The sequence below is a fragment of the Microbacterium sp. SA156 genome (assembly GCF_049065455.1).
GTDB lineage: Bacteria > Actinomycetota > Actinomycetes > Actinomycetales > Microbacteriaceae > Microbacterium > Microbacterium barkeri.
The window spans coordinates 1-54761 of the sequence record NZ_JBAKGU010000009.1 but is presented as its reverse complement, the minus strand read 5'-3'; the positions used below and the strand labels follow the sequence as shown (position 1 = coordinate 54761).

58 protein-coding genes and 1 pseudogene (1 of these 59 running past the window's edge) are annotated in these 54761 nt (G+C 71.8%); 18 read left to right on the top strand and 41 right to left on the bottom strand.

Translation table 11 applies throughout. From position 1 onward, the window contains the following. The 5 genes from ACOWU6_RS10085 to ACOWU6_RS10065 all read right to left on the bottom strand — a co-directional run. Positions 1-242, bottom strand: the 5' end (the start) of a protein-coding gene (locus ACOWU6_RS10085) for a GNAT family N-acetyltransferase (protein WP_421075593.1). The gene continues 1060 nt to the left of window position 1, outside the view; the window shows 242 of its 1302 coding nt (coding positions 1-242); it begins with the start codon at positions 240-242; its stop codon lies off the left edge, out of view. A 351-nt stretch (positions 243-593) separates the two neighbouring features. Further along, on the bottom strand, positions 594-842 hold the full coding sequence (locus ACOWU6_RS10080) for a hypothetical protein (protein ID WP_271172298.1): 249 nt from the start codon (positions 840-842) through the stop codon (positions 594-596). Further along, a complete protein-coding gene (locus tag ACOWU6_RS10075; protein WP_421075592.1) occupies positions 842-2029 on the bottom strand; it encodes an inorganic phosphate transporter in 1188 nt (395 codons plus the stop codon). Before ACOWU6_RS10075 ends, ACOWU6_RS10080 begins: the two co-directional genes overlap by 1 nt. Positions 2030-2086: 57 nt before the next feature. Then, a complete protein-coding gene (locus tag ACOWU6_RS10070; RefSeq protein WP_271172300.1) occupies positions 2087-2347 on the bottom strand; it encodes an anti-sigma factor family protein in 261 nt (86 codons plus the stop codon). Then, the gene (locus ACOWU6_RS10065; protein WP_271172301.1) at positions 2344-2943 is read right to left on the bottom strand and encodes a sigma-70 family RNA polymerase sigma factor; all 600 of its coding nucleotides are present in this window, start codon (positions 2941-2943) and stop codon (positions 2344-2346) included. The genes ACOWU6_RS10070 and ACOWU6_RS10065 overlap by 4 nt, the downstream gene beginning before the upstream one ends. Before the next feature lie 123 nt (positions 2944-3066). On the opposite strand from ACOWU6_RS10065, the gene aroA reads away from it, so the two are divergent. Together aroA and rsgA are read left to right on the top strand one after the other, a co-directional pair. Continuing rightward, positions 3067-4425 carry a 3-phosphoshikimate 1-carboxyvinyltransferase gene (gene aroA, locus ACOWU6_RS10060; protein ID WP_271172302.1) on the top strand — a complete coding sequence of 453 codons (1359 nt, stop codon included), beginning with the start codon at positions 3067-3069 and terminating at the stop codon, positions 4423-4425. After that, positions 4422-5465 (top strand): ribosome small subunit-dependent GTPase A, encoded by a 1044-nt coding sequence (rsgA, locus tag ACOWU6_RS10055; protein WP_282978173.1) that lies wholly within the window; start codon positions 4422-4424, stop codon positions 5463-5465. The genes aroA and rsgA overlap by 4 nt, the downstream gene beginning before the upstream one ends. Positions 5466-5473: 8 nt before the next feature. Here the strand turns inward: rsgA and ACOWU6_RS10050 are convergent, their stop codons facing one another. Further along, positions 5474-6640 carry an SseB family protein gene (locus ACOWU6_RS10050; protein ID WP_421075591.1) on the bottom strand — a complete coding sequence of 389 codons (1167 nt, stop codon included), beginning with the start codon at positions 6638-6640 and terminating at the stop codon, positions 5474-5476. Between the two features lie 97 nt (positions 6641-6737). After that, the gene (locus ACOWU6_RS10045) at positions 6738-7928 is read right to left on the bottom strand and encodes an MFS transporter (protein ID WP_421075590.1); all 1191 of its coding nucleotides are present in this window, start codon (positions 7926-7928) and stop codon (positions 6738-6740) included. A 45-nt stretch (positions 7929-7973) separates the two neighbouring features. Between ACOWU6_RS10045 and ACOWU6_RS10040 the strand changes: the two genes are divergently transcribed. After that, positions 7974-8663 (top strand): GntR family transcriptional regulator, encoded by a 690-nt coding sequence (locus ACOWU6_RS10040; protein WP_421075589.1) that lies wholly within the window; start codon positions 7974-7976, stop codon positions 8661-8663. On the opposite strand, the gene ACOWU6_RS10035 is transcribed toward ACOWU6_RS10040, so the two are convergent. Then, complete coding sequence (locus ACOWU6_RS10035) at positions 8660-11038, bottom strand: ATP-dependent helicase (RefSeq protein ID WP_421075588.1); 2379 nt, start codon at positions 11036-11038, stop codon at positions 8660-8662. The two genes, ACOWU6_RS10040 and ACOWU6_RS10035, sit on opposite strands and share 4 nt — an antisense overlap. Positions 11039-11176: 138 nt before the next feature. Here ACOWU6_RS10035 and ACOWU6_RS10030 point away from each other — a divergent pair, with 138 nt between their 5' ends. Together ACOWU6_RS10030 and ACOWU6_RS10025 are read left to right on the top strand one after the other, a co-directional pair. After that, complete coding sequence (locus ACOWU6_RS10030) at positions 11177-11827, top strand: GntR family transcriptional regulator (RefSeq protein ID WP_271172308.1); 651 nt, start codon at positions 11177-11179, stop codon at positions 11825-11827. 62 nt (positions 11828-11889) lie between these two features. Next, complete coding sequence (locus ACOWU6_RS10025) at positions 11890-12555, top strand: GntR family transcriptional regulator (protein WP_271172309.1); 666 nt, start codon at positions 11890-11892, stop codon at positions 12553-12555. Here ACOWU6_RS10025 and ACOWU6_RS10020 read toward each other — a convergent pair. Next, on the bottom strand, positions 12548-13570 hold the full coding sequence (locus ACOWU6_RS10020) for a glycerophosphodiester phosphodiesterase family protein (protein ID WP_421075587.1): 1023 nt from the start codon (positions 13568-13570) through the stop codon (positions 12548-12550). The genes ACOWU6_RS10025 and ACOWU6_RS10020 overlap by 8 nt on opposite strands. A gap of 176 nt (positions 13571-13746) precedes the next feature. On the opposite strand from ACOWU6_RS10020, the gene ACOWU6_RS10015 reads away from it, so the two are divergent. From ACOWU6_RS10015 to ACOWU6_RS09990, 6 genes are all read left to right on the top strand, one after another. Continuing rightward, complete coding sequence (locus ACOWU6_RS10015) at positions 13747-14658, top strand: Bax inhibitor-1/YccA family protein (protein ID WP_271172311.1); 912 nt, start codon at positions 13747-13749, stop codon at positions 14656-14658. A gap of 137 nt (positions 14659-14795) precedes the next feature. Beyond that, on the top strand, positions 14796-15710 hold the full coding sequence (locus ACOWU6_RS10010) for a phosphodiester glycosidase family protein (protein ID WP_421075586.1): 915 nt from the start codon (positions 14796-14798) through the stop codon (positions 15708-15710). Beyond that, complete coding sequence (locus ACOWU6_RS10005; RefSeq protein WP_421075585.1) at positions 15707-16777, top strand: glycosyltransferase; 1071 nt, start codon at positions 15707-15709, stop codon at positions 16775-16777. The genes ACOWU6_RS10010 and ACOWU6_RS10005 overlap by 4 nt, the downstream gene beginning before the upstream one ends. Before the next feature lie 61 nt (positions 16778-16838). Beyond that, positions 16839-17429, top strand: a complete 591-nt coding sequence (locus ACOWU6_RS10000) for a DUF4956 domain-containing protein (RefSeq protein WP_271172314.1) — start codon at positions 16839-16841, stop codon at positions 17427-17429. After that, positions 17426-18193 carry a polyphosphate polymerase domain-containing protein gene (locus ACOWU6_RS09995; RefSeq protein ID WP_421075584.1) on the top strand — a complete coding sequence of 256 codons (768 nt, stop codon included), beginning with the start codon at positions 17426-17428 and terminating at the stop codon, positions 18191-18193. The genes ACOWU6_RS10000 and ACOWU6_RS09995 overlap by 4 nt, the downstream gene beginning before the upstream one ends. Before the next feature lie 16 nt (positions 18194-18209). Next, a complete protein-coding gene (locus ACOWU6_RS09990) occupies positions 18210-19784 on the top strand; it encodes a carbohydrate-binding domain-containing protein (RefSeq protein ID WP_421075583.1) in 1575 nt (524 codons plus the stop codon). Between the two features lie 321 nt (positions 19785-20105). On the opposite strand, the gene ACOWU6_RS09985 is transcribed toward ACOWU6_RS09990, so the two are convergent. Then, complete coding sequence (locus ACOWU6_RS09985; protein ID WP_282978187.1) at positions 20106-20987, bottom strand: formate/nitrite transporter family protein; 882 nt, start codon at positions 20985-20987, stop codon at positions 20106-20108. Between the two features lie 169 nt (positions 20988-21156). Here ACOWU6_RS09985 and ACOWU6_RS09980 point away from each other — a divergent pair, with 169 nt between their 5' ends. The 3 genes from ACOWU6_RS09980 (at position 21157) to ACOWU6_RS09970 (ending at position 22884) form a co-directional block, all read left to right on the top strand. Then, positions 21157-21537, top strand: a complete 381-nt coding sequence (locus ACOWU6_RS09980; RefSeq protein WP_421075582.1) for an MmcQ/YjbR family DNA-binding protein — start codon at positions 21157-21159, stop codon at positions 21535-21537. Positions 21538-21682: 145 nt separating this feature from the next. Continuing rightward, positions 21683-22300, top strand: a complete 618-nt coding sequence (locus tag ACOWU6_RS09975; protein ID WP_271172319.1) for a ClpP family protease — start codon at positions 21683-21685, stop codon at positions 22298-22300. After that, on the top strand, positions 22297-22884 hold the full coding sequence (locus ACOWU6_RS09970) for a ClpP family protease (protein ID WP_421075581.1): 588 nt from the start codon (positions 22297-22299) through the stop codon (positions 22882-22884). Before ACOWU6_RS09975 ends, ACOWU6_RS09970 begins: the two co-directional genes overlap by 4 nt. A gap of 50 nt (positions 22885-22934) precedes the next feature. Here ACOWU6_RS09970 and ACOWU6_RS09965 read toward each other — a convergent pair whose 3' ends face one another. From ACOWU6_RS09965 to ACOWU6_RS09955, 3 genes are all read right to left on the bottom strand, one after another. Further along, positions 22935-23264 carry a helix-turn-helix domain-containing protein gene (locus tag ACOWU6_RS09965; RefSeq protein WP_271172321.1) on the bottom strand — a complete coding sequence of 110 codons (330 nt, stop codon included), beginning with the start codon at positions 23262-23264 and terminating at the stop codon, positions 22935-22937. A 59-nt stretch (positions 23265-23323) separates the two neighbouring features. Further along, positions 23324-24514: an MFS transporter gene (locus tag ACOWU6_RS09960; protein WP_421075651.1), complete on the bottom strand. Its 1191-nt coding sequence runs from the start codon at positions 24512-24514 to the stop codon at positions 23324-23326. Between the two features lie 433 nt (positions 24515-24947). Further along, positions 24948-26228 (bottom strand): alpha/beta fold hydrolase, encoded by a 1281-nt coding sequence (locus ACOWU6_RS09955; RefSeq protein ID WP_421075580.1) that lies wholly within the window; start codon positions 26226-26228, stop codon positions 24948-24950. Between the two features lie 45 nt (positions 26229-26273). On the opposite strand from ACOWU6_RS09955, the gene ACOWU6_RS09950 reads away from it, so the two are divergent. Further along, positions 26274-26966, top strand: a complete 693-nt coding sequence (locus ACOWU6_RS09950) for a phosphotransferase family protein (RefSeq protein ID WP_421075579.1) — start codon at positions 26274-26276, stop codon at positions 26964-26966. Positions 26967-26979: 13 nt separating this feature from the next. On the opposite strand, the gene ACOWU6_RS09945 is transcribed toward ACOWU6_RS09950, so the two are convergent. Next, a complete protein-coding gene (locus ACOWU6_RS09945; protein WP_421075578.1) occupies positions 26980-27549 on the bottom strand; it encodes a TetR/AcrR family transcriptional regulator in 570 nt (189 codons plus the stop codon). 85 nt (positions 27550-27634) lie between these two features. Here ACOWU6_RS09945 and ACOWU6_RS09940 point away from each other — a divergent pair, with 85 nt between their 5' ends. Next, positions 27635-28207 (top strand): dihydrofolate reductase family protein, encoded by a 573-nt coding sequence (locus ACOWU6_RS09940; protein ID WP_421075577.1) that lies wholly within the window; start codon positions 27635-27637, stop codon positions 28205-28207. A gap of 52 nt (positions 28208-28259) precedes the next feature. Here ACOWU6_RS09940 and guaA read toward each other — a convergent pair whose 3' ends face one another. The 13 genes from guaA to groES all read right to left on the bottom strand — a co-directional run bounded on the left by guaA (position 28260) and on the right by groES (position 41327). Next, a complete protein-coding gene (gene guaA, locus ACOWU6_RS09935) occupies positions 28260-29837 on the bottom strand; it encodes a glutamine-hydrolyzing GMP synthase (RefSeq protein ID WP_271172326.1) in 1578 nt (525 codons plus the stop codon). Continuing rightward, positions 29834-30352: a DUF3817 domain-containing protein gene (locus ACOWU6_RS09930; protein ID WP_282978194.1), complete on the bottom strand. Its 519-nt coding sequence runs from the start codon at positions 30350-30352 to the stop codon at positions 29834-29836. The genes guaA and ACOWU6_RS09930 overlap by 4 nt, the downstream gene beginning before the upstream one ends. A 91-nt stretch (positions 30353-30443) precedes the next feature. Further along, positions 30444-31139 carry a nucleoside/nucleotide kinase family protein gene (locus ACOWU6_RS09925; RefSeq protein ID WP_421075576.1) on the bottom strand — a complete coding sequence of 232 codons (696 nt, stop codon included), beginning with the start codon at positions 31137-31139 and terminating at the stop codon, positions 30444-30446. Between the two features lie 2 nt (positions 31140-31141). Further along, positions 31142-31972, bottom strand: coding sequence for an SURF1 family cytochrome oxidase biogenesis protein (locus tag ACOWU6_RS09920; RefSeq protein WP_421075650.1), 831 nt, complete (start codon positions 31970-31972; stop codon positions 31142-31144). A gap of 65 nt (positions 31973-32037) precedes the next feature. Continuing rightward, on the bottom strand, positions 32038-33156 hold the full coding sequence (locus ACOWU6_RS09915; RefSeq protein WP_271172329.1) for a GuaB3 family IMP dehydrogenase-related protein: 1119 nt from the start codon (positions 33154-33156) through the stop codon (positions 32038-32040). 56 nt (positions 33157-33212) lie between these two features. After that, the gene (locus tag ACOWU6_RS09910; RefSeq protein WP_282978196.1) at positions 33213-33488 is read right to left on the bottom strand and encodes a DUF2277 domain-containing protein; all 276 of its coding nucleotides are present in this window, start codon (positions 33486-33488) and stop codon (positions 33213-33215) included. 88 nt (positions 33489-33576) lie between these two features. Continuing rightward, a complete protein-coding gene (guaB, locus tag ACOWU6_RS09905) occupies positions 33577-35079 on the bottom strand; it encodes an IMP dehydrogenase (RefSeq protein WP_271172331.1) in 1503 nt (500 codons plus the stop codon). Positions 35080-35204: 125 nt separating this feature from the next. Beyond that, the gene (locus ACOWU6_RS09900; protein WP_282978198.1) at positions 35205-36059 is read right to left on the bottom strand and encodes a metal ABC transporter permease; all 855 of its coding nucleotides are present in this window, start codon (positions 36057-36059) and stop codon (positions 35205-35207) included. Next, complete coding sequence (locus ACOWU6_RS09895; RefSeq protein ID WP_421075575.1) at positions 36056-36781, bottom strand: metal ABC transporter ATP-binding protein; 726 nt, start codon at positions 36779-36781, stop codon at positions 36056-36058. The genes ACOWU6_RS09900 and ACOWU6_RS09895 overlap by 4 nt, the downstream gene beginning before the upstream one ends. Next, complete coding sequence (locus ACOWU6_RS09890) at positions 36778-37683, bottom strand: metal ABC transporter substrate-binding protein (protein ID WP_421075574.1); 906 nt, start codon at positions 37681-37683, stop codon at positions 36778-36780. The genes ACOWU6_RS09895 and ACOWU6_RS09890 overlap by 4 nt, the downstream gene beginning before the upstream one ends. 445 nt (positions 37684-38128) lie before the next feature. Next, complete coding sequence (locus tag ACOWU6_RS09885) at positions 38129-39286, bottom strand: hypothetical protein (protein ID WP_421075573.1); 1158 nt, start codon at positions 39284-39286, stop codon at positions 38129-38131. 635 nt (positions 39287-39921) lie between these two features. Continuing rightward, positions 39922-40866, bottom strand: coding sequence for an EamA family transporter RarD (gene rarD / locus ACOWU6_RS09880; RefSeq protein ID WP_282978201.1), 945 nt, complete (start codon positions 40864-40866; stop codon positions 39922-39924). Positions 40867-41030: 164 nt separating this feature from the next. Further along, positions 41031-41327: a co-chaperone GroES gene (groES, locus tag ACOWU6_RS09875; protein WP_039394204.1), complete on the bottom strand. Its 297-nt coding sequence runs from the start codon at positions 41325-41327 to the stop codon at positions 41031-41033. Between the two features lie 147 nt (positions 41328-41474). Between groES and ACOWU6_RS09870 the strand changes: the two genes are divergently transcribed. After that, entirely contained in the window at positions 41475-42662 is a 1188-nt protein-coding gene (locus ACOWU6_RS09870; protein WP_421075572.1) for a THUMP-like domain-containing protein, read from the top strand. A 3-nt stretch (positions 42663-42665) separates the two neighbouring features. Here ACOWU6_RS09870 and ACOWU6_RS09865 read toward each other — a convergent pair whose 3' ends face one another. The 13 genes and pseudogenes from ACOWU6_RS09865 to ACOWU6_RS09805 form a co-directional block, all read right to left on the bottom strand. Next, positions 42666-43010: a hypothetical protein gene (locus tag ACOWU6_RS09865; protein ID WP_271172337.1), complete on the bottom strand. Its 345-nt coding sequence runs from the start codon at positions 43008-43010 to the stop codon at positions 42666-42668. Further along, positions 43007-44074, bottom strand: coding sequence for a tRNA (adenosine(37)-N6)-threonylcarbamoyltransferase complex transferase subunit TsaD (tsaD, locus tag ACOWU6_RS09860; RefSeq protein ID WP_421075571.1), 1068 nt, complete (start codon positions 44072-44074; stop codon positions 43007-43009). Before tsaD ends, ACOWU6_RS09865 begins: the two co-directional genes overlap by 4 nt. Beyond that, the gene (gene rimI / locus ACOWU6_RS09855; protein ID WP_421075570.1) at positions 44071-44568 is read right to left on the bottom strand and encodes a ribosomal protein S18-alanine N-acetyltransferase; all 498 of its coding nucleotides are present in this window, start codon (positions 44566-44568) and stop codon (positions 44071-44073) included. Before rimI ends, tsaD begins: the two co-directional genes overlap by 4 nt. After that, positions 44565-45302: a tRNA (adenosine(37)-N6)-threonylcarbamoyltransferase complex dimerization subunit type 1 TsaB gene (gene tsaB, locus ACOWU6_RS09850; RefSeq protein WP_421075569.1), complete on the bottom strand. Its 738-nt coding sequence runs from the start codon at positions 45300-45302 to the stop codon at positions 44565-44567. Before tsaB ends, rimI begins: the two co-directional genes overlap by 4 nt. A 51-nt stretch (positions 45303-45353) precedes the next feature. Further along, positions 45354-45821 carry a GNAT family N-acetyltransferase gene (locus ACOWU6_RS09845; protein ID WP_421075568.1) on the bottom strand — a complete coding sequence of 156 codons (468 nt, stop codon included), beginning with the start codon at positions 45819-45821 and terminating at the stop codon, positions 45354-45356. Further along, positions 45818-47314, bottom strand: a complete 1497-nt coding sequence (locus ACOWU6_RS09840) for an APC family permease (protein ID WP_271172342.1) — start codon at positions 47312-47314, stop codon at positions 45818-45820. The genes ACOWU6_RS09845 and ACOWU6_RS09840 overlap by 4 nt, the downstream gene beginning before the upstream one ends. Further along, the gene (gene tsaE, locus ACOWU6_RS09835) at positions 47311-47817 is read right to left on the bottom strand and encodes a tRNA (adenosine(37)-N6)-threonylcarbamoyltransferase complex ATPase subunit type 1 TsaE (RefSeq protein ID WP_324012178.1); all 507 of its coding nucleotides are present in this window, start codon (positions 47815-47817) and stop codon (positions 47311-47313) included. The genes ACOWU6_RS09840 and tsaE overlap by 4 nt, the downstream gene beginning before the upstream one ends. Further along, a complete protein-coding gene (gene alr / locus ACOWU6_RS09830; RefSeq protein WP_421075567.1) occupies positions 47814-48935 on the bottom strand; it encodes an alanine racemase in 1122 nt (373 codons plus the stop codon). Before alr ends, tsaE begins: the two co-directional genes overlap by 4 nt. Before the next feature lie 131 nt (positions 48936-49066). After that, positions 49067-49420 (bottom strand): annotated as a pseudogene (locus tag ACOWU6_RS09825) (holo-ACP synthase); the annotation flags it as partial. A 43-nt stretch (positions 49421-49463) separates the two neighbouring features. Continuing rightward, a complete protein-coding gene (gene glmS, locus ACOWU6_RS09820; protein WP_324012181.1) occupies positions 49464-51317 on the bottom strand; it encodes a glutamine--fructose-6-phosphate transaminase (isomerizing) in 1854 nt (617 codons plus the stop codon). A gap of 179 nt (positions 51318-51496) precedes the next feature. Continuing rightward, a complete protein-coding gene (gene coaA, locus ACOWU6_RS09815; RefSeq protein ID WP_282978214.1) occupies positions 51497-52441 on the bottom strand; it encodes a type I pantothenate kinase in 945 nt (314 codons plus the stop codon). 123 nt (positions 52442-52564) lie between these two features. Beyond that, positions 52565-53212 carry a CatB-related O-acetyltransferase gene (locus tag ACOWU6_RS09810; RefSeq protein ID WP_421075566.1) on the bottom strand — a complete coding sequence of 216 codons (648 nt, stop codon included), beginning with the start codon at positions 53210-53212 and terminating at the stop codon, positions 52565-52567. Further along, on the bottom strand, positions 53209-53661 hold the full coding sequence (locus ACOWU6_RS09805; RefSeq protein WP_282978217.1) for a VOC family protein: 453 nt from the start codon (positions 53659-53661) through the stop codon (positions 53209-53211). The genes ACOWU6_RS09810 and ACOWU6_RS09805 overlap by 4 nt, the downstream gene beginning before the upstream one ends. An 88-nt stretch (positions 53662-53749) precedes the next feature. On the opposite strand from ACOWU6_RS09805, the gene ACOWU6_RS09800 reads away from it, so the two are divergent. Further along, positions 53750-54514, top strand: a complete 765-nt coding sequence (locus ACOWU6_RS09800) for a TetR/AcrR family transcriptional regulator (RefSeq protein WP_421075565.1) — start codon at positions 53750-53752, stop codon at positions 54512-54514. A 93-nt stretch (positions 54515-54607) separates the two neighbouring features. Here ACOWU6_RS09800 and ACOWU6_RS09795 read toward each other — a convergent pair whose 3' ends face one another. Continuing rightward, positions 54608-54733, bottom strand: coding sequence for a carbohydrate binding domain-containing protein (locus ACOWU6_RS09795; protein ID WP_421075649.1), 126 nt, complete (start codon positions 54731-54733; stop codon positions 54608-54610). Between the last annotated feature and the right edge of the window lie 28 nt (positions 54734-54761).

Here is a 54761-nt window from a genome sequence, read left to right as displayed (position 1 = left end):
GGCTCGGCGATCGACGCGTCGAACACCGCCGTGTACCGGCGGTCGGCGAGCTGGGTGTGCTGCTCGGTGAGCGACTCGTCGTTCACCTCCGGGCCGAGGAATCCGCGCGACACAGCTTGGAGCGTGCGGCCCAGCGCGTCGCGGTCCGCCCCGTCGACGAGCCGGTAGTCGAGGCCGGCGGCGGCGAGGCGCGCGTGAGAGGTCGGGTCGGCGGGAACAGTGCGTGCGTCGATGGGGCTCACCGCACCAGCCTACGTGCGGGCGCGGACGCCGGTTCCGAGCCGCCGCCCGCGGCGGCAGGCGCGGAGCGGCGCAGGATGGCCCGGCGCGGTGCCCGAAGGGATCAGGCCCCGCGCGGGCGCACCTGCTCCCCCGGGCGTCTCCCGAATCGGACCGGTGGGGCGGATGTCGTCGTGTGCGCACGACACGCGCACACCAGTCCCGCGGCTCCGACAGGAGTGACGCCGGAGCCGTTCCGGGAATCGGACCGGCGGGACGGGTGTCGTCCTCTGAGCACGACACGCGCGCAGCAGCCCCGCGACTCCGACAGGCGTGACGCCGCGCGGGCCCAGCGGGATGGCTGCCGGAGGGCCTCAGGCCCCGAACATCTGCTTCCCGAAGACGATGACGACGATCCCGAACAGGGCGGCGGCGATGCAGAGCCCGAAGCACGCCCACGCGCCGACGCGGGCACCCGAGAAGCCGCCGACTCCGGGTTCGGGGGCCGTGGCGAGGAGGCGGACCCCGAGCGCGAACAGCGCGGGGAGGCCGGCGCCGAGCAGGAGCCCGGCGACGAGCACCTGGCCGACGGAGCCGAGGATCGCGGAGACGTCGATGGCCATCAGCGCACCACCTTCACGACGCTCGTCACGTTCGACGTGTCGAGCGTGACGCCGTCGTCCTTCCAGTCGTCGTTGACGTTGTGGTGCGACACCTCATTGTGCGTGGAGCGCCAGTACATGTAGCCGGACAGCCCGATGAGCAGGGCGAAGACGATGAGGACGCCGATGAGGCCGGGGAACGCGGAGCCGATCCACCAGCACACGCCGCCGACAGCGGCCGCGGCCGGCAGCGTGATGATCCACGCGATGCCCATCCGCCCCGCGAGCTTCCAGCGGACCTCGGCGCCCTTGCGCCCCAGCCCAGTGCCGAGGATGGATCCGGTCGCGACGTGCGTCGTCGACAGCGGGAGGCCGAGGTGGCTCGAGGTGAGGATGATCGCCGCGCTCGACGTCTCCGCGGCCATCCCCTGCGGCGCCGACAGCTCGACGAGGCCCTTTCCGAGCGTGCGGATGATGCGCCATCCGCCCAGGTAGGTTCCGAGCGCGATCGCGAGGGCGCACGTCAGCTTCACCCAGAACGGGACGTCGTCCTCGGGGTTCACCGCCCCGTATGCGATGAGCGCGAGGAAGATGACGCCCATCGTCTTCTGCGCGTCGTTGGTGCCGTGCGCGAGCGAGACGAGCGACGCCGAGCCGAGCTGGCCCCAGCGGAAGCCGCGCTCGGACTTCTCCGCCGGCACGCGGGCGGTGATGCGGTAGACGAGCACGGTGCCGACGCCCGCGATGAGGGCCGCGATGAGCGGCGACAGCACGGCGGGGATGAGCACCTTGCCGACGATGCCGGCCCACACGACGCCGTTCGCGCCGTTCACGATGCCCCAGACGAACGCCGAGCCGACGAGCCCGCCGAAGAGCGCGTGGCTCGACGACGACGGGAGGCCGAAGAGCCAGGTCACGAGATTCCAGATGATCGCGCCGACGAGGCCGCAGAAGACGATGAGCATCAGCTCCTCGCCCTGCGCCTGGTTCAGGTCGACGACGTCTCCGCCGACCGTCTTCGCGACCTCGATCGAGAGGAACGCGCCGACGAGGTTGAGCACGGCTGACAGGGCGACAGCCGCCTTCGGTCTCAGAGCCCCGGTCGCGATGGACGTGGCCATCGCGTTGCCCGTGTCGTGGAACCCGTTGGTGAAGTCGAATGCCAGGGCGGTGACGACCACCAGCAGGAGGACGAAGAGCTCTTCCACGACGTCTATTGTCCACCCCGAGACTGTGTGCTCGACGCCACGGTCTCAGGGGCGGTCTCAGACCGCTGTGTGGGCCGCCTGCGCCGCGCGCAGCTGGGCGAGGACGTGGTCGCGGAGCTCCTCGGGGGCGACCTCCTCGCGGCAGGAGCGCTGGATGGCCTCGGTGAGCGTGCGCTCGACGAGGACCTCGCCCTGGCAGCTCGGGCAGCTGTCGATGTGCTCCTTGATGTCGGAGTGCTCGGTCCGGCACAGCTCGATCGCGCCTCGGAGGTACGCCTCGAGGTCGCGCCGTGCTTTCTCGCAGCCGCAGTCGGTCATTTCTTCGCTCCTGTCTCGGCGGCCGAGATCCCGCGCTCGGCCGCATACTCGGTCAGCATCCCGCGCAGGAGCCGCCGGCCACGGTGCAGGCGGCTCATGACGGTGCCGATGGGGGTCTTCATGATGTCGGCGATCTCCTGGTAGGCGAAGCCCTCGACGTCGGCGAGGTACACCGCCATCCGGAAGTCGTCGGGGATGGACTGCAGAGCGTCCTTCACGACCGAGGCGGGCATGCGGTCGATCGCCTCGGCCTCGGCCGAGCGGCTGCTCATGGCGGTCGTCGACTCGGCGCCGCCGAGCTGCCAGTCCTCGAGGTCGTCGATCGTGCCCTGGTAGGGCTCGCGCTGCTTCTTTCGGTACGTGTTGATGTAGGTGTTCGTGAGGATGCGGTACAGCCACGCCTTGAGGTTGGTCCCCTGCGTGAACGACGACCACGACGCGAACGCCTTGACGAACGTCTCCTGGACGAGGTCCGCCGCATCCGGCGGGTTCCGGGTCATCCGCATCGCCGCGCCGTAGAGCTGGTCCATGAAGGGGAGCGCCTGCTCTTCGAACTGCGCGCGCGCGTCTGCCGGGGAGGGCTGTGCGTCGCTCATGATCGGCAAGTCTAGGCGCGCCGCGTCGGCGCCGCCGCAGGGCCCCGCGTCGACGTCCTCACGCGGATTCGCAAGGGTGGCGAACATCCGGCTCCTCTCGTGCATTCAGTAGGGTGGAACGCGATGACTGCCCGTGGGTATTCCCCCGACGGCCATGGCGCCGTGAACAGACCGCAGGGCGCGTACGAGGCGCCCGTCGCCGAGCGTGCGCTGGACGCGACCCTGGCCGTGCCCGGGTCGAAGTCGCTCACGAACCGCGAGCTCGTGCTCGCGGCCATCGCAGACGGGCCGAGCACCCTGCACCGGCCGCTGCACTCGGACGACTCCCGCCGGATGATCGAGGCGCTCACCCAGCTGGGTGTCGGGATCGAGGAGGTCGAGGGCGACAGCCCGTTCGGGCCCGACCTGCACGTGACCCCTGCCGCTCCCCTGCGCGGCGGCGGCACGGTCGACTCGGGCCAGGCCGGCACGGTGATGCGGTTCGTCGCCCCGCTCGCGGGCCTCGCCGACGGCGACGTGCTCGTGACCGCTCACGAGAGCGCGCTGCACCGGCCGATGGGCGAGATGATCAAGGCGCTGCGCGACCTCGGCGTCGACATCGACGACGAGGGGCGCTGGTCGCTCCCCTTCCGCGTGCACGGACACGGCCATCTGCGCGGCGGGGAGATCGACATCGATGCCTCGGCGTCGAGTCAGTTCGTCTCGGGCCTCCTGCTCGCCGCCCCGCGCTTCGACGTGGGGCTGCGGCTGCGCCACGTCGGCGCCCGCCTGCCCAGCGTCCCGCACATCGACATGACGATCGAGTCGCTCGCGCGGCGCGGCGTGCTCGTCGAGCGGTCGGGCCACGGCGAGTGGATCGTGCCGGCCGGCCCCGTGCGCGCCAAGGACATCGCGATCGAGCCCGATCTGTCGAACGCCGCGCCGTTCCTCGCGGCCGCCATGATCGCGGGCGGCCACGTGACGGTGACCGGATGGCCCGTGCACTCGACCCAGCCGGGAGCGCACCTCACGGAGATCCTCGCGCACATGGGCGCGCGCGTGACGCGGCGCTCGGGTGCGCTCACGGTCTCCGCGGGCAAGGGCCTGCACGGCGTCGACCTCGACCTCTCGGCGGTGAGCGAGCTCACGCCGACGCTCGTCGGGCTCGCAGCGTATGCGGACGGACCGTCCACCTTCCGCGGGATCGCGCACATCCGCGGGCACGAGACCGATCGCCTGGCCGCGCTCGCCCAGAACCTCCGCGCGGTCGGCGGCGAGGCCGAGGAGCTTCCGGACGGCATCCGCGTGTTCCCGCGGCCCCTCCGCGCGGGCACATGGCGCGCGTTCCACGACCACCGCATCGCGACCACCGGCGCGCTTATCGGGCTGCGCACCCCGGGTGTCGTCGTCGACGACATCGGCACGACGGCGAAGACGCTGCCGGAGTTCGCCCAGCTGTGGGAGGGCCTCGTCGGCACGAGGTCGAGGAGCACCTCGGCGTGAGCTGGCTCGGCGACTCCGACGACCTCGACGACGAGTTCGACGAGTCGGATGTCCGTGTGCGGCCGAACCCGAAGGCCAACCGGCCGCGCACGAAGCGGCGCCCCGCACACGAGGACGCCCGCATCGCGCGGGTGCTCGGCGTCGACCGCGGGCGCTACACCCTGCTCATCGACGAGGACGGCCCCGACGAGCACGAGGCGACGGCCGCCCGCGCGCGCGAGCTGCGCCGCACGCCGATCGTCACGGGCGACCGCGCGCGCGTCGTGGGCGACACGTCGGGCCGTGAGGGCACGCTGGGGCGCATCGTCGGCATCGAGGAGCGCACGTCGCTCCTGCGTCGCAGCGCGGACGACACCGACCAGGTCGAGCGGGTCGTCGTCGCGAACGCCGACCAGATGCTCGTCGTCGTCGCCGCGGCCGATCCCGAGCCGCGCCCGCGCCTCGTCGACCGCTACCTCGTGGCGGCCCTCGACGCCGGCATCCGGCCGCTCCTCGTCGTCACGAAGACCGACCTCGCCGACCCCGAGGGGTTCCTCGCGCACTTCGAGGGCCTTCCCGACCTGCGCGTCTTCCGCAGCGCGCGCGGCGAGACGCCGGTCGCCGAGATCGGAGCGGCGCTCGTGGGCCATTCGACGGTCTTCGTCGGGCACTCCGGCGTCGGCAAGTCGACGCTCGTGAACGCCCTCGTGCCCGGCGCCGGCCGCGCGACGGGGCATGTGAACGAGGTGACCGGCCGCGGCCGGCACACGTCGTCCTCCACGGTGTCGCTGCGATACGAGGGCCGACGGGGCAAGGGATGGGTGATCGACACCCCGGGCGTGCGCTCGTTCGGGCTCGGCCATGTCGACCCCGCGAACATCCTCCGGGCGTACCCCGATCTCGACGCCGTCGCCGAGGAGTGCCCGCGCGGCTGCACGCACCTGCCCGACGCGCCGGACTGCGCGCTCAATGAGGCGGTCGCGGAGCACCGGCTGCCCGCGCCGCGCCTGGACTCGCTGCAGCGCCTGCTCGAGACGTTCGCGGCGCGCGCGGAGTACTGAGCCCGCCCCTACTCCTCCTCGAGGGCGAGCACCGGGGCGAGCTCGTCGCGCGTGAGCGTGATGAGCGGCCCCGCCGGGTCGATGAGCACGCCGCCCAGCTCCTCGTGGTCGCGGAGCATCTTCGCGAGCTTGACGACCTTGATCGGGAGCGCCTTCTCGCCGCGGCCCTGCGCGACGACCTCGAGGGGGTGCGAGTGCAGCTGCACGAGGCGCGTGCCGTCGGCCAGGCGCGCCTCGGCGATCCCCATCTTCGTCTGGTCCTCCGCGAGCGAGCCGACCGCGACCCAGAGCGGCGGGGCCTCCGCGAGCAGCGCGGCGACCTTGTGCGGCGTGTCGGCCTCGCGCGGCGCCGTGAGCAGCGCCTTGAGGCGGAACTCCGGGTCGGCCTGGTTCATCGCCTGCTCGATGATGTCGCGCGGCAGCACCACGCGGTGCGGTGCGGAGTTGTTGTCGATGATGATGCCGCCGAAGTCGCCCTTGAGCAGCTGCGTGAGCAGCGCCGCGACGGGCTGCGCGACCGCCGACGTCTCCGTGTCGCCATCGCTCTGGACGGCATCGCGCAGGGCCTTGCCCGAGCTGAACGCGACCATGAAGTTCTGGTCGCCCACGCGCGCGATGCCGAAGGTGACGGGCTTCCCCTCCGCGATCTGCTGGCGCGCATCGCCCTTCACCCGCAGGAAGACGTGGCCCTGCAGCATCTGCCGCAGCACGCCCATGACCTGCGGGCCGGTCGGCTTCTCCGGGAGCGCCGCGAGCGCGTCGCGCAGCAGAGCGTTGTCGCGCAGACCCGGCACGGTCTCGAGCTGGGTGGGCGGAGCGGCGGGCGCCTTGGGCAGCTCGGGGCGCGCGGGCGGGGTCGGCTCGGGCGCCGGGCGGCGCACGACGGATGGCCCGGGCTGAGCGGGCTGAGCGGGCGCAGACGGCGCAGACGGGGCGGGCGCGGGATCGTCGGACGGCGGGGCGATCTCGGGCCCCGAGGGCGCTCCCACCCCGCGGAACGCGGAGAACGAGATGCCGACCTCGGGTGTCTGCTCGGCGAGAGCCTCCGGCTCGGCAGGAGCCTCCGGCTCGGCGGGAGCGTCGGCCGCCGCAGCGGCCCCCTCGCCTTCGACCGGGGTCGAAGCGGCCTCCTCCGTCGCGGGGTCGGTCTTCTTCTTCCTCGAGAACAGGCCCATGCGCCCAGCCTACGGGTCGCCGGCGGGCCCTCCGCCCGCTTCGCACGCCCTGCCCAGGTTGCGCGGCGCATCCGCCCTCACGGGGCCCGGTCGTCGCTCAGGCGGCGTGCTCGTCGTGCCGCGGGATGAGCGGATAGGCCGCGAGCGGCACGAGCGCCGTGAGCGCGAAGGCGAGCGGGAAGCCGACGGCCGTGATGAGCGCGCCCATCACGGGGCCGACGGCGGATGCCGCGACGAACTGCCCCGTGTTCTGGATGCCGAGCGCCTTGCCCGACCACGCCGATCCAGCCGCCTCCGCGACCGAGGTGAACGCGAGGCCGTTGTCGGCGACCGTGACGCTCGTGGCGATGACGAGGACGACCGCCGCGGCGGCGCCCGCCTCGAGCGCCGCCACGAGGGCGAGCGCGGCCATGACGACGACGCCGCTCACCGCGACCCAGCGCAGGACGCGCATGCGGCTGCCGACCCGATCGCTCAGCGCGCCGACCGCGATCCGCCCGAACGCGCCGACGAACTGCGACGCGGCGATGAGCGCGCCCGCCGCCGCGGCGTCCCACCCGAGTCCCGCGATCAACCACACCATCCCGAACGTCGACAGGAGGAACTGCGGGAAGACGAGAAGCAGCGACACCGCGTGCACGCGGGCCAGGAAGCCGCTGCGGCGATACGGGTTCGCGCCCGCGGGCGCTCCTGGCACGGCCGGGGTCCGGGGCGGGTTCTCGACGCCCGGGGCGCACAGCACGGCGAGGAGGCCGGTCGCGGTCGCCGACACGAGAAGCGGCGCCGCGATGCCGCCGACGTCGGCGAGCCCGGGCACGACGAGCGCGGCGACCGCGACGCCCAGGGGCTGCGACATCTGGCGGATGCCCATGGCGGTGCCCCGGCGGCGGCGCGGGAACCAGCCGACGACGATCCGTCCGCTCGCCGAGTTCACGCTCGCCGAGGTGGCCCCGCCGAGGAGGAGCAGGGCCCCGAAGCCGAGGACGTCGGAGACGGCCGACGCCGCGAGCGCGAAGGCCGCCGTCAGGGCGAGCCCGCCGGCGATGACCCACCGCTCGCCGTGGCGATCTGCGAGGTGCCCCCACAGCACGAGCGTCGTCACCATGCCGAGGGTGGGCGCGGCGGCGAGCGCGCCAGCCTCGGCCAGCGACATGCCGCGCTCGAGGTGCAGCAGCGGGATGAGGTACGCGGGCGTGCTGACGAGCATGGTCCCGGCCGCCTGCGCGAGCACGCCGAGCACGAGCATCCGCCAGGCCTTGACAGGTGCGCGGGTGATGATGTCGGTCATGGCTCCTCCTCGGTGTACCGTACTGGTATACCACTGGAGGATGCCATGCCGCACACCGACGACCGCGCCCCCTATGCGACCCTGCGCGCGGCCATCCTGTCGTTCGATCTGCTCCCCGGCGAGTCCCTCAGCGAGCGCGGGCTGGAGCCGCTGACCGGCGCATCGCGCACACCGATCCGCGCCGCCCTCCTCCGCCTCGAGGGCGAGGGGCTCACGCGGCGGGATGGCCGCGGCTGGCGGGTCGCGCCGATCGACCTCAGCGAGGTGCGCGCGGCCATGGAGTTCCGCGAGGCCGTGGAGACCGGGGCCGTCGCCCTCGTCGTCGACCGGGCGTCGGACGACGACCTCGCGGCGCTCCGCGCGCTCGCCGAGGAACCCGAGCGCGACGACGAGGAGGCAGGCGTCCGCGACGGCGGCGACTTCCACGTGGCCCTCGCGCGCCTGTCGGGCAACGCGTTCTTCGCCGACGCGCTGGCCGACGTGATGACGCGTCTGAGCCGCACGCGATGGCTCGAGGTGCGCACGCCGCAGGCGCGCGCTCACGCGCGCGACGAGCATGCGGCCATCCTCGATGCGATCCTCGCGCGCGAGGCCGAGACGGCGACGGCGCTCGTCGCAGCGCACGCACGCGGCACACGCGAGCGCCTCGTCGGCTTCCTCGAGGGCGAGCGGCGCCGCCTCCGGGGCCGCGGGATGGCGATCGTCGACGGCGGCGCGGAGCCGAGCGCGGGCTAGAGCTTGGCGATCGGCGCGACCTTGATGAGGAGCTTCTTGGCTCCGGCCTCGTCGAAGCGCACGTGCGCGATGCGCTTGGCGCCCTCCCCCGTGATCGCGTCGACGGTCCCTTCGCCGAAGTCGTCGTGGCGGATGCGGTCGCCCGCGGCGAGCTCGAGGTCTCCGTTGTCGCGCACCTTGTTCGTGACGAGCCCGGGGAAGCGGTCCATCGCGGTCGACTTCGGCTTGAGGCCCCCGCCGGCCGGCAGCGGCTTCACACCCCAGCGGTCGCTCGATCCGCCGGGTCGGCGCGCGTTGAGGGCGCGCGACTGGGTTCCGCCGCGGGAGTTCACGTCGCCGGGAGACTGCTTCCAGTCGATGAGGGCCGCCGGGATCTCCTGCAGGAACCGGCTCGGCATCGCGACCGTGACCTCACCGAACTGCGCGCGGGTCATCGCGAGCGACAGGTAGAGGCGCTTGCGGGCCCGCGTGATCCCGACGTAGAACAGGCGCCGCTCCTCCTGCGGGCCGCCCGGCTCGCCCGCCGAGATGCGGTGCGGGATGAGGTCCTCCTCGACGCCCGTGACGAACACGGCGTCGAATTCGAGCCCCTTCGCCGTGTGCAGCGTCATGAGCGAGACGGCACCCGACTCGTCGTCGAGGTCGTCGGTGTCGGCGACGAGCGCGACCTCGGTGAGGAAGTCGACGATCGTGCCCTCGGGGTTGTTCCGCGCGAACTCGCGCGTGACCGCGACGAGCTCGTCGAGGTTCTCGACGCGCGCCTCGTCCTGCGGATCGCGGCTCATGCGCAGCGCGTCGAGGTAGCCGCTCTTGTTGAGGAGCACCTGCAGGCCCTCCGTGACCGCGGATGGCGGCGCCTGCTCCCCCGAGGCGGGGAAGAGGATCCCGCTCGCCTCGCGGAGCACCTCGTCGAGCTGGGCGATCGCCTTCTGCAGCTTGGGGCCGAGCCCCATCTCCGCCGGGTGCGCGAGCGCGTCGCGGAACGACAGGCCGTTGTCGGCCGCGAATCGCGCGATCGTCGTCTCGGTGACGTCGCCGATGCCGCGCTTGGGCTTGTTCAGGATGCGCCGCACGGCCATCTCGTCGGCGGGGTTCGCCACGGCGACGAGGTAGGCCAGGGCGTCCTTGATCTCCGCGCGGTCGTAGAACTTCGTGCCGCCCATGATCTTGTAGGGCACCGCGGCGCGGATGAAGATCTCCTCGAGCGCACGGGACTGCGAGTTCGTGCGGTAGAACACGGCCATCTGCTGGTAGTCGATGCCCGAGCGCCGCAGCTTCTCGATCTCGTCGGCGACGAACTGCGCCTCGTCGTGCTGCGAGTAGCCCGTGAAGCCGACGATCTTCTCGCCCTCGCCCTGGTCGCTCCAGAGGCGCTTGTCCTTGCGGTCGAAGTTGTTGCGGATCACCGCGTTCGCCGCGTCGAGGATGTTCTGGCTCGACCGGTAGTTCTGCTCGAGGAGGACGACCTTCGCGCCGGGGAAGTCGCGCTCGAACTCGGTGATGTTGCGGATGTCCGCCCCGCGGAACGCGTAGATCGACTGGTCCGAGTCGCCGACGACCGTGAGGGAGGCCGCCGGCTCGTCCTCGAACACCATGCCGCCGGCCGCTTCCGCCTGCACGGGCCGCGTCAGCTCGCGGATGAGCTGGTACTGCGCGTGGTTCGTGTCCTGGTACTCGTCGACGAGGATGTGGCGGAACCGCTTGCGGTAGACGTCGGCGACGTGCGGGAACGCCCGGAAGAGGAAGACGGTCTGCGCGATGAGGTCGTCGAAGTCGAAGGCGTTCGCCTTCTGCAGCTCGCGCTGGTAGTCGCCGAAGATCTCGACGAACTTCCGCTCGGCGGGGTCGTTCATGTTGGCGTCGCGCGCGTACGACTCGGCGTCGGCGAGCTCGTTCTTGAGCTTGGAGATGCGCGACTGCACGCCGGCCGGGGTCAGCCCGAGCGCGTCGGCCTCGCGCTCGCGCACGAGGCGCTTGAGGAGCGCGCGCGAGTCGCCGGAGTCGTAGATCGTGAACGCCTTCGTGAAGCCGAACTGCTCGGCCTCGCGGCGCAGGATGCGCACGCACGCCGAGTGGAACGTCGAGATCCACATGCCGCGCGCGCTGTCGCCCACGATCTGCTCGACGCGCTCGCGCATCTCGCCCGCGGCCTTGTTCGTGAAGGTGATCGCGAGGATCTGGCTCGGCCATGCCTCCCTACTGCGCAGGAGCGAGGCGATGCGGTGCGTGAGGACCCGCGTCTTGCCCGACCCGGCACCCGCCACGATGAGCAGAGCGGGGCCGCGGTACTCGACGGCCTCGCGCTGCGGCGGATTGAGCCCCTTCAGCAGGTCGTCGTCGGCGGCGGCGGAGAGGGGGAAGAGCGCGTCTGTCATGTCCCTTCGAGTGTAGGGCGGGCCCCTGACAAGGGCAGATGTACCCGTATTCCGGAGGAACAACACAGCTGGTGAGAGCGACATATCGCAGGTGCGAGGAGTAGTGTTCATCCGTTCGCATCGACTGGGGAGGTTACGATGCCGAATTTCACTGGGAAACTCGACCTATCGCCGACACGACTGGGCGACGCCGTTTACGACAGGATCGCGGCGGCCATCGTCGACGGCTCCTTCGCGCCCGGAGAGCGCATCCGCGACCTCGACATCGCCGAGAGCCTGGGGGTCTCGCGCATGCCGGTCCGCGAGGCTCTGCAGCGCCTCGAGCGGGAAGGGCTCATCGAGATGTCGGCGAGCCGCTTCACGCGCGTGACCGAGATCACGCCCGAGATGGTGACCGCGAGCATCGAGTTCGCGCGCTACCAGACCGGCGTGGCCGCGCGGATGGCCGTGGAGCGGATGGACGACGCCGCGCGCAGGCGCAGCCTCGAGCTGCTCGAGGACCTGCGGACGGCACTCGCCGCCGGCGATCGCGACCGCGCGCGCGAGAGCTACTTCGCGTGCTTCCTGTTCCTCGTCGACCAGACGGAGAACCCGGTCTTCCGCTCCGTCACGATGGACGCGCGGTTCGCGCTCGAGCGCAACATCCGCAGCGGCAGCTTCGCGATCGCCGTGGACGACGCGGTGTCGGCGCTCTTCGACGAGCTGCGCGACGCGATCGAGAGCGCGGACGCGCTGCGGGCCGAGCAGAGCATCCTCGAGCTGTTCGACGCCACGACCTCGCGCGACTGACCCCACGACACCCTGTTGCACGAAGCGCCGGTGGCGCTACCGTGTGTCCAAGGGGGTCTGCCATGCAGCGATACAGGGGGCAGGTGCGTGTCGTCGAGCACGCCGGGGAGATGAAGCGCACGTCGGAGCACGTGCGCGAGGCGATCAGGACAGGAGCGCTGCCGCCGGGAGCGCGGATCCGCGACGCGGTGATCGCCGACGAGCTCGGGATCCCTCGCGCGATCGTGCGGGTCGCGCTGCGCGAGCTGGAGCGCGTGGGGCTCGTCCGCGAGACCCGCAGCCGCTTCTACCGCGTCGCCGAGCACGCCCCCGACCGCTTCCACATCGCGATGGAGTGCCTGGGGATCGAGGTCGGCATCGGCCTCCATCTCGCGCTCGCGCGCGTCGACAGCGCCGCGCGGGTGCGCCTGGCGCAGCTGTTCCGCGCGCTCGCCGCGCTGTGCGACGAGGGCCAGCACACGCCGGAGGTGCTCTACGGGGCCGCGCGGGTGGCCTTCGATGCGACCATCGAGGCCGCGGGCAACCCGTTCCTCCGCGTGTCCTTCGACCGCGCGTGGGGTGAGCTCATGCGCAGCACGCGGGGCGGCCATCCGCTGCTGAACCCTCCCGAGTTCATCGCGGCACGCGCGCGCGAGGTCGCCACGGCCATCCAGGCGTCCGACGCCCGCACCGCAGAGCGGTGCCTCGGTCGGATCTTCCGGGCCGACATGAGCTCCTCCGTCAGCTGACGAGGGGGACGCGGAACACGTCCGCACCCAGATCGGGATGGTCGACGAACACGCCGTCCACCCCGCTCGCGCGCACGAGCTCCCACTCGGCCGCGTAGTCGCCGAACGCCGCGCGCCCTCCCGCGCCGCGGAACTCGGGAACGAGGAAGGCGTTCTCGGGGCGGCAGGTCCAGGTGAACACCTGCAGCCCGCGGTCGTGCGCGTCGGCGACGAGCCCGCCGGGCCCGGTCGCGCGCCCCGCGCCGTCGGGGCGGAGGATCATGCGCTTGTCGACGCTGATGCCGTCGACCACGCCGACGAGCTCGTCGAGACCGGCCGGCGTCGCGGTCTGCGCGTAGCTGCGCGCCGCGGCGCCATCGCGCACGAGGAGGTCGAAGGCCGTCCCCCGGGCCTCGAGCAGGTGGATGTACGTCCCGGGCACGCCGCGCGCACGCAGCCGACGCAGCACCGTCTCCTCGAACGCCTCGACGATGAGAGGGAGCGACCCGTCCAGCCAGCCCGCGGTGGCGAGGTCGCGCTCGATGAGGGGCACGAGATCGAGGCCGAGCCGCTCGAAGTACGTCGCATGCTTGATCTCGAGCACGACGCCGATCTCGCGCCCGTGCTCGGCGGACGCCGCGCGGACGAGCTCGAGCAGCTCGTCCAGCCGCAGGATGGGCTCGGCCCCGTCGAACGTCGCGCTCGCGGGCCGCAGATCGGGGATCCGCTCGCGCGTGCGCAGGGTCGCGAGCTCGTCCCACGTGAAGTCCTCCGTGAACCAGCCGTCGAGCCGCTCGCCGTCGACGGTCTTCGCCGTCCGACGATCGGCGAACTCGGGATGGTCGGCGACATCGGTCGTGCCGGAGATCTCGTTCTCGTGCCGGACCACGAGCACGCCGTCGCGCGTGGCGACGACATCGGGCTCGACGGCGTCGACGCCCATCACGAAGGCGAGGGCGTAGGACGAGCGCGAGTGCTCGGGCCGATACCCCGGTGCTCCGCGGTGGCCGATGACGAGCGGATGGCGACGGGGCATACGAGAAGGCTAGCCAGCGCGCGGGAACCGGGATTTCGCCGCGCGTGAACGCTTTCCGAATCACAGCCCTCCCATAGCATCGCGTGACTACTCTGGAGGGACAGCATCATCGTGGGGCTTCCGCGAAGCTCGACGATGAGACCGCGCCGTCAGCAGACCATAGGAGTGACCGCATCATGGCCAGCCCCGGTTTCAACAATCCCGTCTTCTCCCCCGATCCGCGCGCGGTTCAGAGCTACCCCGGTGGCCCGCAGGCCGCGCAGTACGGAACGCCCACCACCCCGCCGCCTGCCGGCGTCCAGGCCGGGCAGTTCGCCCACATGGGCGTCGACGCCGCGGCGAACGCCCAGATGGAGGGCATGCTCGCCGCGCCGCCGGCCGGCGCGCGCGAGACCGGCCGCATGACGGTCGAGGACACGATCTGGAAGACCGTGGGCCTGTTCGCGGTCATGCTCGTGCTCGCGACGGTCGGCTACTTCTGGACCTTCGCGCCGGCGATCGCGACCAACAACCTCGCCAACGCGTCGATGATGCCGTGGATCATCGGCATGATCGGCGGCGGCATCCTCGGCCTCGTGAACGCGTTCAAGAAGACGCCGAGCGTTCCGCTGATCTTCGCCTACGCGGCGTTCGAGGGGCTCTTCGTCGGCGGCATCTCCGCCTACTTCGAGCTCATCTGGCCCGGCATCATCATGCAGGCCACGCTGGCGACCGTCTCGGTCATCGGCGTGACGCTCGCCCTCTTCGCCAGCGGCAAGATCCGCGCCTCGGCCCGTGCGACCAAGATCTTCATGATCGCGATGATCGGGTACCTCGTCTTCTCGCTCCTCAACCTCGTGCTCTCGTTCACGGGGATCGTGGACGGCTGGGGTCTCCGGTCGGGCTGGCTCGGTGTCGCGATCGGCGTGCTCGTCGTCATCATGGCGGCGTACTCGCTCGTGCTCGACTTCGACATGGTGCAGCAGGGCGTCCGCAACGGCGCCCCGCGCAAGTTCGGCTGGCAGGCCGCCTTCGGCATCATGGTCACGGTCGTCTGGCTGTACGTCGAGATCCTGCGCATCATCGCCATCCTCCGCGGCAGCGAGTAAGCAGCCGCAGACGATCGAAGGCCGTCCCGCTCCGCGGGGCGGCCTTCGTCGTCTCTCCCGGCGTCTCCAGAGGAAGCCGGAGCCCCGTCATCCCGGTGCCATAGCGACCGCATAGCCGCGCGCTCGAGCATCGGGCCATGAGCGAACGACGGATCCTCTCACGCAGAGCCTTTCTCATCGGCGGGGCGACGGCTGTCGCCGGCGCCGGCACGGCCGCCTGGTGGGCGGCCGACCGATTCCTCGTCCCGCATGTCGAGGTCGCGAGCGTCGCGGCGGCCGAGGAGGCGTCCGGCACCGCGGTCTCCGAGACGGCTTCGACCTCGAGTGCGAGCACCGTCTCGATCGAGACCGTCACGACGGGCACGGGCGCCGACACCCTCACCTTCTTCGTCGCGCACGTGACGCTGGGCGACCCGACCGACCTCCGCACGGCGTTCGCGCACGACCAGTTCGGCGAGAACGTGACGCAGCTCGTGTCGGAGATGGCCGAGGCGCACGGCGCCCGGTTCGCCGTCAACGGCGACTACTACGGCTTCCGCGACACGGGCATCCAGGTGCGCAACGGGGTCGCCTACCGCGATGCGGGGGCGCGCGAGGGCCTCGCCCTCTACGCCGACGGGCGCGCCGAGATCTACGACGAGACCGCGACCACGGCGCAGGCCCTCGTCGACGCAGGCGTCTGGACGACGCTCTCCTTCGGCCCGGCGCTCGTGCGCGACGGCGCCGTCGTCGAGGGCGTCGACGAGGTGGAGGTCGACACGAACTTCGGCAACCACTCGATCCAGGGCGAGCAGCCGCGCACCGCGATCGGCGTGATCGATGCGACGCACCTCGTCTTCGTCGTCGTCGACGGACGCGAGGAGGGGTACAGCCGCGGCGCGACCCTGCCCGAGCTCGCCGAGATCATGCAGGGCCTCGGTGTGCAGACCGCCTACAACCTCGATGGCGGCGGCTCGAGCGAGATGTGGTTCGATGGCGAGGTCGTCAACCGGCCCTCCAACGGCGGCGAGCGGGCGACGAGCGACATCCTCTACATCGGCGGCGCGGCGTGACCGTCGTCGCGATCCCCGCCTACGAGCCGGACCACCGGCTCGTCGACCTCGCCACGGCCCTGCATGAGCGCGATCCCTCGCTCGACATCGTCGTCGTGGACGACGGCAGCGGCGTGGCGTCGGCGCCCGTCTTCGCCTCGCTCGAGGCCGCAGGCATCGCGGTGCTGAGCCACGGCGCGAACCGCGGCAAGGGGGCCGCGCTGCGCACGCTCTTCCGGCACGCACGCACGGCGCACCCCGACGCTCCCGTCGTCACCGCGGACGCGGACGGGCAGCATGCCCCCGACGACATCGTGCGGGTCGCGCGTGAGGTGGAGGGGAGCCCTGACGCGATCGTGCTCGGCGTGCGCGACTTCCGGGGCGACGACGTGCCGCTGCGCAGCCGTTTCGGCAACGCGGTGTCTGCGCGGATGTTCGCGGTCGCCACGGGCGTCCGGGTCGTCGACACGCAGACGGGGCTGCGTGGGCTGCCTGCTGCCGCGCTCCCGTGGGCGTCGCGCCTGCCGGGCGACCGCTTCGAGTACGAGGCGATCATGCTCCTCCGCTCGGCGCGTGCCGGCTTCCGGATCCTGCAGACGCCCATCCGGACGGTCTACCTCGACGAGAACCGCAGCTCGCATTTCCGCCCGCTGCGCGACTCGCTGCGCGTCGTGGCTCCGCTGGCCGCGTTCCTCGCGTCCTCGGTGCTCGCGGCAGCGGTCGACGCGCTCCTGCTCTGGCTGCTCCTCCTCGCGAGCGGATGGCTGCAGGGATCGATCGCGGGCGCCCGCCTCGTGAGCGCGAGCCTGAACTTCGCCGTGAACCGCATCTGGGTCTTCGGACGCCGTCGACAGCGCGCGCCCCTGCGCGTCGAGATCGCGCGCTACGCCGCCCTCGCAGCGGTCGTGCTCGTCGCGAACGTGACCCTCATGACCATCCTCGACGCACTCGGCGTGGGCCTCGTCATCGCCAAGGTCGTCACCGAGGCCGCGCTCTGGCTGGCCGGGTTCCTGGTGCAGCGCGCGTGGGTGTTCGCGCACGCGCGCGCAGCCGACCGAGCGCCGGTGAAACCCCTGGTCCTCGCTTGATCGGGGCATAGGAGGCCCATAGACAGCGCCGCTTCACTGAAGTGAACGAAAGGTGAACGACATGCCCGATCTCACGATGCTCGCCGTCGACCTGGCCGCCATCACGCTGCTCACGGTCGCCGTCTACTTCCACCGCCACCGGCGGCGCGACCTCGTCGTCGCATTCTTCGGCGTCAACATCGGCGTCTTCGCGGTCTCGAATGTGCTCGCTTCGGCCGAGGTGGCCGTCGGCCTGGGGCTGGGTCTGTTCGGCGTCCTGTCGATCATCCGCCTCCGCTCGAGCGAGATCTCTCAGCGCGAGGTCGCCTACTACTTCGCGGCGCTCGCCATCGGGCTGCTGACGGGCCTCGCGCCGACGTTCGACGTGCTCCCGACCGTGCTCGTCGCGGTCGTCGTGCTCGCACTCGCCGTCGTCGACCATCCCGCTCTGTTCGCCTCCTACCGGCACCGCACGGTCGAGCTCGACGAGGCCATCGGCGACGACGACCAGCTGCGGTGCGCCCTCGAGGAGCGGCTCGGGGGCGAGGTGCGGGCGTTCTCCGTCCAGCACATCGACTTCGTCAACGACACCACGCTCGTGGACGTGCGCTATCGCGTGCGCCCGGCCGCGGCCATCCGCATCTCCGCCGTCCGCGAGGAGGTGGCCGCGTGAGCCTCTCGGAGCGGTTCGCGGGCCGCTTCACCCCGCTGTCCCTCGACGAGCTCGTCGAGGAGGCCGAGCTGCTCACCCGCGTCGACCGCAAGTACCTCATGACGGCCGACGACGCCGTCCGGATCCTCGATCAGGTCGATCGACGCACCCGGGTCCTGGAGATCGACGGCGACCGCGCGTCGCAGTACGGCACGATGTACTTCGACACCCCCGATCTCCTGAGCTACCGCCTCGCGGCGCTCGGCCGGCGGCGCCGCTTCAAGCTGCGCGCGCGGCACTACGTCGACACCGACGCGGCCTTCCTCGAGATGAAGACGCGTGGCAGCCGCGGCACGACCGTGAAGGAGCGGATCGCGCACCCCGCCGACGCGGTCGACCGCCTCACCGAGGAGGGCCGCGGCTACGCCGCCGAGGCCGTCGCGTCGCTCGGTCTCGACGCCGGCATCGCCGACGCGCTCACGCCGACGCTGCACACGGCCTATCGGCGCACGACGCTGCTCCTGCCCGAGGGAGCCCGCGCGACGGTCGACACCGAGCTCGCGTGGGCCGATGCCTGGGGCGGACGGATGCACCGCCCCGACCTCGTGATCGTCGAGACGAAGTCCGCCGCTCGCGCGTCGTCACTCGACCGGCTGCTCTGGCGCGGAGGTGTCCGCCCGGTCGGCATCAGCAAGTTCGCCACGGGCCTTGCCGCCCTGCACCCCGATCTGCCCTCCAACAAGTGGAGCCGCGTGCTCCGCACCCACTTCGCACCCGCCGCCTGACCCGACAGGAGCCCTCATGAACACCGAACCCCGCCGCTCCGCCCGCACCGCGCGTGTGGGCCTCGGCCTCGCCTTCGCCCTCGCCGTCGCGGCCGTCACCGGCTGCTCCGCCATCGCGAGCGCGGCGACCGACACCGCAGCCGGCTCCACGTCGGACTCCTCGTCCGCTTCGTCGTCCACGGCGAGCTCGGCCTCAACCGCCGAGGTCGCGAGCGTCACCGCGGTGAGCGACGCCAACGCCGACCAGACCGTCGTGAACGACGACGAGTGGTCGGCCGACGACGCCGTCGACATCGCCCTGTCGGGAACCGAAGCCACGACGGATGCCCCGGGCGTGACGGTCGCGGACGGCACGGTGACCATCTCGGAGGCCGGCGTGTACCGCCTGTCGGGCGACTACACGGGATCGATCGTCGTGGCCGCGCCCGACGACGCGCAGGTCGTGCTCATCCTCGACGGCGCGACGATCGCGGCAGCCGACGCCCCGGCCATCCAGGTGACGACTGCCGACGACGTCGCGCTCTTCCTCGCCGAGGGCTCGACCAACGCCGTCGCGTCGACGGGCGCGTATTCCGCCGATGCCGACGCGAACGCCGCGATCTGGGCCGACACGGATCTGACGATCTCCGGCGCAGGAGCGCTCACCGTCGAGGGGGAAGCCGAGGACGGCGTCGCGAGCAAGGACGACCTCGTCATCCTCTCCGGTGAGATCACCGTGACCGCCGCCGACGACGGGCTGAAGGGCAACGACTCGCTGACGGTCCGCGACGGCACGATCACCGTGGACGCCGGCGGCGACGGACTCGCCTCCGATCAGGATGCGGACGAGACCCAGGGCTACGTCGAGATCGAGGGCGGCACGCTCGACATCATCGCAGGCAGCGACGGGATCGACGGCTACACCGACATCGTCATCACGGGCGGAGACATCGCGATCTCGGCGGAGGAGGGCATCGAGGCCGGCACGATCGCGATCGGCGGCGGCGTCATCGACATCACGGCGACCGACGACGGCATCAACGGATCGGCGGGCTCGAGCTCCGACACGGCGTCGGGTGAGGAGATGCAGGGCGGCATGGGAGGAGGCGGCATGCAGGACTCCGGCGAGCTCGTGCTCATCGCGGGCGGCGAGGTCACGATCGACTCCGACGGCGACGGGCTCGACTCGAACGGCTCGATGGAGATCACGGGCGGCGCGACGGTCGTCTACGGCCCGACGAGCTCGGGCAACGGCGCGCTCGACACGAACGGGTCGCTCACGATCTCGGGAGGCACGGTGCTCGCGCTCGACTCGGGCGGCATGAGCGGCTCCCCCGCGACGGAATCGGCTCAGGCCTGGGTCGCGGCTTCCGCGTCGGGCGCTGCAGGGTCGACCATCGAGATCGTCGCGGAGGACGGCACGGTGCTGTTCTCGACGACCGCCGAGAAGGACTTCGGGGCCGTCGTCTTCTCGAGCGCCGACGTCGTATCGGGTGCGTCGTATGACATCTCGGTCGACGGCGCCTCCGTCGCGACCGCGACGACCGGCCAGGCCCTCGCCGGCGGGATGGGCGGCGGAGGGATGGGCGGCCCGGGCGGCGGGCGCGGTTGAGCCGCCTCCCCGCACCAGGCCGTGCCCGCCGTCCCCGGAATCGGACCCGTGGGGCGCACGTCGCCCACTGAGGCCGACACGCGCACACCAGCCCCAGCCATCCGAATCCGGACACCGGAACGACGCGACGCTCCCCCGCCCACCGTCCCCGGAATCGGACCCCTGGGGCGCACGTCGCCCACCGAGGCCGACACGCGCACACCAGCCCCAGCCATCCGAATCCCGGTACGCCAGAAGGAGCGAGCCCGAACGGCACACCCGAACAGGATGCCCGGACATGCGGGAGCCGGGACGCGCGAGGCGTCCCGGCTCCCGTCGGTCTCAGAGCTGGTCGGCGAGCTCGGCCGGCACCCGGGTCGGGGCGGCCGCGAAGCGCTTGCCGTTCGGCTTCACGAGCGCGACGCGCTTCGGGGCCGTCCGGCCGTGCGTGGCGTAGATCGTGAGACCCACGAACGAGAGGCCGCCCACGAGGTTGCCGACGACGGTGGGGATCTCGTTCCACACGAGGTAGTCCACGAGCGTGAAGTCGGCGCCGAGGAGCAGACCCGACGGGAACAGGAACATGTTCACGATCGAGTGCTCGAAGCCCATGTAGAAGAAGAGCATGATGGGCAGCCACATCGCGATGACCTTGCTCGCGACGCTGTCCGACATCATCGCCGCGACGACGCCGGTCGACACCATCCAGTTGCAGAGGACGCCGCGCACGAAGAGCGTCAGCATGCCCGAGGCGCCGTACTCCGCGTAGCCGACCGTGCGGCCGTGGCCGATCTCGCCGATGGCCTGGCCGATCGCGTTCGGCTCGGCGGCGAAGCCGTAGGTGAACACGATCGCCATGAGCACCGCGACCGTGAACGCGCCGAGGAAGTTGCCGAGGAACACGAGCCCCCAGTTGCGCAGCACGCCGCCGCCCGAGACGCCAGGGCGCTTGTCGAGCCAGGCCAGGGGGGCGAGCGTGAAGACGCCGGTGAGGAGGTCGAACCCGAGCAGGTACAGCAGCACGAATCCCGCCGGGAAGAGCAGAGCGCCCAGAAGCGGCTGACCCGTGTTCGTCGACACGGTCACGGCGAACGCGGCGCCCAGGGCGAGGATGGCCCCGCCCATGAACGCGCGGATGATCGTGTCACGGGTGGACATGAGGATCTTCGACTCGCCGGCATCGATCATGCGCGTGACGAGGTCGGCGGGCTTCACGTAGGACATGGCGACTCCGTGGATCTCGAGGGGTGCCTCCAGGATGGCGGCACGACGTTTCGCGGGACGCGTCGCGGTGTTACGGGCGATGTCCGTTCCGGTCACGACCGACGACACCGGTCTGTGACTCCGCGCGGATGCGTACGCTGGCGGAGGACCGACGACGAGGAGAGTGCGGATGGACGGCGACGACCTGCAGCGCCACGCGGCCGAGCGCGCGGAGGAGCTTCCGGGCATGACGCTCGAGTACCCCTTCGGACCCGAGTGGGAGGTCTTCAAGGTGCGCGGCAAGGTCTTCATGCTGCAGACCGTGCGCGGCGGAGAGGCGATGGTCAACCTCAAGGCGCGCCCCGAGGACGGGGAGGCGCTGCGCGCGACGTTCGCCGAGATCGCCCCCGGCTATCACATGAACAAGCGGCACTGGATCACCCTCACGCCCGGCCCGGGGCTCACGCCGGAGCTCGTCGACGAGCTCGTGACCGAGTCGTACCTCCTTGTCGTGCAGGGGCTCCCGCGGCGCACTCGGCCCGTCGACCCGGAGACGTTCGGGCGCGCCTGAGCGCCAGGCACGTCCTCGCGGCAGGGCCATCCGCTCCCCGCTGGCGCGACCATCCGCTCTCGATCGGCGCGGCCATCCGCTCGGGGCAGATCCGCCCTGAGCCGATTCCCGCCCGGCGAGCGGATGGCGCGCGCACGCTGGGTGCATGGCAGACGAACCGAAGATCCCGCAGTTCACGGCGGAGGCCCGCCGTGAGCTCTACCACCGCCGCGTGCTCGTGCTCGACGGCGTGCTCGACGACGACAACGGCATGCTCCTCACGACGCAGATGCTCGCGCTCGCCGCCGAGGATCCGCAGGGCGAGATCGCGCTGTGGATCCACTCCCCCGGCGGCTCCGTGCCGTCGATGCTCGCGATCCGCGACGTGATGCGGCTCGTCCCGTGCGACGTCTCGACGCTCGCGATCGGCCTGGCCTGCAGCGCGGGGCAGTTCCTGCTCTCGGCGGGGACACCCGGCAAGCGCCGCGCCCTCCCCCACGCCCGGATCCTGCTGCATCAGGGCTCCTCGGGCATCGGAGGCACGGCCGTCGACGTCGAGCTGCAGGCCGACGACCTCCGTCGGCTGCGCGACACGGTGCTCGGCCTCATCAGCGAGGACACAGGGCAGCCGCTCGCGCGCGTCTTCGAGGACTCGCTGCACGACAACTGGTTCACGGCAGAGGAGGCCAGGGAGTACGGGTTCATCGACGCGATCGTGAGCGGATTCCACGAGGTCATGCCCGAGCGGCGCGCCCGCATCGGGCTCGGAGCGGAGGCGGCATGAGCACCTACACGATCCCCAACGTCATCACCCGCGACGGCCGCGGCGAGCGCATCATGGACGTGTACTCGCACCTCCTCGCCGAGCGGGTCGTGTACCTCGGCACGCCCATCGACGCGGGCGTCGCGAACGCGCTCATCGCGCAGCTCCTGCATCTCGAGTCGTTCGCGCCCGACCGCGACGTGCAGCTCTACATCAACTGCGAGGGCGGCGACCCGGCGGCCATGCTCGGCGTCTACGACACGCTGCAGTACATCCGACCCGACGTCGCGACGACGTGCGTCGGCCAGGCCATCGGCGTCGGCGCCGTGCTGCTCGCGGCAGGGGCGCCCGGAAAGCGAGCCGTGCTCCCGCACGCGCGCGTCGTGCTCAACCAGCCGGCGGCGCAGGGGCGCGGGGCCATCCCCGACCTCATCCTGCACGCCGACGAGCTCGTGCGCGTGCGCGGCGACATGGAGGGCATCCTGTCGCGCCACACCGGGCACGACGTCGAGACCCTGCGCCGCGACACGGACCGCGACCGCGTCTTCACCGCGCGCGCCGCCGTCGAGTACGGCCTCGCCGACGTCGTCCTGGAACGGCACTGAGGGCGGACGGCAGGATGGCCGGGGCGCGGCGATCGCGCCCCGGTCGGCCGTCAGGCGGCGAGGGCGAGCACCGCGCCCGGCGCCTGCAGCGTCGCGGGGGCCAGCGCCGTCGCGCGCAGGTCGTCCGCCACGCCGGCGGTCAGGTCGAGGAGCGTGCCGCCGAGAGCGCCGAGGATGGCCGCGACGATCTCGCTCGAGGGCTCCTTGCGCCCGCGCTCGACCTCGGAGAGGTACTGCACCGACACACCGGCGCGCCGCGCGACCTCGGCGAGCGTCTCCCCGCGCTCGTGGCGCATGCGCCGCAGCCGGTCGCCGACGAGATGTCGCCAGAGCGGATCCGGCTCGACGGGGCGCGACGGGAGCGGAAGCAGTTCGGCCATGCCCTCACGGTAGGCATCGCGGCTCGCGCGCGCACCCCTTTCCGCCCAGAGCAGAACGGCTACGCGCGCCGACGCTCGAGGAAGCCCGAGAGCGCGATCACGAGAAGACCCGCCACCGGCACGATGACGAGGCTCACCCTCAGCTCGGTCGCATCGGAGATCGTGCCGATGACGAGCGGTGAGATGAGGAACCCGAGGCGCATGAGCCACGTCACGACGGTGAGCCCGGTGCCGGGGCGCAGGCCCGGCAGCTCGTCGGCCGCATGCATGGCGGCCGGCACGAGCGTCGCGACGCCGAATCCCGCCGCGGCGAAGCCGACGAGGGTGAGCGGGACCGAGGGCCATGCGAGAGCCGACCCCATGCCGACCGCGACGAGCGCGCCGCCCGCGACCGCGACCATCCGCTGCCCGAACCGGTCGACGAGGCGGTCGCCGACGAGGCGGCCGATGAACTGGAACCCGATGAGCGCGATGAAGCCCATCGCCGCGAGCGCCGCGGGCGCGCCGAGCGATTCGCGCATGTAGAGGGTCGCCCAGGAGCTGCCGACCTCCTCGACGATCGTCCCGGCGATCGCGATGACCGCCAGCCCGGCCATGACGAGCGCGATGCGCGGCGTCCGGCGCGCGGTCGGTGCCGCTGCGGCGGTGGTCGGCGTCTCGGCGTCGCCCGACTCCTCCTCGGGACCGGGCAGGCAGAAGCGCAGCGCGACGATCGCCGTCGCGGCGAAGAGCGCCCCGGTGATCGCCAGGTGCACGCCGAGCGGGAGGCCGATCGCGATCGCTCCGGCCGACATGAAGCCGCCGACGACCGCGCCGAGCGACCAGATGGCGTGGAAGCCGTTGATGATCGAGCGCCCGTACCGCTTCTGCACGCGCAGGCCATGGGCGTTCTGCCCCACGTCGGTCACCGAATCGAGGACGCCCGCGAGGAAGAGGCCGAGGGCGAAGAGGATCGGCACCGGCGCGAGGCCGACCCCGAGCATGGTGGCGGCGAGGAGCACGGAGCCGATGACCGCGACGCGGCCGGATCCGAGACGGCGGATGATCGCGGCAGCGGCGAGCCCCGACAGGAGCGCGCCGACCGGCATCGCCGCGATGGAGGCGCCGTAGAGCGTATCGCTGAGGCCCAGCGCGTCCTTGATCTCGGGGAAGCGCGGGATGACGTTGGCGTAGATCGCGCCGTTCGTGAAGAAGAGCGCGGACACCGCGCCGCGGGCCCTGCGCGCCTCGCGCGAGGGCGGGGAGGACATGCTCACCGGGTCTCCTGATCCAGCCGCGATCTGCGGATGTGTGTACAAGCGTACACGGGGGTGGGGTTGGGGCGGGGGCGGGGTTGGGGGCTGGGTTGGGGGCCGGGGGATCGCCCAGGTCGCAGTTCGCGTCCCCAACAGCCCGAATACGGACGGCAACCGCGACCCGAACATCGGCGGGACCGTCCAGGTCGCACTTCGCGTCCCCAACAGCCCCAATACGGACGGCAACCGCGACCCGAACACCGGCGGCCGCCGCCCAGGTCGCACTTCGCGTCCCCAACAGCCCCAATACGGACGGCAACCGCGACCCGAACACCGGCGGCGCCACCCAGGTCGCACTTCGCGTCCCCAACGGCCCCAATACAGACGGAAACCGCGACCCGGACATCGACGGCGCCACCCCACGACCCGGACAGGCGCCACAGCCGGTTCAGGCGAGCGGTCCGCCCTCGGCGACGACGCGGTCGATGAGGGCGCGCACGATGCGCGGCTCCTGACGGAGCCCGTCGTGCTCGTACTCGTTCGTCACCCAGAGGTGCGTGTGCGGCACGAAGCGCGCGGTCTCCTCGGCCTGCGGGAAGTCGACGTACATGTCGTCGTAGTACATCGCGGCGGCGACCGGCACCTCGTTGCGCGCGAGCCGCGTCCGGTCGTACAGGCGCGGATGGTCGACGCGATCCGCGAGCGCATGCGCGGCATCGCGGAAGGGCCGCAGCGACGCGATCTCGTCGAACATCCACGGGAAGAACATCTCCCCTGTGAACGGCATCGGCCCGTCGGTCGCGGGCAGTCCGCCCCGCTCGTCGCGCACCCGCTGGGCGGCCCACGCGGTCGCGCCGTCGCCATCCGCGTAGATCTCCTCCTGCAGGAGCGCGTACAGCGGTCCGCGCCAGTACTGCGTGGCGGCGTCGACTTCGGCGAGGAAGTGATCGCTCAGCACGCCCGGGCGCGAGAAGGCCTCGTCGAGGAGCCAGTGCAGCCGCTCGAAGCCCGGCTTCATACCGAACTCGATGCCGAGCGTCTGCAGCCGGCGCGCGGAGAGCCGGTCGCCGCTGGGCAGGCGCACGTCGGAGCCCTCGACGATGTCGACGATGCGCGCGAGCGTGTCGGCGTCCTGCGGATAGCGACGGTAGAACTCGGCGGTCTTCGCCTCGACGCGCGGGATCGTGCGGCGGTAGACCTCGACGGGATCGGGATCGACCGAGGTGAGCCCGCCCGTGACGTACGACGCGGCGAGGGCTTCGGGATGGAAGGACAGATACGTGAGCGTGAGGAAGCCTCCGTAGCTCTGCCCGAGCGTCTGCCAGCGCACGCCGCCGAACACCGTGCGGCGGAGGTGCTCGAGGTCGGCGACGATCTGCTCAGCACGGAAGAGGCGGATGTAGGCGGCCGCGTCGTCCGCGCTCATGCCGGCGATCGAGGCGCGCTCGACACGCGTGGAGCGCCCCGTGCCGCGCTGGTCGAGGAGCAGCAGCCGGTGCGTCTTCAGCACCTCGTCGATCCAGTCTCCGCCGCCGGGCATCGGGCGCGGCCCCGTGCCGCCCGGCCCGCCCTGGAGGAAGACGAGCAGCGGTGCGTCGACGCGGTCGACGTGGGCGACCTCGCGGGCGAACACATCGATGGTGCGGCCGTCGTCGGGGGCGGTCCAGTCGAGGGGCACGGTGACGGTGTGGTCGCGGATGAGCCGGTCGCGCATGCGGTAGGACGTCATCGTCCCATTCTCGCGGGCGGGAGCCGCAGGCGGCAGGATGGCGGGATGCGACAGGGAGCGGTCGGTCATGTGCGCGTCGTCATGCGAGGCGGACGCGCACTCGTCGAGAAGCGGATGGCGGATCCGGCCCGCCACGACACCGAGCTGCTCGCCCTGCGCGCGCTCGCGCAGACATCGATCCCCGCACCGGCGGTGGTCGACGCCTCCCCCGGTCGGATTCTCATGACGCTCATGCCGGGAGAGAGACTCGACGAGGCCGATGCGGACACGCGCCGCGAGGGAATGCGCGCGTCGGCAGTGCTGCTCCGCCGTCTCCACGAGACACCGGTGCCGCAGGGCCTGCCGGCGGCTCCGGACGATGCGCGCATCATCCGGAGCTACCGCGACGTGGGCGGGCCGCCGCTTCCGCACTCCATCCCGGAAGCATCGGGTCCTGCCGCCTTCTGCCACGGGGACTGGACCGACGGCAACCTGCTCGTCGTCGACGGGCGCGTCTCCGCTGTGGTCGACTGGGAGGCCGCTCACGTCGGCGATCCGGTGCGTGAGCTGGCGCGCGCGGCGTGGGCAGCGAGCCGCAAGGACGCGCGATGTCTCGACGACATGACCGCCGCATACGGCGCGGATCGGGACCTGGTGCGCGCCCGGGCGGCCGTCCACGCGGCGGAGCTGTGGCTCTGGTTCGCCGAGGCGGGGCCGCCCGAGCACCTCGCCCGGCTGACCGCTGAACTGCGGTCGTGACCACTGTGAGCGCTCAGCGCGGCAGGAGCCGATCGACGAGCTCGTCGATGACGTCGTCGATCGAGATGGCGGGGTCGATGCTCACCGTGAGGCGGTCGAGGATGAGCCCGTCGACCGCGTAGTGGAAGAGGGCGATCTCGGTGCGGCCTCCCGGAAGACCCGCCCCCTCGTTGAAGGCGACGTCGCCCGCGAACCCGGCCCGCATCCATCCACCCAGCGACTCCGCGACGGATGGCCGACGCGCGGCCTCGAGTCGGAGCTCGAGGAGCGCGAGAGTGACATCGCGGTCAGCGAGAAGGCGCTGCACGATGTCGCGAAGGTAGTCGGCGAACAGCTCCCGCGACGGCGCGCGGGAGGCGAGCCTCGCGTGCACGGCGGGATCCGGCGTCAGCCGCTCGCCGATGCGCGCGACGAGCCCGTCGACGAGCGCCTCGCGCGACGCGAAGTAGTTCGACGCCGTGCCCCGCGGGGCGCCGGCTTCCGCGTCGACAGCGCGGTGGGTCAGGCCCCGCGCACCCTCCCGCGCGAGCACGCGCAGTCCAGCGTCGGCGAGCGCAGCCCGCCGCTCCTCGTTCCTCGCCATGCTCCCACCCTAGCGAAACCACGACATCCGTTGTACATTGGCCCCGCACCCACGACATCCGTCGTGGATAACGGAGGGAGATCCCATGCGCGAACTCGTCTACTACGTTGCCGTCACGCTCGACGGCTACATCGCAGCGCCAGACGGGGGCTTCGACGCATTCCTCGTCGAGGGCGACCATGCGCCCGTGCTCCAGCGCGAGTTCGGGGACGCGCTTCCGAGTCACGGCCTGACCGCCCTCGGGATCTCGGCCCCGCGGACCCGGTTCGACACCGTCGTCATGGGGTGGAACACCTACACGCCGGCGCTCGACATCGGGATCACGAGTCCGTACGCCCACCTCCGTCAGATCGTCGCGAGCCGTCGGGATCGCCGCGTTCCCGACGAGATCGAGATCACGGCAGATCCTCTCGAGCGCGTGCGAGAGCTCAAGCAGGAGGACGGGCTGGACATCTACCTCTGCGGCGGCGGAGATCTCGCAGGCCAGCTCATCGACGAGATCGACCGCCTCGTCCTCAAGCGGAACCCGTTCGCCTTCGGCAGCGGAGTCCCCCTGTTCGGATCGGCCCCGTACGAAGCCCGGCACTTCGCGCACGAGCGGACCCGTGCGTTCGACTCGGGCGTCGTCGTCCAGGAATACGTGCGCGACAGCCTCTGAACGGCGAAGGCCGCCGCTGCGGGTGCAGCGGCGGCCTTCAGCGGGGGCGGGATCACTCCCACTCGATCGTCCCCGGGGGCTTCGAGGTGACGTCGAGCACGACGCGGTTCACCTCGCGCACCTCGTTCGTGATGCGGTTGGAGATCTTCGACAGCACGTCGTACGGCAGACGCGTCCAGTCGGCGGTCATCGCGTCCTCGCTCGAGACCGGACGCAGCACGATCGGATGGCCGTACGTGCGGCCGTCGCCCTGCACACCCACCGAGCGGACGTCGGCGAGCAGCACGACGGGGCACTGCCAGATCTCGCTGTCGAGGCCCGCCGCGCTCAGCTCCTCGCGCGCGATGGCGTCGGCGTCGCGCAGGATCTCGAGACGGTCAGCGGTGACCTCGCCCACGATGCGGATGCCAAGGCCGGGCCCCGGAAAGGGCTGGCGGCCGACGATCGCCTCGGGGAGGCCGAGCTCGCGGCCGATCGCACGCACCTCGTCCTTGAACAGGGTGCGCAGTGGCTCGATGAGCTCGAAGTCGAGGTCGTCGGGCAGGCCGCCGACGTTGTGGTGGCTCTTGATGTTCGCCGTGCCGGCGCCGCCGCCCGACTCCACCACGTCGGGGTAGAGGGTGCCCTGGACGAGGAAGCGGATGGGCTCGCCCTCGGCCTTGGCCTCCTCGACGAGCTCGCGCTGCACCTTCTCGAAGGCGCGGATGAACTCGCGGCCGATGATCTTGCGCTTCTCCTCGGGGTCGGTGACGCCCGCGAGGTGGCCGAGGAAGGTGTCGGCCGCGTCGACCGTGATGAGGCGGACGCCCGTCGAGGCGACGTAGTCCTTCTCGACCTGCTCACGCTCTCCCTTGCGGAGAAGCCCGTGGTCGACGAAGACGGCGGTCAGCTGGTCGCCGATCGCGCGGTGCACGAGGGCCGTCGAGACCGCCGAGTCCACGCCGCCGGAGAGGGCCGAGATGACGCGCGCCGAGCCGACCTGCTCCCGGATGCGCTGCACCTGCTCCTCGATGACGTTGCCGCTGTTCCAGTCTGCGGGGAGGCCCGCGGCCTTGTGCAGGAAGTTCTCCAGCACGTTCTGGCCGAAGTCGGAGTGCTTCACCTCGGGGTGCCACTGCACGCCGTAGAGGCAGCGCTCGTCGTTCCCGAAGGCGGCGACCGGCGTGACGGCCGTGGAGGCCAGCACCTGGAAGCCCTCGGGCGCCTGGGCGACCTGGTCGCCGTGGCTCATCCACACGTTCTGCTCGCTGGGCTGGCCGCCCAGCAGGACGCCGCCATCGCCGACGACGGCCGCATCGGTCGCGCCGTACTCGCGCAGACCGGTGTGAGCGACCTCGCCGCCGAGCGCCTGGGCCATGACCTGGAAGCCGTAGCAGATGCCGAGCGTGGGGATCCCGAGCTCGAAGACGCCGGGATCGAGGGAGGGTGCGCCGGGCTCGTACACCGACGACGGCCCACCCGAGAGGATGATCGCGACGGGGTTCTTCTCGGCGACCTCTGCGGCCGTGATCGTGTGCGGCACCAGCTCGCTGTAGACGCCCGCCTCGCGCACGCGACGTGCGATGAGCTGGGCGTACTGCGCGCCGAAGTCGACGACGAGGACGGGGCGCGCAGCGGTGTCTGCGCTCATCGGGGGACCTCCTGGGTCGGTGCGGACGGAGTCGAGGGGCCGGAGGCGGCCTTGGCGGCCCGCTTCTCGGCGGCGGTCTCCTCGCGCTGGGCGAGGTAGCGCTTGACGTCGCGGGCGACGAAGTACTCCATGAAGAAGGAGAGGAACGGCACGACGCCGCCGCCGGCGAGCAGCAGGAAGCGCCAGAACGGCCAGCGCATGAGGCTCCACACGCGGAAGCACGCGAAGAGGTACACGACGTAGAACCAGCCGTGGACGATGAGGATGCCGAGCGACAGGTTGATGCCGTCACCGGTCGAGATGAGCTCCCCCGTCGGGCTCGGGACGACCTCGCGGAACGCGAAGAGGCCGTGGGAGTCGAGGAAGAACAGCTCGACGGCCAGCTGCGGCGTGTACTTCAGCACCATCTCGGCGCACAGGAGAAGCAGTCCGACGCCCGTGATGACCGAGCAGACCTGGTAGAAGCGGAGCGCCCGGCGGATCTGGGGGAAGGATGAGACCCGCGGCTGTGGCATACCTCGATTCTAGTGGGGGCGCACCTGGCGGTTCGCCCATGGGCGGATGGCCGCGGCCGCTGCGCGGGCGGGGCACCGTCCGCCGTCGACGTCAGCCCGTCGGCGGCCCCAGCGACTCGCCGGTGATCCCCGAGACGACGAGGTCGGCGCGGACGCGCGATCCCTCGATCAGCACGGCGTTCGCGCCGTCGACGTCGCGTGCCCACGCTGCGGCCGCCTCAGGCGTCCGCCCGTGCCGTGTGTGCCGCTCGACAAGCCGTGACTCGCGCTCGGCAGGGGGCGTCGCGCAGAACCAGACCTCATCCATCCGCTCCCGGACGCCGAGCCACGGCTCCCGGTCGATGAGCAGGTAGTTGCCCTCGACGATGACGACCCGAGCCGTCGGCTCGATCGCGATCGCCCCGGACACGCCCTCGTCGACGTCGCGCTCGAACGCGGGCGCGTAGACCGTGTGATCCGTCTCGCGGCGGACCCTGTCGAGGAGCGCGACGAATCCCCAGCCGTCGAACGTGTCGATCGCTCCCTTGCGGTCGCGCAGGCCCAGGCGCTCGAGCGTCGCGTTCGCGAGATGGAACCCGTCCATCGGCAGCGCGACCGCGATGCCCTCGTGGCGCGCGTTGAGCGCCGCCACCAGGGCCGCCGCGAGGGTGGTCTTCCCTCCCCCGGGGCTGCCCGCGATCCCGAGCAGGAACCGCCGCCGGGTGCGCGCGGCGAGCTCGATCCGCCGGGCGAGCTCCTCGACGCGCTCAGCGGGCGGGCCCGTGCGTCGATCAGCTTCGGAGGCCACGGCTACTCGTCGTCGGGATCGCCGCCCGCGAGCTCCTCGAGCTCGCGCTCCCACGCGTCCTTCGCGAGGCGATACCAGAGGTAGAACGAGAAGGCCGCGAACACCGCCCACTCGACCGCGTAGAAGAGATTCAGCCAGTTGACCGGCCCCGCCACCTCGGGAGCCGGCGACGAGATCGCCGTCAGCTCCGTCTCGACGAGGCCCGCGATCGGGTCATCCGAGGTGAGGTACGGGCGGTAGACGTCGATCCGCTCGCCGTCGATCTCGGTGTCGTGCCACCGGCTGAGCAGCGCGGCAGGCGACATCCGCGTCATCTCGTCCACGTCGTCACTCGGCGGCAGCTGCGGCCCCTCGTCGGAGATGACCCGCCCCGTGAGCGGCGTCGGCTGCCAGTCGACGACGTGCCGCAGCTCGGGGGCGACGTACTTCTCCTCCGCGCGCTCCTCGAGTGCGGCCACGGCGGCGTCGGCGTCCTCGCGGGAGGCGGTCCAGCCGAGCGCGACCGCGATCGACCGGCTCTCGGGGTAGACCGCGAGGGCGAACTGCCCCGTGACCCAGTAGCCCTCGACACCGTCGTCGAAGCGCGACGAGACGACGATGAAGTCGCCGGGCACCCACTGGCCTTCGAGGGAGACCTTCTGGCCGACGAGCGCGTCGTCGAGGTACTGCCCCGGCCGCACGACCTCGTCGATCGGGCGGATGATCTCGGTCGCGCCGTCCTCGGGGGGATCGGTGTCGATCGCGCGCGCGAGCTGCCACTGCAGGAGCCACGAGAACACGCCGGCCACGACGAGGCACAGCAGCAGCATCGCGATCCAGCGCGGCCGCAGCATGACCTCGCGCAGCGTCGGCGGGAAGACCTGCGTCTCGCTCGCAGCGGGTGGCGCGGGATCGGCCATCAGTGCACGGGGTTCACGACGACGTCGACGCGCTGGAACTCCTTCAGGTCGGAGTATCCCGTCGTCGCCATCGACTTGCGCAGCGCCCCGATGAGGTTCGCCGTGCCATCCGCCACGAGGGCGGGCCCGTAGAGGACCTCCTCGAGCGTGCCGACCTGGTCGACCTTCACGCGGTGGCCGCGCGGGAGCTTCGGATGGTGCGCCTCGGGGCCCCAGTGGTAGCCGTTGCCGGGCGCATCGGTCGCGCGGGCGAGCGCGACGCCGAGCATCACCGCGTCCGCGCCCATGGCGAGCGCCTTCACGATGTCGCCCGAGGTTCCGACGCCTCCGTCGGCGATCACGTGCACGTAGCGGCCGCCCGACTCGTCGAGGTAGTCGCGGCGCGCACCGGCCACGTCGGCGACCGCGGTCGCCATGGGCGTCGTGACGCCCAGGGTCGCGCGGGTCGTCGACGCGGCTCCCCCGCCGAAGCCGACGAGCACGCCGGCCGCGCCCGTGCGCATGAGGTGGAGGGCGGCCGTGTACGTGCCGACGCCGCCGACGATGACCGGCACGTCGAGCTCGTAGATGAACTCCTTGAGGTTCAGCGGCTCGGCCGCGCTCGAGACGTGCTCGGCGGACACCGTGGTGCCCCGGATCACGAACAGGTCGACGCCCGCGGCGACGACCGTCTCGTAGAGCTCCTTCGTGCGCTGCGGCGACAGCGCGCCGGCCACCGTGACGCCGGCGTCGCGGATCTCGGCGAGACGCGCCGTGATGAGCTCGGGCTTGATCGGCTCGGAGTAGAGCGCCTGCATGCGCGCGGTCGCGGAGCGCTCGGGCAGCGACGCGATCTCCGCGAGCAGCGGCTCCGGGTCCTCATAGCGCGTCCACAGACCCTCGAGGTCGAGGACGCCGAGGCCGCCGAGCTTGCCCAGCATGATCGCGGTCTGCGGGCTCACGACCGAGTCCATCGGCGCGCCGACGACGGGCACGTCGAACGTGTACGCGTCGATCGCCCACGTCGTGGAGACGTCCTCGGGGTTGCGCGTGCGCCGCGAGGGCACGACCGCGATGTCGTCGAACGTGTACGCGGGTCGACCCCGCTTGCCGCGGCCCAGCTCGATGTCACTGCTCACCCGCCCAGCCTACCTGGCCGGGTGACGGCCATCCGGATCCGCGCCGCGTCGCGCGATCAGGCCGCGTAGCGGCCGGAGGCGATGGCCTTCGCGCGCTTCTTCTCGGCCTCCTCCTCGCGGTTCTTGGGAGGTGTCGTCGCGACGAGGTCGGCGAGCAGGTGCTGGGTGGCGTGGGCGATCTCCGCGACCGCGCGGTCGAACGCCTCACGGTTCGCCTTCGACGGCTTCGTCGTGCCGGCGATCTTGCGGACGTACTGCAGCGCCGCCGCGTGCACCTCCTCGGAGGTCGCGGCGGGCTCGAAGTTGTGGAGGGTGTGGATGCTTCGGCACATACCCGCACGGTACGCCCGGGGCTCGGAGGGGTCCAGGGGTGCCGACGACGAAGGCCCCCGCCGGAGCAGGGGCCTTCTGTCGAGCGTCTCAGCGCTTGTAGTTCGGCGCCTCGACGACGATCTGCACGTCGTGCGGGTGCGACTCCTTGAGACCCGCCGAGGTGATGCGGACGAACTTGCCGCGGGTCTTGAGCTCGTCGATCGTGCGCGCGCCGACGTAGAACATCGACTGGCGCAGCCCGCCGACGAGCTGGTACACGACGGCCGAGAGGGGCCCGCGGTAGGGCACCTGGCCCTCGATGCCCTCGGGGATGAGCTTGTCGTCGCTGGGGACGTCGGCCTGGAAGTAGCGGTCCTTCGAGTACGAGGTCTGCTTGCCGCGCGTCTGCATGGCGCCCAGCGAGCCCATGCCGCGGTACTGCTTGAACTGCTTGCCGGCCTGGAACACGATCTCGCCCGGCGACTCCTCCGTGCCCGCGAGCAGCGACCCGAGCATGACCGTGTCGGCGCCGGCGACGAGCGCCTTCGCGATGTCGCCCGAGTACTGGAGGCCGCCATCCGCGATCACGGGCACGTCGGCGGCGCGCGCCGCGAGCGACGCCTCGTAGATCGCGGTCACCTGCGGCACGCCGACACCGGCGACGACACGCGTCGTGCAGATCGAGCCGGGGCCGACGCCGACCTTGACCGCGTCGACGCCCGCCTCGATGAGCGCCTGGGCGCCCTCGCGCGTGGCGATGTTGCCGCCGATCACGTCGATGTGCGCGAACGACTCGTCCGACTTGAGACGGCGGACGATGTCGATGACGCCCTGCGACTGCCCGTTGGCCGTGTCGACGACGATGACGTCGACACCCGCGTCGCGCAGCGCCTCGGCGCGCTCCCACGCGTCGCCGAAGAAGCCGATCGCGGCACCCACGCGGAGGCGCCCCTGGTCGTCCTTCGTGGCGAGGGGGTACTTCTCGCTCTTGTCGAAGTCCTTGATGGTGATGAGGCCGGCGAGCCTGCCCTCGTCGTCGATGAGCGGCAGCTTCTCGACGCGGTGCTCGGCGAACAGGGCGATGACCTGCTCGGCGGCGATGCCGACGGGGCCGGTGATGAGGCCCTCGCTCGTCATGACGTCCTTCACGCGCGTCACGGGGCGCTGGATGTCGGAGACGAACCGCATGTCGCGGTTCGTGATGATGCCGATGAGGCGGTTGTCCTCGTCGACGACGGGCAGACCCGAGATGCGGTACTTCGCGCACATCGCGTCGACCTCGGCGATCGTCGCGTCCGGCGAGGTCGTGATCGGGTCGGTGATCATGCCCGACTCGCTGCGCTTGACGCGGTCGACGGCCGCGGCCTGGTCGGCGATCGAGAGGTTGCGGTGGAGGATGCCGATGCCGCCCTGGCGGGCGAGCGCGATCGCCATCCGCGCTTCGGTGACGGTGTCCATCGCGCTCGAGAGGAGCGGGATGGCGACCCGGATGCGGCGGGTGAGCCGCGACGACGTGTCCGCTTCGCTGGGGATGACGTCGGTGTGCCCCGGGAGGAGCAGCACGTCGTCGTAGGTGAGGCCGACGAAGCCGAACGGGTCGTGTTCTGTCATTGGGGGTGTCTCCTGCCGACGCGGTGTGGGCTGCTCCGGTACGGGATCGCCGTCCCGTGCGCCGATTCTATCGGCGCGCCCGGAGAGCGGCGCCGTCTCGCTCACACCCCGCGCACAGGAAAGCCTCAGGCGGCGCGCGCCCGCGCCATCCGCCGTCCGACCACTCCGTGACGTGGGCTGAAGAGGTAGACGAGAGTGAAGACGACGCCCTGGACGAGGATGACGAGCGCCCCCGACGCGGCATCCAGCCAGTAGCTGAGGTAGATGCCGATCACCGAGCAGGCGGCCGACAGGATCGGCGCGATGACGAGCATCCGCCCGAATCGGTCGGTGAGGAGGTGCGCGGTCGCGCCCGGGATGATGAGCATCGCGACGACGAGGATGACGCCGACCACCTGGAGCGCGACCACCGCGGTCAGCGCGAGGACGCCGAGCAGGATGGCGCCCAGCAGACGGGGCGAGAGCCCGATCGCGAACGCATGGGTCGGGTCGAACGCGTAGAGCGTGAGATCGCGTCGCTTCACGAGCAGCACGACGAGGGCGACCGCGGCGAGCACGCCGATCTGGATGAGGTCGCCGTCGGAGACGCCGAGGATGTTCCCGAAGATGATGTGGTTGAGATCGGTCTGACTCGGCGTCACGGAGATGAGGGCGAGCCCGAGCGCGAAGAGGGTCGTGAAGACGATGCCGATCGCGGCGTCCTCCTTCACGCGGCTCGTGTCGCGGAGCACGCCGATGAGCGCGACCGCGAGCAGCCCGAAGGCGAGCGCGCCGAGCGCGAACGGCGCGCCGAGGATGTACGCGATGACGACGCCTGGCAGCACCGCGTGCGAGACGGCGTCGCCCATGAGCGACCATCCGACGAGCACGAGCCAGCACGACAGCAGGGCGCAGACGACCGCGGCGACGACGGTCGCGGCGAGCGCGCGCACCATGAAGTCGTACTGCAGCGGCTCGAGGAGGAGGTCGAGGAGGTTCATGCGGCCTCCCCGAGCCCGAAGGCGCGTGCGAGGTTCTCCGGCCGCAGCGCCTCGCCGACCGGGCCGTGGAAGAGGGGCCTGCGCAGGAGGAGGATGGCCTCGTCGGCCAGCTCGGGAAGCGCGTGCAGGTCATGGGTCGAGACGAGCACCGCACAGCCGTCGGCCGCGAGCTCGCGAAGGAGTCGCACGATCGTCGCCTCGGAGCGCTTGTCGACCCCGGCGAAGGGCTCATCGAGCAGGAGGATCCGCGCCTCCTGCGCGATGCCGCGCGCGACGAACGCGCGCTTGCGCTGACCTCCCGACAGCTGGCCGATCTGGCGGTCTGCGAGATCGACGAGGTCGACCCGCTCGAGGGCTTCCTCGACGGCCGCGCGATCATCGGGGCGGGCGCGCCGCGTCAGGCCCTGGCGCCCGTAGCGCCCCATCATGACGACGTCGCGCACGGAGACCGGGAACGCCCAGTCGACGTCCTCGCTCTGCGGCACGTAGCCGACGATGCCGCGCCGACGGGCGACAGCGGGCGACCCGCCCTCGATGCGGACGCTGCCGGCGTCGGGGCGGATGAGCCCGAGCGCGGTCTTGAAGAGCGTGGACTTGCCCGACCCGTTCATCCCGATGAGGGCCGTCACCTTCCCGGCCTTGACGGTCGCGGACGCGGCGTCGAGAGCGAGGATGTCGCGGTAGCGGACTGTGATGTCGGCGAGCTCGATCGCGGGACTCATCCGGTCAGCCCCTCGACGATGAGCGACGCGTCATGCCGGATGAGGTGGAGGTAGGTGGGAACGGGCCCCTCCGGCTCGGAGAGGGAGTCGACGTAGAGCGTGCCGCCGAACGCCGCGCCCGTCGCCTCGACGACCTGCTGCATCGGCTTGTCCGACACCGTCGACTCGCAGAACACGGCCCGGACGCCGTTCTCCTCGACGAACTCGATGGCGGCGGCGATCTGCTGAGGCGTGGCCTGCTGCTCGGCGTTGACGGGCCAGATGTACGCCTCGGTGAGCCCCGCGTCACGCGCGAGGTATGAGAACGCCCCCTCGCATGTGACGAGCGCCCGCTCGTTCTCCGGCAGCGGCGCGAGCGCGTCGACGAGCTCGTCCTGCACGGCCTGCAGCTGCTGCGCGTAGGCCTCCCCGTTCGCCGCGAAGTCGTCGGCGTGCTCGGGGTCGAGCTCGCTGAACGCCTCGACCATGTTGTCGACGTACACCTGCACGTTGACGGGGCTCATCCAGGCGTGCGGGTTGGGCTTGCCGGCGTACGCATCGCCGGCGATGTCGATGGGTTCGACGCCCTCCGACACGACGACGTGCGGCACGTCGACGGAGTCCACGAACTGCGCGAACCACGCCTCGAGGTTGAGCCCGTTGTCGAGGATGAGGTCGGCGTCGGCGGCGCGCCGGATGTCTCCCGGCGTCGGCTCGTAGCCGTGGATCTCGGCCCCGACCTTCGTGATCGACTCGACCGAAAGGTGATCGCCCGCGACATTGCGGGCGATGTCGGCGAGCACGGTGAAGGTGGTGAGGACGACCGGGCGGTCGTCATCCTGGGGCGCGGCGCCCCCGGCGCACCCCGAGAGCAGGGCGACCGCCGCGAGGACGGCGCCTCCCCGGACGAGATTTTTCGGCATACCGAAAAAGTAGCTTTTCGGTGAACCGAAAACAAGCGCTTGCGGATGGGCGCCGAGGCGCGGTACGCGGATGGCCGACAGGGCCTGCGCGGAGTCGCGGCTGGCGGCGCCGGGCCCGGCCGTGAGCGCCGTCACGCCGTCCGCCGCACACCGTCCGCCGCACGCCGTCACCGGAATCGGACCCGTGGGGCACGAGTCGCCTCCTGCGCACGACACGCGCACACCAGCCCCAGCCATCCGAATCCGTGACGTGCCGCAGGCGACGACCGCAGCCAGAGCCGTCACCGGAATCGGACCCCTGGTGCTGGAGTCGCCTCCTGCGCACGACACGCGCACACCATCCCCAGCCATCCGAATCCGTGACGTGCCGCACCTCGCTACCGCCGGGGGCCGTGGAGAGGGCTCGCGCTGAGCTCCTTCCGGAGCCCCGCGCGAGCCCCTCCTGTCAGGAGCAGCGCACGATCGGCCCGGTCACGTTCGAGATGACAAGGTTGTCCGCACACGGGTTCTCGACGATGCGCGCGCCGTTGATGAGCGTGAGGTTGCGCAGCGTGATGTCGCGGTTGCCGGGGAACTCCGTCCGCTCGGCGAGGCGCACGGCGCCGCGCGAGATCGTGCCGCCGGTCGTGGCGAGGCTCACATTCGCGCAGTTTTCGATGAGCACGGGGTTGTTGCCGGTATCCGTGAGCTCGACGCGGTCGATGATGAGTCCGCCGCTCTCCGACACGCAGAAGACGCCCCGGCCGCCCCCGGTCGCCTTGACGGTGCCGACGCGGATGTTCGTCGGATGCGCGTCGCCGATGCGACCGGCCCTGTTGGCGATGCGGAACGCGGCATAGCCCGTCCCCGTGCCCGCGCCGACGGCGTCGACCGTGCCGACCGTCGCGTTCACCGTGTTGTTGAGGAGGAGGCCGGAGTGCGCCACGTCGCGAGCGGTCACGGTGCCGACCGTGAGGCCGTCGACGCCGTATGTCTCGACGGCGTGCGAACCCGCGCCCGAGACGTAGACGCTGTCGATGACGATGTTCTTCGCGTAGACGCTCGTGTCGCCGAGGTTGTCGATGCGCACGCCGAGGCCGCCGCTCAGTCGCATGTCGATGTCGCGCAGGCGGAGGTTGTCGACGTTCCGCGCGAAGATCCCGTACACCGGGGTTCCCGTCAGGTGCAGCCGCGCGATCTCGATGTCGTGCGCGCCGCGCATGTAGACGCCCGCGACATTCCCGGATCCGGTGCCGGTGACGTTGATCGTGCCGCAGGACTCGAGCGTGGTGTAGCTCGGCATCGTGATCCGGGCGTTCGCGCTCATCGTCCCCGATCCGTTGACGACCACGCGCTGCTTGCTCGTCCTCCCCGCGTCGAGGCCGGAGATGGCCGTGTTGATGGCCGTGAGCATGTCAGCGCCCTCCCACAGGAGGGTCGAGCCGCGATACGCGCGCCAGGTGCTGCCGTCTTGCACGGCTGCCCCGTGCACGGTCGAGCCGGTGCAGCTCGTGCCGGCGGCATGGGCCGGCGCGGCGAGAGCCAGTCCCGCGATGCAGAGGATGGTCGTCGCGAGCGCGGACAGGATGGCGCGGCTGCGCCGCCGCGCGTGAGCATGTCTCAAGATGGGTCCCCTTCGACACGCCGCCCGCGATCCGCGTCCTCTTTGACGCGGCGGACGGCGACTGACTCGCAGAGTAGCGACGCGTCAGCCAGGAGAGGAAGCGTTTTCCCGAAATGCACGACCCGCAGCGACGGTCACCGGAATCGGACCGGTGGTGCTGGAGCCGCCTCCTGCGCACGACACGCGCACACCAGCCCCGGCCATCCGAATCCGTGACCCGTAGCGGGCGAAGACCGCGGCCAGCGACGGTCACCGGAATCGGACCGGTGGTGCTGAAGTCGCCTCCTGCGCACGACACGCGCACACACGCCCCAGCCATCCGAACCCGTGCCCCTCAGCAGGCGAAGACCACGGCCGGAACGGTCACCGGAATCGGACCCGTGGGGCACGAGTCGCCTCCTGCGCACGACACGCGCACACCAGCCCCAGCCATCCGAATCCGCGTCCCTCAGCAGGTGACGACCGCGGTCACAACCGTCGAGTCACCCGCCCACTCGCCGCGAAACGCGGTGACCGGGCGCCGATTCGACGCGAAACGGGGAATGACTCGCTGGCTCTTGCCGCGAAACGCGGCGACCCGCCGCCGCGCTTCGACCCAGAACGCCGCCCCGGAACGCCGCCCCAGAACGCCGGCCTCAGGCGACGGGCTCGGGCTCCAGGGCCGGTCGGGGGCGACGAGCGTGCCGGATCATGTCCACGCTCAGCACGACGAGCGCGACCCAGACGATGCCGAAGCCGATCCACCTCTCGAGCGGCATGGGCTCGTGGAGCACGACGACGCCGACGAGGAACTGCAGGATCGGCGCGATGAACTGCAGGAGCCCCACCGCCGTCAGCGAGATGCGCCGGGCGCCTGCCGCGAAAAGCAGCAGCGGCACGGCCGTCGCGACGCCCGCGAGCGACAGCATCACGGTGTGCAGCGTGCTGACGGTTCCGTAGGTCAGCCCCGCCGTCGCCGCGACGACGACGAGCTGCACGACCGCGACCGGCGCGAGCCACATCGTCTCGAGCGCGAGGCCGCTGACCGCGTCGACCGCGCCGCCGATCCGGTTCTTGACGAGCCCGTAGAGGCCGAACGACGTGCTGAGGATGAGCGCGATCCACGGCACGGAGCCGTATCCGACGACGATCACGACCACCGCCGCGGCCGCGATGCCGACCGCGGCCCACTGCGCGGGGCGCAGCCGCTCGTGCAGCACGAGCACCGCGAGGACGACCGTCGTGATCGGGTTGATGAAGTACCCGAGGCTCGACTCCACGACGTGCCCGGTGAGGGTCGCGATGAGGAAGGTCTGCCAGTTGACGTAGATGAGGACGCCGGCGATCGCCGTCCACAGCGCGAGACGGGGGTTCCGCAGCACCGCGATCATCCGGCCCCATCCGCGCGCGACGGTGAGCAGGATGGCGCAGAAGACGAGCGAGAGGAGGACGCGCCAGGCGACGACCTCCCAGGGGCCGGTCGGCGCGAGGAAGACGAAGTAGAGCGGGAGCACACCCCACAGCAGGTAGGCGCTGAAGCCGTACCCCGTGCCGAGCGCCCGCTCGCGTTCCGAGGATCCAGTGGCGGAGAGCGTGGTCACCGATCCAGCCTAGGTCGGCAGGTGGCCCGCGAGGGCGGCCGGGACGGTGCCGCGGCGGTCATCCTCCGGCGCATTCCTGCCAGACCGCGGCAGCCTCGACAGGATCGCGCGCATGCAGGAGGGCCCGACGCCGAAGCGCCGGGCCCTCCAGGAAAGGCGTGTCGTCAGCGGACGACGACCGCGAGCACGTCGCGGGCCGAGAGCACCAGGTACTCGTCGGCGCCGAACTTGACCTCGGTCCCGCCGTACTTGCTGTACAGGACGCGGTCGCCGACGGCGACGTCGAGCGGAACGCGGTTGCCGTTGTCGTCGATGCGGCCGGGGCCCACGGCCACGACCTCGCCCTCCTGGGGCTTCTCCTTGGCGGTGTCGGGGATGACCAGACCGCTGGCGGTGGTCTGCTCGGCCTCGACCTGCTTGATGACGATGCGGTCCTCGAGCGGCTTGATGGAAACCGACACGGTGTACCTCTTCTTTCGTTGCTTCGACGGAAGACTCAGTTCGCACTCTCATGACGAGAGTGCTAACGCCAGTGTAGGGCGGGACCTGGCACTCCCGCAACGCGAGTGCCAATTCGAGGACACAGGATGACACGCGAGAATGGACGCATGGAGCAGGGAGAACTCGACGCGCTGCTGACCGCCGAGGGCCTGGCCCTGCTCGACGCGCTGGACCCCGTGGAGACGACGGCGGATGTCGCCCGCACGGTATCGCGCCTCCGGGCCGCGGGCCACTCCCCCGACCTCGTCTCGGCGGTCGTCGGCCAGGTGCGTCTGCGGTCGCGGGCGGAGGCGAAGTTCGGCCCCTTCGCGGCGCGCATGCTCTTCACCCGCGCGGGGGTCGAGCAGGCGACGCGGATGGCCGTGGCCGCGCACCATGCAGGGCGCATGCGCGCGGCGGGGATCGAGCGCGTCGCCGACCTCGGCTGCGGCATCGGCGGCGACGCGCTCGCGTTCGCCGGCGTCGGGATGGAGGTGCTCGCAGTCGACGCGGACCCTGTGACGGCGGCCCTCGCGGCCTACAACCTGCGGCCGTTCGGGGATGCCGTGGAGGTGCGCTCCCAGCGCGCAGAGGAGGTCGACCTCTCCGGCTGGGACGCGGTCTGGCTCGACCCCGCGCGTCGCACGAGCGGTCACTCCGAGACCCGCCGGGTCGCGCCATCCGACTACTCCCCCGCGCTCGACTGGGCGCACGCGCTCGGCGAGCGGATGCCCGTGGGCATGAAGCTCGGGCCGGCTCACGATCGCGAGGCGATCCCGGACGAGGTCGAGGCGCAGTGGGTGAGCGTCGACGGGTCGACCGTCGAGCTCGTGCTCTGGTCGGGGGCGCTCGCGCGCGACGGCGTGCGGCGGGCCGCGCTCGTCATCCGCGGCGACGCGTCGCACGAGCTCACCGCTCCCGCCGACACCGAGGACGAGCCGGTGCACGAGCTCGGGGCGTTCCTGCACGAGCCCGAGGGCGCCGTCATCCGCGCGCGCCTCGTCGGCGAGGTCGCCCGGTCGCTCGAGGCCGGCCCGATCGCTCCCGGCATCGCCTATCTCACGGGCGACGCCGCGCTGACGACGCCGTTCGTCTCGTCGTTCCGCGTCCGCGAGACGCTCCCCGCCGACGTCAAGGCGCTCGCGAAGGCGCTCCGCGCCCGCGGGATCGGCACCCTCGAGATCAAGAAGCGCGGCGTCGACGTCGATCCGGCGCTCCTCCGGAAGAAGCTCAATCTGCGTGGCGACGGATCGGCGACGCTCTTCATGACGCGCATCGGCGGGCGGCGCGCCGCCATCCTCGCGGACCGCGTGTAGCGGCTACGCGGCCGGCAGCTCGATGACGGGCGCCTCGCCGAGCTGGCCGAGGATCCAGAGCGCCCAGACGCCGCAGTAGGCGATCGCCACGACGCCGAACCCGAATCCCCACCAAGCGAGGGCCCGGTCGGCATGTCGGCGGACGAGCGCGATGACCGCGAGCACGACGGCGATGAGCGCGAGCGGCGCGACCCACGGCGTGAACCACGACATCGTGAGCGCGAACATGCCGAGCACGAGCGACGGGCTCGAGAGCGAGACGCGGCGGCGCGGCCGGTCGGAGCGGGAGGGCACCGCGTTCAGCAGCTCGTCGTCGTCGAGCTGCGCCGCGTCCTCCGGCTCGGTCATGGTCTGCGCGCGACCTGGATGTCGGTGACGGGCAGGGTCGAGTCCGCTCCGAACGCGAGCGTCGAGGGCTTGTGGCCCGACTGGATGAGCTCGGAGGCGAGCGCGGCGATCATCGCGCCGTTGTCGGTGCAGAGCCGCAGCGGCGGGATCCGGACGGTCACGCCCGCGGCCTCGGCGCGCGCGAGAGCGACCTCGCGGAGACGGCGGTTCGCGATCACGCCCCCGCCGAGAAGCAGTCGCGGCACGTCATGCTCCGCGCAGGCATCCAGTGCCTTCGTCACGAGCACGTCGACGACGGCCTCGCGGAAGCTCGCCGCGACATCCGCCATCGGGATGTCCTCGCCCTCGGCCTCGCGCTGCTCGGTCCACCGCGCGACGGCGGTCTTGAGGCCCGAGAACGAGAAGTCCCAGCGGTGCTTCTCGCGGTCGCTCGCGCGCGAGAGGCCCCGGGGGAAGCGGATGGCATCGGGATCGCCGCCGACGGCAGCGCGGTCGATCTCCGGCCCGCCGGGGTACGGCAGTCCGAGGATGCGCGCGACCTTGTCGAAGGCCTCCCCCGCCGCGTCGTCGACCGTCTCGCCGAGCAGCTCGACATCGCTCGTGAGGTCGCGGACGAGCAGCAGCGAGGTGTGCCCGCCCGAGACGAGCAGGGCGACGGTCGGGTACTCGAGCGGCTCGCTGTCGTCGGCGAGGATGTCGGCCGCGATGTGCCCGACGAGGTGGTTCACGGCGTAGAGCGGCTTGCCGAGCGACACGGCGAGGGCCTTGGCGGCGCCGACCCCCACCATGAGCGCACCCGCGAGGCCCGGCCCGCTCGTGACCGCGACGGCGTCGAGATCCGCGAGCCGGATGCCCGCCTCGGCGACGGCCTGCTCGATCGCCGGCTGCAGCGCCTCGAGGTGCGCGCGGGCGGCCACCTCGGGCACGACGCCGCCGAAGCGCGCGTGCTCGTCCATGCTGCTCGCGATCGTGTTGGACAGGAGGGTGCGTCCGCGGACGATCCCGATGCCGGTCTCGTCGCAGCTCGTCTCGATGCCGAGCACGAGGGGTTCGGCGCGGTTCATGAGCAGGCTCCTGCGTCGGTCGGGTCGGGGATGCGCGCGGCGCGCCACGCGGGAACGTCGAGCTTCATGACGATCGCGTCGACGTCGTCGGGCTGGTAGTAGCGCGGCCGCCGGCCGAGCTCGGCGAACCCCTCGCTGACATAGAGCGCCTGGGCGACCGGGTTGTCGGCGCGGACCTCGAGGAACACCTCGCGCACGCGGCGGCGATCGGCCTCCTCGAGGAGGAGCCGCAGCAGCGCCCTGCCCTGCCCGCGGCCGCGCGCGCTCTCGGCGATGGCGATCGTCTGGACATCCGCGTCCTTCGCCCCAGGGAGCGATCGCAGACCGGCGTAGCCCGCGACCTGACCCGCCTGCTCGAGCACGAGGTAGTGCGCGTGCTCCGACGCGAGCTCCTCGCGCATCATGCCCTCGCTCCAGGCGTCGGTCGGGAACGCGCTGCGCTCGAGCGCCATGATCGCGTCGAGGTCGGCGACGGTCGCCTCGCGGATGCTCACGAGCCCACCCGCTTCCGCGGCGCGGGCGCCGTGACGTCGGGCGAGCGCAGATAGAGCGGCTCGGTCACGCCGCGCGTCTCACCCGCACGGAGGCGGATGGCCGCGAGCCGGCCGAGCGCGCCGATCGGGATGCGCGTGGCGAGCACGAACCGGTCGCCGTCGAGGTCTTCGGCCGAAGCGCCCACACGCTCGAGGCTCGCGCGAGCGTCGTCCTCCCAGAGCTCGCCGACCGCGCTCCGCCAGGCACGGTCGCGCAGCGGCGCGAGCAGCGGGTCAGCGGAGAGGTCGGCGTCGCGCGGGCGCAGCTCGGGTCCGGCGATGCGGCGCGGCAGACCCCATCCGTCGAGGTCGCCGTAGATCGAGATGGCGTTCTCCCTGCGGCGCGCGTCGGTCGCGACGGCGAATCCACCGGTCGGGAAGGCGATCGTCAGCTCCGCGGCGACCGCGTCGTGGCTCGCGATGCCGAGCACGGGAACACCGCGGCCGAGGGCGAAGGCGCGCGCGGCGGCGATGCCGATGCGGAGGCCCGTGAAGGGCCCCGGGCCCATTCCCGCGGCGACATGCGTGATGCGGTCCGGCCCGACGCCCGCGTCGGCGAGCGCGCGCTCGAGGAGCGTGCCGATCACCTCGGCGTGACCGAGGGCGTTCTCGCTCTCGGCCTCCGAGAGGATCTCGCCGTCGGGCGCGACGACGGCCGCGCCCGAGCCGATGGAGGTGTCGACGGCCAGGATCATGCTCTCCAGCGTAGTTTCCCGCCGGTCACGGAATGCCGGGAACGCGCGCCCTCAGTCGAGGGTCTTGTGCATCCGGATGGCGCTGATCTCGAACCCGAGCGACGCGTACAGACGCCGGGCGGCGGTGTTCGAGCCGAACACGTTGAGCCCGATCGACCGCGCTCCCTGCGAGCGGGCGTGCTCCTCCCCGAGCTGCATGGCGGCCCGGCCCAGCCCGCGACCGCGGTGCGCCTCGTGGATCTGGATGTCCCACACCCACCAGGCGGTGTCATCCGGGCTCGGGTCGGGCCCGATCCACAGCCACCCGACGACCTCGTCGCCCTCGACGACGTCGAACACGCGGTGGCCGGCGACGAGCTGCCCGTCGGGGAAGGCGCGCTCGACGCTCTTCTGCGCATTCTCCCGCGCGACGTCGGGCGCCTCCCCGGCCGCCATGAGCTCGTCGGCATACGCGTCGCGGCTGCGGTCGATCCAGGCGGGCAGCCGGGAGGGGTCCATATCGCGGAGGGTGAGCGTCATCCCGGAAGTCTGCCAGCGCGGGGCGCGGCGCGGAAGCCGCTCGCCTCGCCCGCGATCGCCGCACGGTAGGCGCGCTCGTCGAGCGCCCCGATCCGCGAGTGCCTCCGGCCGTAGGCGAGGTAGATCGCGATGCCGACGGCCATCCAGCAGCCGAACGCGATCCAGGTGCCGCCCGAGAGCTGCGTCATGAGCGCGAGGCACGTCACGGCGCCGAGGACGGGCACGACGGGGAAGAGCGGCACGCGGTACGTGCGCGGCAGGTCGGGGCGGCGGTATCGCAGGACGATGACGGCGACGTTGACGACCGTGAAGGCCGCGAACGTCCCGATGCTCGTCGCGTTCGCGAGCTCGCCGAGGGGCACGATGCCCGCAGCGACGGCGATCACGGCGCCCGTGATGAGGGTGCCGGCCACGGGCGTGCGGGTCGTCGGCGAGATGCGCCCGAAGACGCGCGGCACGAGCCCGTCGCGCGACATCGTGAGGAGGATGCGCGTCTGCCCGTACAGCACGGTCAGCACGATGCTCGCGAACGCGATGAGCGCGCCGATCGAGAACACGACGCCGAACCAGGGCTGGCCGGTCACCTCGGCGAGCACCGTCACGAGTCCGTGGTCGCGGAACCACGGCGCCTCGCGCGCGCCGACCGCCGCGATCGCGACGACGACGTAGATGGCCGTCACGAGGCCCATCCCGAGCAGGATGGCGCGCGGCAGGTCGCGCGCGGGGTCTCGCGCCTCCTCGCCCGCGGTCGAGGCCGCGTCGAACCCGATGTACGAGAAGAACAGCACGGCCGCGGCGCCCGTCACGCCCGGGAAGAACGCGTCGAACATGCCGTCGAAGTGATCGACGCGGAATGCGGTGAACGCGACCGCGGAGAAGAAGAGCAGGACGCCGACCTTGAGCGCGACGAGCACGGTGTTGATCCAGGCGGCCTCGCGCACGCCGCGCAGGAGCAGCACCATCGCGAGGATCACGAGGAGGAACGCGCTGAGGTTGAACACGCCGCCCTCGGCCGACGGATCCGAGGCGATCGCGGCCGGCAGCGAGAGCCCGAAGATCGCGAGGGTCTCGTCGACGTACTGCCCCGCGCCCGATGCGACCGCGGCGACCGAGACGCCGTACTCGAGGACGAGGCACCAGCCCACGACCCAGGCGACGCCCTCGCCGAGCGTGACGTACGCGTACGAGTAGCTCGAGCCCGACACCGGCACGGCGCCCGCCATCTCGGCGTACGACAGGGCGGAGAGCAGAGCGGGGACGGCCGCGAGCAGCACGCTCATCCAGATGCCGGGACCGGCATGCGGGATCTGCTCGGCCAGCAGAGCGAGGATGCCCGTGCCGAGCGTCGCGCCGACGGAGATCATGGCGAGCTGGATCATCGAGAGGTGGCGCCCCAGCGTCGCGGATCCCTCGCTCGACTGCCCGGCCTCGGCGACGAGCATGCCGATCGTGCGGCGGCGCAGGAGCTGGCCGCCGAGAGAGGCGCGGGTCATGCGGCGGTGCGCTTCTCGATCACGACGATGCGCGGCGCGTCGGCGTCGAGCTCCGCGGAGGCGCGCGAGAGATCGCCGCACATCGTGTCGGAGCCGCGTCCGCCCACGGGGCGGGTGATCTCGACGTCCCACCAGACCTCGCGCAGGCCCTCGATCTTGTCGCGCCCCCACTCCATGACGACGACCGATCCGTCGACGTCGATGTCGAGGTCGTCGAGCTCGAGCGCCGACGAGAGGCGGTAGGCGTCCGCGTGGACGAGCGGCGCCCCGCCGACGAGGGACGGGTGCGTGCGCGCGATGACGAAGGTCGGGCTCTGGATGGGCCCGCGCACGCCGAGCGCATCGGCGAGGCCGCGCGTGAGCGTCGTCTTGCCGGCGCCGAGCGGCCCGGTCAGGACGACGAGGTCGCCCGCCTCGAGGTGCGCGCCGATGCGGCGGCCGAGGTTCTCCATGTCGGTCGCCGTGGGCACGTCGTGCGTGCCGAGCAGCTCGTCGGGGATCATCCCTTCACCCTCCGTGCCACGCGCGGTCCGATGCGCGTGACGATCTCGTAGTTGATCGTGCCCGCCGCGTCCGCCCACTCCTCGACCGCGGGAGCCCCCGCAGCGGGGTCGCCGAAGAGGATCGCCTCGTCGTCGACGGCGACCGGATGGTCGCCCGCATCGACGACGAACTGGTCCATCGCGATCCGCCCGACCACGGGCATCCGGCGCCCGCCGATCACGACCGGCGCGCGGTTCGAGGCCTGGCGCGGGATGCCGTCGGCGTAGCCGAGCGGCACGAGGGCGAGCGTCGTCTCCCCCGTCGTGCGATGGACGTACCCGTATGAGACGCCCTGGCCGGGCGGCACGCGGCGCACGGCCGCCACCCGGCCGCGCAGGGTCATCGCGGGCCGCAGCCCGAGGTCGGCCGACGTCGCGTCGTCGAACGGCGAGAGCCCGTAGATGCCGACGCCGACGCGGACGGCGTCGAAGCGGGCGGCGGGCAGGCGGATGGCGGCGGCGGTCGCCGCGATGTGGCGGATGCGCGGCGAGAGCCCCGCCGCCTCGGCCTGCGCGAGCGCGCCCTCGAAGACGCGCACCTGCGCGAGGTCGTCGGCCTCGCTCGTGCCGGAGAGGTGGCTGAAGACCCCCTCGACGACGATGCGGCCGGCCTGCGCGAGGCGCGCGGCCTCCGCGAACGCGGCGGGCCAGTCGGCGGGGGCGAGCCCGTTGCGCCCGAGGCCGGTCTCGAGCTTGAGGTGCACGCGCGGCACCTCGTCGCCGATCGCCGCGGCGGCGATCGCCGCGAGCTGCGGGATGCGCGAGACGCCGAGCTCGACCCGCGCGGCCACCGCGGCGGCGAAGTCCTCGACCGGGTCGTGCAGCCACGCGAGCACGGGCGCGTCGATGCCCGCGGCGCGCAGCGCGAGCGCCTCGGGGATCTCGGCGACCCCGAGCCGCGTCGCCCCTCCCTCGAGCGCCGCACGCGCCGCGGTCTCGGCGCCATGGCCGTAGCCGTCGGCCTTCACGACCGCGATGAACTCGCGCGTCCCCGTCACCTCGCGCAGATGCCGCACGTTGTGCACGATCGCCGCGCGATCGATGACGGCCTCGCGCAGCGCGCGCTCCTCGCCGCTCACGGGGTCGTCTCGCCTGCGGTCGACGTGCCCGCGCCATCCGCGACATCCGAGCCATCCGCCTCGTCGCCGTCCGCCTCGTCGAGGGGCGATTCGACGCCCGCGCTCACGACGTCGACCGCGGCAGGGCCCGCCTCCCCTTCGGCCGTGACGTAGGCGATCGCGAGCCCCGCATCGTGCGACAGCGAGAGGTGCAGCGCCGTGATCCCGAGTGCGGCGACGGTCTGCGCGGTGGCGCCGGTGAGCTCGAAGCGCGGCGCCTCGCGCTCGCCGAGCCGGGCGACCTCGATCTCGGTCCACGTCACGCCGTCCGAGCCGCCGAGGGCCTTGATGAGCGCCTCCTTCGCGGCGTAGCGCGCGGCGAGCGAGCGCAGCGGCAGGCCGCGCTCGTGCTCCGTGAACAGGCGGTCGCGCAGGCGCGGCGTGCGCATGATCGTGCTCTCGAACCGCGGGATGTCGACGAGGTCGACGCCGATGCCGACGATCATCCTTCTCCCTTCCGCCGTGCCCGTGCTGCGCGCTCCGACGCGCCTACTCGACTGTGACCGACTTCGCGAGGTTGCGGGGCTGGTCGACGTCGAGGCCCTTCGCGGTCGCGAGGCCCATCGCGAAGATGTGCAGCGGCACGACGGCGAGGATGGGCTCGAACAGCGGCGCGGCGAGCGGCACCCGGAGCACCTCGTCGGCGAAGGGCAGCACGGCCGCGTCGCCCTCCTCCGCGACCGCGATCACGCGGGCGCCGCGGGCGCGGATCTCCTCGATGTTCGAGATGACCTTCGCGTGCAGCGTCGCGCCCTGACGCGGCGACGGCACCATCACGAACACCGGCTGACCCGGCTCGATCAGCGCGATCGGGCCGTGCTTGAGCTCGCCCGCGGCGAACCCCTCCGCGTGGATGTACGACAGCTCCTTGAGCTTGAGCGCACCCTCCAGCGCGATCGGGTACCCCACGTGACGGCCGAGGAACAGCACCGACCGCGTGTCCGACATCCACCGCGAGAGCTGCTCGATGCGCTCCTGCTCGTTCTCCAGGATCCACCGGATCTTCTCCGGCAGCGCCTCCAGCTCCGCGATCGCCGCACCCGCGACCTCCGCCGACAGCGCGCCCCGCACCCGCCCCACGTGCAGCGCGAGCAGGTACAGCGCCGTGATCTGCGCCACGAACGCCTTCGTCGACGCCACCGCGACCTCCGGCCCCGCGTGCGTGTACACGATCGCGTCCGACTCCCGCGGGATCGTCGCACCCTGCGTGTTGCAGATCGACAGGGTCTTCGCGCCCAGACGCGCGGCCTCCTTCACCGCCATCAGCGTGTCCATCGTCTCGCCGGACTGGCTGATCGACACCACGAGCGTCTCCGGCCCCACGATCGGGTCGCGGTACCGGAACTCGTGCGCGAGCTCCACATCCACCGGGATCCGCGCCCACTGCTCGATCGCGTACTTCCCGACCAGACCCGCGTAGTACGCCGTCCCGCACGCCAGCACGATCACCCGGCTCACGCCCTGGAACAGCCCGTCCAGGCCATCCAGCTCGGGGATCACGATCTGCCCGTCCTGCACCCGACCCAGCACCGTGTTCGCGACCGCCTCGGGCTCCTCCGAGACCTCCTTGGCCATGAAGCTCGACCAGCCGCCCTTGTCCGCAGCCGCCGCATCCCACGACACCTCGAACGGCTCGACCTCCACGACCGCGCCGTCGAAGTCCGTCACCGACACGCCCTCCGGCGTGATCGACACGATCTGATCCTGCCCGATCGCCAGCGCACGACGCGTGTGCTCCACGAACGCCGCCACATCCGACCCGAGGAAGTTCTCCCCCTCGCCCAGACCGATCACCAGCGGCGAGTTCCGCCGCGCACCCACGACCAGGCCCGGGTGATCCTCATGCATCGCCAGCAGCGTGAACGCACCCTCCAGCCGCGACACCACCGCCCGGAACGCCGCAGCCAGGTCCCCGCCCGCAGCCCGGTACTCCCGGCCCAGCAGCACCGCCGCGACCTCGGTGTCCGTCTGGCTGCGGAACGAGAACCCCTCCGCCTCCAGCTCCGCCTTCAGCGCAGAGAAGTTCTCGATGATGCCGTTGTGGATCACCGCCAGCCGGTCCTCATCCGCCAGATGCGGATGCGCGTTCAGATCCGTCGGGCCCCCGTGCGTGGCCCACCGCGTGTGCCCGATCCCCGTCGTGCCCGCACCCAGCGGAGCCTCATCCAGCGCCTCCCGCAGACGCGCCAGCTTGCCCGCCTTCTTCCGCATCCCCAGCGACCCCTCGCGGTCGATCACGGCGATGCCCGCGGAGTCGTACCCCCGGTACTCGAGCCGAGCAAGACCCGCGAGAAGGATGTCCTGGCTTTCCCGAGGACCGACGTATCCGACGATTCCGCACATGCGCTCAATCCTAGGGACGCCATCCTGGGAACCCCGGCAGGCCGCCGCCCCGGGCGCGGCTACGGGCGCACGACGAGCACGGGAGCATCGACCGCGAGCACGGCGCGCATGGCGGGCGTCGCGCCCCGCGGCGCCTTCCGCGCCGCGCAGGCTGAGCGCCCACGCCGCCCCGACCGCTTCTACAGCTTGCGCAGGAGCACGCTCTCGACGTTGTGGTCGGCGCCCTTGTTGAGCACGAGCGTCGCGCGGTGCTTCGTCGGCGCGACGTTCTCGAGCAGGTTCGGCAGGTTGATGTCGTTCCAGATGCCGCGGGCCGTGCTGATGGCCTCCTCGTCGCTGAGGTGCTGGAAGACGTTGAAGTACGACGAAGGGTTCGAGAACGCGCCCTCGCGCAGCGCGAGGAAGCGGTTGACGAACCACTCCTCGATGTGCGCGGCGTCGGCGTCGACGTAGATCGAGAAGTCGAACAGGTCGCTGACCGCGACGTCGTTCGGCGTGGGCGGCGGCTGCAGGACGTTGAGCCCCTCGATGATGAGCACGTCGGGCCGCCGCACGACGACCTGCGCGTCGGGCATGATGTCGTACTTCATGTGCGAGTAGAACGGGGCGCGCACCTCGTCGGCACCGCTCTTGACGCGCGTGACGAAGTCGACGAGCGCACGGCGGTCGTACGACTCGGGGAAGCCCTTGCGGCTCATGATCCCGCGCCGCTCGAGCTCGGCGTTCGGATAGAGGAAGCCGTCCGTCGTGACGAGCTCGACGCGCGGGGTGTCCGGCCAGCGGCTGATCAGCTCGCGGAGCAGGCGCGCGACCGTCGACTTGCCGACCGCGACCGACCCCGCGACCCCGATGACGAACGGGGTCGTCGGGTCCTCCTCCTGGAGGAACGTCGACACCTCCGCGCCGATCCGGCGCACACCGCTCGCCCAGATGCTGAGTGTGCGGCTCAGCGGCAGGTGGACGTCTCGCACCTCGGCGATGTCGAGCCGGTCGCCGAGCCCGCGCAGCTGGACGACCTCGGTCTCGGTGAGCGGCTGATCCATGCCCGCCGCCATCCGCGCCCACTCGGCGCGGGGGATCTCGCGGTACAGCGAGAGGGAGGCGGGAACGGCTGTCGGACTCATCCGCAACATCGTACCGGGGCGGATGGCCGGGGCCCGGCGGCAGGATGGCCGGGGCACAGCGGCACCGCGGACGGGAGCGGGCGGGGCCCGGCCCGCGCGCGCTGGCGCGGGTCGGGCCGGGCGTCACACGAGCCGCTCGAGCTCGGCCGGCGTCCCGGTCATGATCACGGCGGCATGCTCGGTGATGCGCTCGATCGGCCAGTCCCACCAGCGCACCGCGAGGAGCCGGCGGACATCCTCTTCGTCGAACCGCATGCGAATGCGCCGCGCGGGGTTCCCGCCCACGACCTCGTACGGCGCGACGTCCTTCGTGACGACGCTGTGCGCGCCGATCACCGCGCCGTCGCCGATGGTCACGCCGGGGAGGATCGTCGCCTCGCGGCCGATCCACACGTCGTTGCCGACGACCGTGTCGCCGCGCTGCTCGATCGCGAGGAAGGCGTCGAGGGTGTTCTCCATCCAGGCCCCGCCGAACATCGTGAACGGATAGGTGGATGGTCCGACCATCGGATGGCTGCCGCCCGGCATGAGGAACGTCGCACCCGGGGCGATCGCCGTGAAGCGGCCGATGACGAGGCGCTGGGGGCCGTAGAGGTACCGGACGTTGGCCTCCTCGAACGGCGGACGGGTTCCCTCGTCGTCGTAGTACGTGTACTCGCCGACCTCGATGAGCTCGGACGTCACGACGCTCCGCAGGAACACGACGTTCGACAGCTCCGGTCGCGTCGTCGGCGTGGGCTGGGAGGGGTCGGGGATGCGGGGATCGGTCACTGCTGCTCCTCCTCGGGGGTCATCCACTGCACGAGCTGGTACACGACGCCGTTCGGGTCGGCCATCTGGAAGTAGCGCTCGCCCCACGGCTCGGTCTCGATCGGCGTGACGATCTCGACACCCTCGGCGCGCAGGCGCTCGTACTGCGCGTCGATGTCGGGAACGACGAACACCACGAGCAGTCCCCCGGCATCGTGTGCCTGCGTGGCGGGTCTGAAGGTCCCGAGCCCGGTGCGCAGGTAGATGAGCGCGAACCCCGCCTCGGGGTGCGCGAGCGAGCAGAACCCGTCCGCGGACATGGTCTCGGAGAAGCCGAGATGCCGCTTCACCCAGGCGGCGGACGCCTCGACGTCGCGGACATTGAGCGAGAGGGCGGATTCGGTGATGTGCATGGAACGGCCTCCTGTCGGTCGGATGGTCTCGGCTGCGGATGCGGTCGTGCGGGTCATCGCGTCCTCCTTCTCCTCAACGGAACGTCGTACACTGTACGGTATACGACGCACAGAGCACAACCCCGTCCATGGCAGGATCATTCCCATGTCCTCGAACCGCACCGGATCCGGCGAGCCCAGCGCCACGCTCGCCCTGCTGTGGGGCGAGCCCGCTCGCACGCAGCGGAAGGGGCCCGCGCGCTCGCTCACCGCGGTCCAGCTCGTCGATGCCGCGCTCGAGCTCGCCGACGAGAGCGGCCTGGCCGCGGTGACCATCCGCGCCGTGGCCGAGCGGGTGGGAGTGTCGGCGATGTCGGTCTACACGTATGTCCCCGGCAAGCCGGAGCTGCTGGACCTCATGGTCGACGCGCTCTACGGCCGGATGCCCCGGCGCCCCTGGGCGGATGAGACGTGGCGGGCGCGGCTCGGGATGGTCGCCGAGGCGAATCGCGAGCTGCTGACCGAGCACGCGTGGCTGACGGAGGTCGCCGCTCTGAGCCGGCCGCCCCTCGGGCCCGGACTGATGGCGAAGTACGAGCACGAGCTCGCGGCGTTCGACGGGACGGGACTCGCGGATGCCGACGTCGACGCGGCGCTGACCTATCTGCTCGGCTTCGTGCAGGCGCACTGCCGCGCAGCGCACGACGCGCAGCGCGCCACAACGGATTCGGCGATGAGCGACGGCGAATGGTGGGCGGCCAACCAGCCGATCCTCGCGCGCGCGTTCGACCCGGCGCGCTATCCCCGCGCCGTCCGGATCGGAGCCGCGGCAGGAGAGGCGCAAGGGTCTGCCTGGGCGGCGGATCGGGCGTGGGAGTTCGGCCTTGCTCGCACACTCGACGGCCTCGCCGCGCTCATCGACTCGGCCTGAGCCCCGCCGACGGAAGCGGGCGAGGCGAGCCCCGGCGACCCGCAGGTCGCCCTCTCGCCTCGCCCGCTCCTCAGTGACCGGCGACGATCCGGATCAGCCGCAGGGGTTCTGCGTCGTCACGGCGCCGTTCGCGACCGCAGCGGTCGTGCCCGACAGGACGTAGTCGGACCCGCCGTTGTTGTCCCACGTGCCCGCGCCGTTGTTGAACGCCGCCGTCACCGACGCGCCGTTCGAGTCGATCGTCCGC

What these genes read in the sequence shown, in the direction of transcription:
- ACOWU6_RS10080 (WP_271172298.1), bottom strand. Translation starts at nt 842, where the DNA reads ATGGCCATCGACGTCTCCGCGATCCTCGGCTCCGTCGGCCAGGTGCTC.
- ACOWU6_RS10070 (WP_271172300.1), bottom strand. Translation starts at nt 2,347, where the DNA reads ATGACCGACTGCGGCTGCGAGAAAGCACGGCGCGACCTCGAGGCGTAC.
- ACOWU6_RS10065 (WP_271172301.1), bottom strand. Translation starts at nt 2,943, where the DNA reads ATGAGCGACGCACAGCCCTCCCCGGCAGACGCGCGCGCGCAGTTCGAA.
- aroA (WP_271172302.1), top strand. Translation starts at nt 3,067, where the DNA reads ATGACTGCCCGTGGGTATTCCCCCGACGGCCATGGCGCCGTGAACAGA.
- ACOWU6_RS10050 (WP_421075591.1), bottom strand. Translation starts at nt 6,640, where the DNA reads ATGGGCCTGTTCTCGAGGAAGAAGAAGACCGACCCCGCGACGGAGGAG.
- ACOWU6_RS10045 (WP_421075590.1), bottom strand. Translation starts at nt 7,928, where the DNA reads ATGACCGACATCATCACCCGCGCACCTGTCAAGGCCTGGCGGATGCTC.
- ACOWU6_RS10040 (WP_421075589.1), top strand. Translation starts at nt 7,974, where the DNA reads ATGCCGCACACCGACGACCGCGCCCCCTATGCGACCCTGCGCGCGGCC.
- ACOWU6_RS10035 (WP_421075588.1), bottom strand. Translation starts at nt 11,038, where the DNA reads ATGACAGACGCGCTCTTCCCCCTCTCCGCCGCCGCCGACGACGACCTG.
- ACOWU6_RS10030 (WP_271172308.1), top strand. Translation starts at nt 11,177, where the DNA reads ATGCCGAATTTCACTGGGAAACTCGACCTATCGCCGACACGACTGGGC.
- ACOWU6_RS10025 (WP_271172309.1), top strand. Translation starts at nt 11,890, where the DNA reads ATGCAGCGATACAGGGGGCAGGTGCGTGTCGTCGAGCACGCCGGGGAG.
- ACOWU6_RS10020 (WP_421075587.1), bottom strand. Translation starts at nt 13,570, where the DNA reads ATGCCCCGTCGCCATCCGCTCGTCATCGGCCACCGCGGAGCACCGGGG.
- ACOWU6_RS10015 (WP_271172311.1), top strand. Translation starts at nt 13,747, where the DNA reads ATGGCCAGCCCCGGTTTCAACAATCCCGTCTTCTCCCCCGATCCGCGC.
- ACOWU6_RS10010 (WP_421075586.1), top strand. Translation starts at nt 14,796, where the DNA reads ATGAGCGAACGACGGATCCTCTCACGCAGAGCCTTTCTCATCGGCGGG.
- ACOWU6_RS10000 (WP_271172314.1), top strand. Translation starts at nt 16,839, where the DNA reads ATGCCCGATCTCACGATGCTCGCCGTCGACCTGGCCGCCATCACGCTG.
- ACOWU6_RS09990 (WP_421075583.1), top strand. Translation starts at nt 18,210, where the DNA reads ATGAACACCGAACCCCGCCGCTCCGCCCGCACCGCGCGTGTGGGCCTC.
- ACOWU6_RS09985 (WP_282978187.1), bottom strand. Translation starts at nt 20,987, where the DNA reads ATGTCCTACGTGAAGCCCGCCGACCTCGTCACGCGCATGATCGATGCC.
- ACOWU6_RS09980 (WP_421075582.1), top strand. Translation starts at nt 21,157, where the DNA reads ATGGACGGCGACGACCTGCAGCGCCACGCGGCCGAGCGCGCGGAGGAG.
- ACOWU6_RS09975 (WP_271172319.1), top strand. Translation starts at nt 21,683, where the DNA reads ATGGCAGACGAACCGAAGATCCCGCAGTTCACGGCGGAGGCCCGCCGT.
- ACOWU6_RS09970 (WP_421075581.1), top strand. Translation starts at nt 22,297, where the DNA reads ATGAGCACCTACACGATCCCCAACGTCATCACCCGCGACGGCCGCGGC.
- ACOWU6_RS09965 (WP_271172321.1), bottom strand. Translation starts at nt 23,264, where the DNA reads ATGGCCGAACTGCTTCCGCTCCCGTCGCGCCCCGTCGAGCCGGATCCG.
- ACOWU6_RS09960 (WP_421075651.1), bottom strand. Translation starts at nt 24,514, where the DNA reads ATGTCCTCCCCGCCCTCGCGCGAGGCGCGCAGGGCCCGCGGCGCGGTG.
- ACOWU6_RS09955 (WP_421075580.1), bottom strand. Translation starts at nt 26,228, where the DNA reads ATGACGTCCTACCGCATGCGCGACCGGCTCATCCGCGACCACACCGTC.
- ACOWU6_RS09950 (WP_421075579.1), top strand. Translation starts at nt 26,274, where the DNA reads ATGCGACAGGGAGCGGTCGGTCATGTGCGCGTCGTCATGCGAGGCGGA.
- ACOWU6_RS09945 (WP_421075578.1), bottom strand. Translation starts at nt 27,549, where the DNA reads ATGGCGAGGAACGAGGAGCGGCGGGCTGCGCTCGCCGACGCTGGACTG.
- ACOWU6_RS09940 (WP_421075577.1), top strand. Translation starts at nt 27,635, where the DNA reads ATGCGCGAACTCGTCTACTACGTTGCCGTCACGCTCGACGGCTACATC.
- guaA (WP_271172326.1), bottom strand. Translation starts at nt 29,837, where the DNA reads ATGAGCGCAGACACCGCTGCGCGCCCCGTCCTCGTCGTCGACTTCGGC.
- ACOWU6_RS09930 (WP_282978194.1), bottom strand. Translation starts at nt 30,352, where the DNA reads ATGCCACAGCCGCGGGTCTCATCCTTCCCCCAGATCCGCCGGGCGCTC.
- ACOWU6_RS09920 (WP_421075650.1), bottom strand. Translation starts at nt 31,972, where the DNA reads ATGCTGCGGCCGCGCTGGATCGCGATGCTGCTGCTGTGCCTCGTCGTG.
- ACOWU6_RS09910 (WP_282978196.1), bottom strand. Translation starts at nt 33,488, where the DNA reads ATGTGCCGAAGCATCCACACCCTCCACAACTTCGAGCCCGCCGCGACC.
- guaB (WP_271172331.1), bottom strand. Translation starts at nt 35,079, where the DNA reads ATGACAGAACACGACCCGTTCGGCTTCGTCGGCCTCACCTACGACGAC.
- ACOWU6_RS09900 (WP_282978198.1), bottom strand. Translation starts at nt 36,059, where the DNA reads ATGAACCTCCTCGACCTCCTCCTCGAGCCGCTGCAGTACGACTTCATG.
- ACOWU6_RS09895 (WP_421075575.1), bottom strand. Translation starts at nt 36,781, where the DNA reads ATGAGTCCCGCGATCGAGCTCGCCGACATCACAGTCCGCTACCGCGAC.
- ACOWU6_RS09890 (WP_421075574.1), bottom strand. Translation starts at nt 37,683, where the DNA reads ATGCCGAAAAATCTCGTCCGGGGAGGCGCCGTCCTCGCGGCGGTCGCC.
- ACOWU6_RS09870 (WP_421075572.1), top strand. Translation starts at nt 41,475, where the DNA reads ATGGAGCAGGGAGAACTCGACGCGCTGCTGACCGCCGAGGGCCTGGCC.
- ACOWU6_RS09865 (WP_271172337.1), bottom strand. Translation starts at nt 43,010, where the DNA reads ATGACCGAGCCGGAGGACGCGGCGCAGCTCGACGACGACGAGCTGCTG.
- tsaD (WP_421075571.1), bottom strand. Translation starts at nt 44,074, where the DNA reads ATGAACCGCGCCGAACCCCTCGTGCTCGGCATCGAGACGAGCTGCGAC.
- tsaB (WP_421075569.1), bottom strand. Translation starts at nt 45,302, where the DNA reads ATGATCCTGGCCGTCGACACCTCCATCGGCTCGGGCGCGGCCGTCGTC.
- ACOWU6_RS09845 (WP_421075568.1), bottom strand. Translation starts at nt 45,821, where the DNA reads ATGACGCTCACCCTCCGCGATATGGACCCCTCCCGGCTGCCCGCCTGG.
- ACOWU6_RS09840 (WP_271172342.1), bottom strand. Translation starts at nt 47,314, where the DNA reads ATGACCCGCGCCTCTCTCGGCGGCCAGCTCCTGCGCCGCCGCACGATC.
- tsaE (WP_324012178.1), bottom strand. Translation starts at nt 47,817, where the DNA reads ATGATCCCCGACGAGCTGCTCGGCACGCACGACGTGCCCACGGCGACC.
- glmS (WP_324012181.1), bottom strand. Translation starts at nt 51,317, where the DNA reads ATGTGCGGAATCGTCGGATACGTCGGTCCTCGGGAAAGCCAGGACATC.
- coaA (WP_282978214.1), bottom strand. Translation starts at nt 52,441, where the DNA reads ATGAGTCCGACAGCCGTTCCCGCCTCCCTCTCGCTGTACCGCGAGATC.
- ACOWU6_RS09805 (WP_282978217.1), bottom strand. Translation starts at nt 53,661, where the DNA reads ATGACCCGCACGACCGCATCCGCAGCCGAGACCATCCGACCGACAGGA.
- ACOWU6_RS09800 (WP_421075565.1), top strand. Translation starts at nt 53,750, where the DNA reads ATGTCCTCGAACCGCACCGGATCCGGCGAGCCCAGCGCCACGCTCGCC.